Below are 56,890 nucleotides of genomic sequence, written 5' to 3' on the forward strand. Positions count from 1 at the left end.
GTGCTGGAGCGGGCTGCGCGGATCGTACTCGATACGCGCGACCATCGACCCAGCTGCGCGGGCGCGGACACCGTGCTCGATCTCGACCTGCTCAGGCTGGCCGCGCCGCCGGACGCGTTCGACGCCCACAGCCTCGACGTCTTCGCTGAGAACCGCGCCTTGCTGGCCGCGCGCACCGGCTTGCAGGGCGATGCGCTGTGGGACGAGTTCATGCGCCGCCGCGCGGCATTCCTGGGCCACCTGGCGCAGCGCCCGCGACTGTTCCTGACCGCGGCGTTCGCCGATTGCGAGGCCCCGGCCCGTGCCAATCTCGCCAGGATCGGCGCCAGCGCCGGCACCGCGGAGGCCCCCGGTGGCTGACGCGCCGGCGCGCGCAGTCGCCCTGGTGCAGGCCTGGCTTACGCCGGGCACGGCGCTGGGCCTGCTTGCACTGTTCGCGCTGGTGACGTTGCTGCTGCTGGGCCTGGTGCCGCTGCTGGTGGCGCTGTTGCGGCCCGTGGTGCGCTGGCTGGACCGCTGGCGCGTGTGGGGCGCGGGCGCACTGTCGGCGCGCGTGGCGGCGCGGCCGCGGCGGCTGGACGCGCTTACGCTGCGCGTGCTGGAGCGCGACGTGGCCGAGCTGCTGCTGGTGCTGCTCGCCGGCGCCGTGCTGCTGGCGTGCGGCAGCGCGCTGTTCTGGCTGGCCGGCGAGGTTGCGGAAAACGCGGACGTGGTGCGCCTCGACCAGCAGGTGTACGCGGGCCTGCGCGCCTTGCGCAGCGACTGGCTCGACCTGGCAATGGTGGCCGTGACCGAGCTCGGCGGCGGGCGCATTTCGGTGGCGGTGGGCGTGGCGGTGTTCGCGTGGCTGTGCTGGCGCCGGGCCTGGATCGTGGCGCTGTACTGGGCGGCCGCGCTGCTCGGCGCGCGCGCCTGCGTGATGGCGCTCAAGCTCGGCATGGCGCGGGTGCGTCCGGCCAGCATCTACAGCGGCCTCGAGTCGTACTCCTTCCCCAGCGGCCACGCCACCAGCAGCATGGTCACCTACGGCTTCCTGGCCTTCCTGATGTGCCTGCGCCAGCCGTGGCGCGTGCGCATTCCGGTGCTGGCGCTGACCGTGGTGGCGGTGGCGGCGATCGGCGTGTCGCGGCTGTACCTGGGCATGCACTGGCTGTCCGACGTGGCCGCGGGCTATGCGCTCGGGCTGGCGTGGATCGCGCTGCTGGGCACGGCCTACCGCACGCTGCACGGGCCGGCGCCGCGGGGATCGGTGGCGCCGTCGCGGCTCGGTGTGGTGGCGGCGGTTGCAGTGGTGGCGGCGTTCGGCTACGTGGTGTGGTTCCGGCTGCCGGACACGCTCGAGCGCTATCGCCAGGCCGGCGCGGCTACGCTGGCGTCGCCGCCGCTTCCGCCTCGGGTGCTGGCGGCAGGCGCGACACCAGCAGCTGGTCGATCTTGTGATGGTCGATGTCCAGCACTTCGAAGCGATAGCCCGCCACGGTGATCGACTCGGACTTCTTCGGGATGCGCTTGAGCGCATAGATCACCAGCCCGGCCGCGGTATCGACGTAGTCCTCGCCTGGCAGCGTATCCAGCTCCAGCGCCTTCTTCAGGTCGACCAGCGGCGTCAGGCCATCGACCAGCCACGAGCTGTCGTCGCGCCGCACGATCTGCTCGTCTTCGCTGGAATAGAGGATGTCGCCCATCAGCGCGCCGACGATGTCGTCCAGCGTGACGATGCCTACCACCAGCCCGTACTCGTTCATGACCACGGCAAAGCTCTGGTGCATCTCGCGGAAACGCGTCAGCGATTCGGACAGGGTCAGCGTGTCGGGGATCACCAGCACGTTCTTGTCGTGGTGGCGGCCGATGTTGCCCATCACCGCGGCGCTTTCATCGGCCAGCAGCAGCTGCAGGATGTCCTTGGAATCGATATAGCCCTGCACGTCGTCGAGGTCGTGCCCGCACACCGGATATTGCGCGTGCGGCTGGTTGACCAGCTTGCGGCGCACGCTGTCGGCGGGCTCGTCCAGGCTCAGGTAGACCACCTCGTCGCGCGGCGTCATGATCGCGGTGATGCCCTTGAAGTCGAGTTCGAACACGTTCTCGATCAGATGCAGCTCATGCTTGTGCAGCACGCCGGCCTCGGCGCCGGCATCGACCATCGCGGCGATGTCTTCGGTGGTGATCTGGTCGACCGGCTTGGTCGGCAGCCGCAGCAGCCGCAGCATGGCATCCGCGGCGGCGTTGAAGACCCACACCAGCGGCCTGAGCACGCGCAGCAGCGTCAGCATCGGGTCGATCACCGCCAGCGCGCAGGCCTCGGGAAAGGTCATGGCGATGCGCTTGGGGATCAGGTCGGCGAACTGGATGAACAGCAGCGTCACGATCAGGAACGAGCCGATATTGGCGGCGCGCTGCGCGTGCACCACCTGCATGTAGGGCGACAGCGCGTCCAGCAGCAGGTCGGACACATGCTTTTCGCCCAGGATACCGGCCAGGATGGCGACGCTGTTCACGCCGATCTGCACGATGGTGAAGAAATTCCCGGGCTCTTCCTTGAGCAGCAGCACGCGCGTGGCGCGGCCGTCGCCGCGCTCGGACAGCACTTGCAGCTTGGTGCGGCGGGCAGCGGTCAGCGCGATCTCGGAGATCGAGAAAAAGGCGCTGACAAGGACGAGCACGATCAGGGTCAGGACGAACATAGGCAGGATTGCGCTGGCAGGTTGTGCCTGCAGGCGGCTTGATGATGGTGCACGGCGCGCGCGGCTGTCAATCTGTGCTCCGCTCAGTCGCGGCGCCTGGCGGGGGCGGCGTCGAAGCTTGCCGTCGGCGCTTCCAGCCGTTGCGGCAGCGTTGCCGCCAGCGCTGCGGCGGCCTGCGCGAACTGCGCGCGCAGGTCGTCGGCCAGGCTCGAGCCGGCGCGGTGGCTGGCGCGCAGCATCTGGATCTCGAACGGCAGCACCGGCGCCACGTCATGCAGCGCGACGCGCTCCGCGCTGGCGCTGAGCGCGGTGTACTGGTCCAGCAGCGTCAGGCCCAGGCCGGCGTCGACCAGCGCCAGCGCCAGCGAGTAGGTCTGCACCTCCAGCGTCGAGCGCGGCTCCAGCGCGTGCCGTGCCAGGGTCTGGCGCACCAGCAGGCCGAGCGAACTGTTGTCGTCATAGCCGATAAAGGGGCGCTCCATCAGCCGCTGCATCGGCACCACGCGGCGGCGCCCGCCCGCGGGCAGCGGCTGCGCGCGTGGCACCGCCAGCAGCATGCGGCCGCTCGCCACCGGCTCGCTCGAGATGGCCTCGTGGCGGGGCGGGGCGAAGGCAAAGCCCAGGTCGATCTGGTTGGCCAGCAGCGCGCCGACGATCTCGTCGGTATGGTGCGTCAGCACCTGCACCTGGGTGTCGGGGTGGCGCGCGCAGAAGCTGCGCACCGCCGGCACCAGCAGCGGGTTGGCCAGGCTCGGCGTGGCGGCCACGCGCAGCCGGCCCGCGCCCTTGTGGCGCAGGCTTTCCGAGACCCGGCGCACGCGTTCGATCTCGCCATATAGCCTTTCGACATCCCCATACAGCGCGTTGGCCTCGGGCGTGGCCTGCAGCCGTCCGCGCACGCGCTCGAACAGGCGGAAGCCGAGCGAGGCCTCGGCATGCTGCAGCACGCGCGTGACCACCGGCTGCGATACGTGCAGCAGGCGCGCGGCCTCGCTGACGGTGCCGGTCAGCATCACGGCGCGGAACACTTCGATCTGGCGCAGGCGCATGGCATCGCGGGGTAGTGGAGAGGGGGCGCAAGGCTGCGGGGGGGCAGCCATAGCCTGAAGACATATTCTGGCACGTATTCGCATTGGGCAAGCCGGCGCGCTTGCACTACGCTCTGCCTGATGGACGCAAGCAAGGGAAAGGCAATGCAGGTGGTGATCGTGGGCGCGGGCGTGGTGGGGATGACGACGGCATGGCGACTGGCCGAGGATGGCCACCAGGTGACGGTGCTCGAGCGCCACGACGGCCCCGGCGAGGAAACCAGCTTTGCCAATGGCGGGCAGCTCAGCTACAGCTACGTGGCGCCGCTGGCGGGGCCGGGCGTGATGGCCAAGGTGCCGGGCTGGCTGCTGCGGCGCGATTCGCCGATGCGCTTTCGCCCGGCGGCAGACCCGGCGCAATGGCGCTGGCTGGCTGCCTTCATGTCCGCCTGCAACACCGCCACCAGCGAGGCGACCACGCGCAAGCTGCTGCGGCTGGGCTTCTATTCGCGCGACCTGATGCAGGCCTTCGTGGCCCGGCACCAGCATGACGACGGCGGCGCCGGTTTCAATTTTGCGCGGCGCGGCAAGCTGGTGGTGCACCGCGACGCGGCGGCGTTCGATTCGGCCTGCCGGCTGCTGGACTACCAGGCCAGCCTGGGCTGCGAACAGCAGGCGCTGGACCGTACTGCCTGCGTGGCGCTGGAGCCCGCCCTGGCCGGCATCCGCGACGACATCGCCGGCGCCATCCATACCCCGAGCGAGGAGGTGGGCGACTGCCATCGCTTCTGCCTGTCGCTGGCACGCTTGCTGCAAGATGGCGCGTACGCGGGCGTGTCGCTGCGCTTTGGCACCGTGGTGCAAGGGCTGGTGCAGCAGGGCGGCCGCGTCACCGGGGTGCGCACGCCGACCGGGGTGGTGCCCGCCGACGTGGTGATCATGTCGGGCGGCATCGGCAGCGTGCCGCTGCTGCGTCCGCTCGGGGTACGGCCGATGCTGTGGCCGCTCAAGGGCTACAGCATCACTGTGCCGCTGACATGCGGCGCGTCCGCGCCGCATGTCAGCGTGACGGATTTTGCCAACAAGATCGTTTATGCCCGGATCGGCAATACACTGCGGGTGGCGGGCATGGCCGACCTGGTGCGCGGCGGCACCCGCATCGACCCGGAACGGGTCGGCACGCTGGTGGCGCAGACCCGCGCGCTGTTTCCCGGCATCGTGCCGGACCAGCCGCTGGCGCAGCTGCAGCCGTGGGCCGGGCTGCGACCGGCCACACCGGACGGCCTGCCGCTGGTGGGGCCGTCGCGGGTGTCGGGGCTGTGGCTCAACCTGGGCCACGGCGCGCTGGGTTTTACGCTGGCGATGGGCAGTGCCGGCCTGCTGGCCGACCGCCTGGCGGGGCGCCGTCCCGCCATCGACGCAGAAGATTTCGACGCCGCCCGCGCCTAGCGCTGCGGCCGAGCATGGGTTGTTGCCGTACCGGTAAGTCTGCAGTACCTGAAGCTGTCCATGAAGCATGCCTCGATGACCAAGCCCCACTACAAGGAGCGCCACATGCAAACGCTGCACCCCCACCGATCCGCCACCCGCCGCGCGCTTGCGGCAGCCGCGCTGCTGCTGGCCGCCGGCGCCGCCCATGCCGCCGACGGCGACACGCTGAAGAAGATCAAGGACAGCGGGGTGATCTCGCTTGGCTACCGCGAATCGTCGATCCCGTTCTCGTACACCGACGGCAAGGAGGTCATGGGCTACTCGCACGAGATCCTGCTGCAGATCGTCGACAAGGTAAAGAGCGAGCTGAAGATGCCCAACCTGCAGGTGCGCCTGACGCCGATCACCTCGCAGAACCGGATCCCGCTGGTGCAGAACGGCACCATCGACATCGAATGCGGCAGCACCACCAACAACCTCGAGCGGCAGAAGCAGGTGGCGTTCTCCAACAGCCTGTTCGTCTACGGCATCAAGATGCTGACCAAGAAGGATTCGGGCGTGAAGGAGTTTGCCGACCTGAAGGACCGCAACGTGGTCACCACCGCCGGCACCACCGGCGAGCGCCTGCTGGTCAAGATGAACGGCGAGAAGGCCATGAACATGAACCTGATCAGCACCAAGGACCACGGCCAGTCCTTCCTGATCCTGGAAACCGGCCGTGCCGCGGCCTTCGTGATGGATGAGCCGCTGCTCTACGGGGAGCGCACCAAGGCCAAGAACGCCGCCGACTGGGTGGTGGTGGGCGCGCCGCTGCAGACCGAGAACTACGCCTGCATGTTCCGCAAGGACGATCCCTCGTTCAAGAAGCTGGCCGATGGCGTGATCGCCGACCTGCAGACCAGCGGCCGCGCCGAGAAGCTGTACAACAAGTGGTTCATGGCGCCGATCCCGCCGCGCGGCATCAATATGAATTACCCGCTGTCGGCCGACATGAAGGCGCTGTTCGCGGCGCCCAACGACAAGGCCTACCAGTAGGACGGGGCGGGCCGCGGGGGCGGAACCGGGCCCCGCGGTTATTTAGCCATGATGAATCGATATTTAGCATTCGATAGTGTTTGCGGTAGTGTTGAGCCCGATATAGGCTCATAGCAGCACAACAGCCGGCGGCGCTCCAAAAGAGGCCGGCCGGCGCTGCCCCACACTGCTTATCCGCATCGACTGGAGAACATATGCGATCGCTTCGTACTGGCTGGTTCAAATCCCTGCTGGCCGCTTCCCTGGTGGCCGGCGCCGGCCTGGCGGCCACCGCGGCCCATGCCGCCGACCTGCTCGACACCGTCAAGCAGGCCGGTGTGCTGAAGATCGGGCTGGAGGGCACCTATCCCCCGTTCGGCTTCCGTGGCGCAAAGAACGAGCTGGAAGGCTTCGACGTCGACGTGGCGCGGGCGGTGGCGGGCAAGCTCGGCGTCAAGCCGGAGTTCGTCACCACCGAATGGAGCGGCATCATCGCCGGCCTGCAGGCGGGCAAGTTCGATGTCATCGTCAACCAGGTCAACGTCACGCCGCAGCGCCAGCAGGTGCTGGATTTTTCCACGCCCTACGTCTACTCGGATGCGCAGCTGATCCAGCGCAAGGATGACAAGCGCCAGTTCAAGTCGCTGGAAGACCTGAAAGGCCACAAGCTCGGCGTCAGCCTGGGCAGCAACTACAACGACCTGGCCAAGTCCGTGGCCGGCATCGACGTCAAGACCTATCCCGGCGCGCCCGAGTACCTGCGCGACCTGGCGGCACTGCGCGTCGACGCCGCGCTGAACGACCGGCTGATGGTCGCGTACCTGGTCAAGACCGCAAACCTGCCGCTGCGCCCTGGCGCGATCGTGGCGGGTGCCACCACGCAGGTGGCGATCCCGTTCCGCAAGGACAACCCCAAGTTTGCGCAGGCGATCAACCACGCGCTGGATGAACTGGCCAAGGACGGCACGCTCGGCAAGCTGTCGGTGAAGTGGTTCGGCACCGATGTGACCAAGCCCGCCGGCAAGCCGATCAAGTAAGCCGACCGGCAGGGCGTTATCATGTCGCGGCGCGGCGGCCTGCATGGCTGCCGCGCCGCTTTGCTTTGCGCCCTTTATTGCTGATCCTTTTCGCGCCGCCACGCCATGCCCGCTCTCCAGCTCGTCATCGACTCCCTGCCCGTGTTGCTGCAGGGCACGCTGCTGACCATCAAGTTCGCGTTGTGGTCGATGGTGTTCGGGCTGATGCTGGGCACGGTGGTGGCGCTGATGGGCATCAGCCATAGCCGTGCGCTCAAGGGGGTGGCGCGGGGCTATGTCAGCATCATGCGCGGCACGCCGCTGCTGGTGCAGATCTTCGTGGTCTATTACGGGCTGCCCGGCATCGGCATCGCGCTGGAGCCGACCCCCGCGGGCGTGCTGACGCTCAGCCTGAACGTCGGCGCCTATTTGTCTGAGAGCATGCGCGGCGCCATCCTGGGCGTGGCGCGCGGGCAGTGGCTGGCGGCCTACAGCCTGGGCCTGACGCCGGCGCAGGCGCTGCGCTACGTGGTGGGCCCGCAGGCGCTGCGGCTGGCGGTGCCAAGCCTGTCGAACAGCCTGATCAGCCTGATCAAGGATACGTCGCTGGTATCGGTCATTACCGTCACCGAGCTGCTGCGCACCGCGCAGGAGGTGATTGCCGCCACCTACCAGCCTTTGCCGCTGTATCTGGCGGTGGCGGCGATCTATTGGATCTTGAGCACGGGCTTGTCCGGGCTGCAGCACCGGCTGGAGCGGAGGTTGTCGCTGCCGGGGCGGCATTGAGACCCGCGCCAAAGCAAAAGGCCAGCTCCACGGAGCTGGCCTTTGTGCATCAGCGGACCGTTCAGCCCTGCGCGATGCGCCCGGCGATATGCCCCAGCGCCTCTTCCACCTGGTCCACCAGGATCAGGCACAGGTCGCCCGGCTGCAGGTGCGACAGCGCGGTATCGATGGCGAGGAACTCGCCGCGGATTTCCTCGACCTGGCTGGCGCGTTGGGCGCCCTGCAGGCCTTCGCGCAGCAGCGCCAGCACTTCGCCGTCGGCGCGGCCGCGCTGGCACTGGTCCTGGTACAGCACGACCTCGTCGAACACGCCGCCCAGGATCTGGGTCTGGCGGCGGATGTCGTCGTCGCGGCGGTCGCCCGCGCCGCTGATCACCACCACGCGCCGCGTGGCCGGGATGGATTCGATCGCGTTGCACAGCGCCAGGATCGCATCCGGGTTGTGGCCGTAGTCGGCGATCAGCGTGGCGCCGCGGTAGTCGAACACATTGAAGCGTCCGGGCGCGGTCTGCGCATCGTTGACAAAGGTCGCCAGCCCGCGGCGGATCACCGCCCAGTCGATGCCGAGCGCCCACGCCGCGGCGATCGACGACATCGCGTTCTCGACCTGGAAGCCGATGGTGCCGTTGCGCGTCAGCGGGATCTCCGCCAGCGCGATGCGCATTTCGGCATCGCCTTCGGCGGCGACGATGTCGGCGCCGTCGACGAACACCACGCGCTTGCCCTGCGCGCGGTGCGTGGCCATGGCGGGCTGGTCGGGATCGTGCGCGAAGAAGGTGACGCTGCCCGGGCAGGCGTCGGCCATGCGCACCACCATCGGATCGGCGGCGTTGAGCACGGCCATGCCGTGCGGCGCGACGTTCTGCACGATCACGCTCTTGAGCACCGCCAGGTCTTCCACCGAGTTGATGTAGGACAGGCCCAGGTGGTCGCCTTCGCCGACGTTGGTCACCACCGCCACGTCGCAGCGGTCGAAGGCCAGGCCCTCGCGCAGCAGGCCGCCGCGCGCGGTCTCGAACACGGCGGCGTCCACGTCCGGGTGCAGCAGCACGTTGCGCGCGCTGCGCGGGCCGCTGCAGTCCCCGGTGTCGATGCGCTCGCCCTGGATATAGACGCCGTCGGTGCCGGTCATGCCCATGCGCAGGCCGCTGCTGGCCATGATGTGGGTGATCAGGCGGACCGTGGTGGTCTTGCCATTGGTGCCGGAGACCGCCACCACCGGGATGCGGCCATCGTCGCCGTCGGCAAACATGGTCGAGACGATGGCTTCGCCGACCGCGCGGCCCTTGCCGTACGACGGCTGCAGGTGCATGCGCAGGCCCGGCGCGGCGTTGACCTCGACAATGCCGCCGGCCTGTTCCTCGAACGGCTTGAGCATGGTCTCGCACACCGCGTCGACGCCGGCGATGTCGAGGCCCACCATTTGCGCCGCGGCCACGGCGCGCGCGGCGATGTCCGGGTGGACGTCGTCGGTCACGTCGGTGGCGCTGCCGCCGGTGGACAGGTTGGCGTTGTTGCGCAGCACCACGCGGGTACCGGCGGCCGGCACGGAATCGGCGGTCAGGTTCTGCTTGGCCAGCGTGGCCAGCGCGATATCGTCGAAGCGGATCTTGGTCAGCGAGGTGGCATGGCCTTCGCCGCGGCGTGGGTCGCGGTTCACTTCCTCGACCAGCTGGCGCACGGTGTGCACGCCGTCGCCGATCACCTGCGGCGGATCGCGGCGCGCGGCCGCGACCAGCTGCTTGCCGACCACCAGCAGGCGGAAATCATGGCCCGGAATATAGCGCTCGACGATCACGTCGGAGCTGATGTCCGAGGCGACCTCGTAGGCCGTCATCACTTCCTCGCGGGTGCGGATGCGCACCGCCACGCCCTTGCCCTGGTTGCCGTCGCGCGGCTTGACCACCACCGGCGCGTCGATTTCCTGCGCCGCGGCCCAGGCTTGGTCGGCGCTGCGCACCGAGCGGCCCAGCGGCACCGGCACCCCGGCGGCGTGCAGCAGGCTCTTGGTCAGCTCCTTGTCCTGCGCGATCGACTCGGCCACGGCGCTGGTGCGGTCGGTCTCGGCCGCCTGGATGCGGCGCTGCTTGCTGCCCCAGCCGAACTGCACCATCGAACCCTGCGTCAGGCGCCGGTACGGAATCCCGCGCGCGACCGCGGCGTAGACGATCGAGCCGGTGCTCGGCCCCAGGCGCACGTCCTCGTCCAGCTCGCGCAGGCGGTGCAGCGCGTCGGCAAGGTCGAACGGGGTGTCGTGGCGCGCGGCCTGGCACAGCGCCTCGGCCAGTTCGAAGGCGAGCCGGCCGACTTCTTCCTCGCTGTATTGCACGATCACCTGGTAGATGCCGGGCTCGACCGTCTGCGCGGTGCGGCTGAACGTGACCGGGCAGCCGGCGGCCGCCTGCAGGCGCAGCGCCGTCACTTCCAGTACGTGGGCCAGCGACAGCTCGACCGATTCCTCGTCCGGGCGCAGCGGCCCGATCTCGGGGAAGCGGGCGCGCAGCCGGTCTTCAAAGCCGGGCAGGGCCGACAGCATGTTGGCGGTGTCCTGGCACGCCACGATCGCCTCGATGGCGGTGTGGCGGCACCACAGGTTCGGGCCCCGCAGGGCCCGGATTCGGGAGACTTCCATAGAACGGTTTCCGTGTCTTCTATGCGCGGTTGGGCTGGGGGCGTCAGGCGCGGCGGGCGGGCTGGCCCATCCAGTGGTGCACCAGGTCGACGGTGGCGCCGGTGGCGGCCTCGTCGCACTGCAGGACCAGCAGGTCGCCCGGCACCAGTTGGCCGAGGGCGGCTTCGATGGCGCTGGCGCGGGTGCCTTCGTCGATGATCTTGGTCACGCGCCGGCCTTCGTACAGGCCCTGCTTGAGCAGCGCGCGCGCCTCGGCGTCGGGCAGGGCGCGCTTGACGCTGCGATCCTCGCACAGGAACACGCGGTCGAAATGCTGGCCCAGGACCTTGCCCTGGCGCACCAGGTCGTCGTCGCGGCGCTGCACGCCGGCGCCGTAGACCACCATGCGGCGCTCGGCCGGGAAGCGCTCCAGCGCGGTCGCCAGCGCTTCCAGCGCGGGGGCGTTGTGGGCGTCGTCGACCACCACCGTGGCGCCGTTGCGCTCGAACAGCGTGAAGCGGCCCGGCACGTCGACCTGGCCCACATCGAAGGTCACCACGCCGGCGCGGATCAGGTCATTGGAGATGCCCAGCGCCCAGCCGGCGGCGACCGCGGCCAGCACGTTCTCGATCTGGAATGCGACACGGCCGGCGTAGGTCAGCGGCACCGCGGCCACGTCGACCAGTGCGGTCTCGCTGGTGCCGGTGGCCAGCACGATCTTGCCTTCGCGCACGTACACCGCACGCTTGCCGGCGGCGCGGTGCGAGATGATCGCAGGCAGTTCCGGGGTCAGGCCGAAGAAGATCACGTCGCCGTCGCACAGTTCGGCCATCTCGACCAGGCGCGCGTCGCGCGCGTTGAGCACGGCGGCACCGTTCTGCAGCACCACGTCTACCTGCGTGCGCAGCACGTTGTACATGCGGTCTTCGTCTTCGACGTAATAATCGCCGAGATGGTCGGGCTGGTCGAAATTGGTGACCACGCCGACCTGGCAGCGGTCATAGGCCAGGCCCTCGGACAGGATGCTGCCGCTGTCGTTCTCGAACACGGCGGCCTCGACCGCGCGGTTCATCAGGATGCGGTGGCCGGCTTCCCAGTTGGCGCGGTCGCCGCTTTCGACCTGGCGGCGGTCCAGGAACAGGCCGTCGCTGCAGGCCAGGCCGGTATGCTTGCCTGACAGCTGCAGCAGCCGTGCCACCAGCCGCGCCACCACGGTCTTGCCGTTGGTGCCGGTCACGCCCACCACCGGGATGCGGCCCTGGTCGTCTTCCGACTCGGGGAACAGGTGGTTGACGATGGCGCGGCCCACCGGGCGCGGCGTGCCCTCGGCGGGCTTGATATGCATCAGCAGGCCGGGGCCGGCGTTGACTTCGACGATGGCGCCGCGCTGTTCATGCAGCGGGCGCGAGATGTCCTCGGCCACCAGGTCCACGCCGGCAATGTCCAGCCCCACCACGCGCGCGGCCAGCGCGGCATGCGCGGCCACGCTGGGGTGCACGCGGTCGGTGACGTCGAAGGCGACGTTGCCGTTGCGCTGGATCAGCACGGTGCGGCCTTCCGGCGGCACCGAACTGCCGTCCATGCCCTGGCGCTTCAGCTCCAGCCGCGCGGCGGAGTCGAGGCGCACGCGGTTGAGCGGGTGGTCCTCGGTGCTGCCGCGGCGCGGATCGGAATTGATCTGCAGCTCTATCAGCTCGTCGATGGTGGACTTGCCGTCGCCGACCACGCTGGCGGTCTCGCCCATGGCAGCGGCCACCAGGCGGCCGCCCACCACCAGCAGGCGGTGCTCGTTGCCCGGGATGAAGCGCTCGACGATGACCCCGCTGCCTTCGTCGATGGCCACGCCATAGGCGGTTTCCACTTCCTCGCGGGTCATCAGGTTGGTGAACACGCCGCGGCCATGGTTGCCGTCATAGGGCTTCACCACCACCGGCACGCCGATGTCCTCGGCGGCGTCCCAGGCGTCTTCCGGCGATTCGACCAGGCGGCCCTCCGGCACCGGCACGCCGCAGGATTCCAGCAGGCTCTTGGTCAGGTCCTTGTCGCGCGAGATGCTTTCGGCGATGGCGCTGGTGCGGTCGGTCTCGGCGGTCCAGATGCGGCGCTGGCGCGCGCCGTAGCCCAGCTGCACCAGGTTGCCGTCCGACAGGCGGATCGCCGGGATGTCGCGGTCGTCCGCGGCATCGACGATGCAGGCGGTGCTGGGGCCCAGGCAATGCTTGTCGACCAGGCGGCGCAGATGCTCCACCGTGGCCGCGACGTCGTAGGGGCGGTCCTCGATCGCGGCCATGACCAGGTCGCGCGCGCCGAACAGGGCGGCGCGGGTGACTTCCTCGTGCCAGGCACGCACGATCACCTTGTAGATGCCGCGCACCGGCGTTTCGCGCGCCTTGCCGAAGCCGCCCGGCATCCCCGCCAGGTTTTGCAGCTCAAGCGTCACGTGTTCCAGGATATGGCCCGGCCAGGTGCCTTCCTTCAGCCGCTGCAGGAAGCCGCCGCGCTCGCCGATGCTGCAGCGATGCTCGATCAGCGACGGCAGCCAGGCCGACAGGCGCTCGTAGAACCCCGGAATCGTGTTGGAGGGAAAGTCCTCCAGTTCCCCGATATCGACCCATGCCTCCAGAACGGGCCGATATGTCCACATATTCGGGCCGCGCAGCGACATGACATCGAAAATCTCAATGTCCTTCTTTTTCATTGAATTAGCTTGAGGCAGTGGGCGGAACGCCCGAGAAATGGAAGCCTAACCTTTCAGTAACGTTACAGCACGGAGCGGGTTGACTTTCTTGGTGTAAAAGTGATTGTGCAATGCATCAGGGCTACCCGCGCGTTCGTCGTTATGTATACTGCGGGCGAATTCGCGGGCCGCCAGCGCGTGCCCGGTCTAAATTGTTTCAAGTTATGTCCGCATTCCCTGGACGCACGCCGCGCCATCCATGACCCAGTCCTCCCTGCCTGTCCCTACCGCCACCGCCGCCGATGAACCCTGGCGGACTGAAGCCGGATCGTGGCTCCGACCCGGCGAGACTGTCCTGGCCGGACTGGCGCTGGACCTCGACGCGAGGCTGCATTTTACCCAAGGGTGGCTGGTTGTGACCGACCAGCGCATCGTTGCCCGCGCCCCCGGCGAAAAAAATGTGCGGGAATGGAACATCGCCCCTGCGCTACGCCTGTCGCATACCGACCACGCGGGGGTGGGCACGCTGGAACTGACCGGCCCGGCGGGCCGGCTCGCCACCTGGCGATATACGCTTGGTTACAATCCCGCCGCTCTGCGGCTGGCGGACCAGTTCGAGGCCCAGCGCGACGCCGCCGCCTCGCGTCCGGTCACTGTGGCCGGCGAGGTGTTGTGCCCGACCTGCAAGGCGCCGCTGCCGCCGGACGAGGAACAGTGTCCGCAATGCAGTCGCGAGCTGGAAACGCCGCCGTCGACCTGGGCGCTGCTGCGGCTATGGCGCTTCGCCCAGCCATACCGCTGGCAACTGCTGGGCGGCTTTCTCCTGACGCTGTTGTCGACCGCCGCCACGCTGGTGCCGCCATACCTGACCATGCCGCTGATGGACAAGGTGCTGATCCCGTTCCAGAACGGCGTGCCGATCGACTATGGGCTGGTGCGGCTTTACCTGGCGGGGCTGCTCGGCGCCGCGCTGGTGGCGTGGTCGCTGGGATGGGCGCGAACTTACCTGCTGGCGCGGGTATCGGAGCGCATCGGCGCGAATCTGCGCACGACAACGTATGAACATTTGCTAAAGCTGTCGCTGGAGTATTTTGGCGGCAAGCGCACCGGCGACCTGATGGCGCGCATCGGTTCGGAAAGCGACCGCATCTGCGTGTTCCTGTCACTCCATCTGCTGGACTTCGCCACCGACGTGCTGATGATCCTGATGACGGCGGTGATCCTGGTCTCGATCAACCCGTGGCTCGCGCTGGTGACGCTGGTGCCGTTGCCGTTTATCGCCTGGATGATCCACCTGGTGCGCGACCGCCTGCGCCACGGGTTCGAGAAGATCGACCGGATCTGGTCGGAGATCACCAACGTGCTCGCCGACACCATCCCCGGCATCCGCGTGGTCAAGGCGTTCGCCCAGGAAAAGCGCGAAGTCACGCGCTTCGGCGAGGCCAACAAGCACAACCTCGCGATCAACGACCGCGTCAACGCGGTGTGGTCGCTGTTCACGCCGACGGTGACGCTGCTGACCGAGATCGGTCTACTGATCGTGTGGGTGTTCGGCATCTGGCAGGTGTCGCACAGCGCCATCACGGTGGGCGTCCTGGTGGCGTTCCTGACCTATATCAGCCGCTTCTATACGCGGCTGGATTCGATGAGCCGCATCGTCTCGGTGACGCAGAAGGCCGCTGCCGGCGCCAAGCGCATCTTCGACATCCTCGACCATGTGTCGAGCGTGCCCGAGCCGGTGCGCCCGGCGAAGCTGGACCAGGTCGAAGGCGCCATCGACATGAGCGACCTGGGCTTCCGCTACGGCAACCGCGCGGTGATCCGCGGGCTGAACCTGTCGATCGCGCCTGGCGAGATGATCGGGCTGGTCGGCCACAGCGGCTCCGGCAAGAGCACGCTGGTCAACCTGATCTGCCGCTTCTACGACGTCTCGGAGGGCGCGATCCGGGTCGACGGGGTCGATATCCGCTCGCTGCCGGTATCGGAGTACCGCCGCCATATCGGCCTGGTGCTGCAGGAGCCGTTCCTGTTCTTCGGCACGATCGCCGACAACATCGCCTACGGCAAGCCGGACGCCACGCGCGAGGAGATCATCGCCGCCGCGCGCGCCGCGCATGCGCACGAGTTCATCCTGCGGCTGCCGCACGGCTATGACTCGCTGGTGGGTGAGCGTGGCCAGGCGCTGTCGGGCGGCGAGCGCCAGCGCATCTCGATTGCGCGCGCGCTGCTGATCAACCCGCGCATCCTGATCATGGACGAGGCCACCTCGTCGGTCGACACCGCCACCGAGAAGGAAATCCAGAAGGCGCTCGACAACCTGGTGCAGGGCCGCACCACCATTGCCATCGCGCACCGCCTGTCGACGCTGCGCAAGGCCGACCGGCTGGTGGTGATGGACCGCGGCCAGATCGTCGAAGTGGGCAGCCACGACGAGCTGCTGTTGCGCGAAGGCGCGTACTACAAGCTTTACCAGGCGCAGGCGCGCAATGTCGATACCGAAGACGACGACGCCGAAGAGCCGATCCAGATCCCCGAGACCGCCCATGCCCAATGACATTGCCGCCGCCGCGCCGACCCCCGTGTTCACGCTGGACCGCAACCCGTTCGGCCGCCTGGTGCTGATCGCCGAGGACGGCACTGTCCATGAAGGCGTGGTGCCGGTGCGTGCCTTCCCGATCTCGGCGCCGCAGGGCGGCATCGGCATGATGAGCGCCGACGGGCACGAGGTGGTATGGATTCCGCGGCTGGAAGACCTGCCGATCGCCGAGCGCGACATGATCGAGGCGGAGCTGGCCTCGCGCGAGTTCATGCCGGAAATCGAGCGCATCGTCAGTGTGTCGACCTACGCCACGCCCAGCGTGTGGACGGTCAAGACCGACCGCGGCCAGACCGACCTGGTGCTGCGCGGCGAAGAGGCGATCCGGCGCCTGGCTGGCAGCACGCTGCTGATCTCGGACACGCACGGCATCCACTACCTGATCCGCGACCTGATGGCGCTGGACAAGCACAGCCGCAAGATACTTGACCGCTTCCTTTGAAGGGCGGCCGGGAGGTCAGTGCAGCAGCTCCGACGAATCGTCCTCGTCGTCCCAGTCGTCGTGCATCACCGGCACGTCGGGTGCCATGTCGAACACCATCGAGTGATAGCGCACGCTGAACCACTCGCGAAACATCTTCAGCGACAGTTCCTCGGGCCATGCCGAGTCGTCGAACCATTCGCCGAGCATGAATTCGAAGAATTCCTGCCAGCGCTTCTCGACCCAGCGGACGGCGTTCTCGTGCGTGTCAGCCAGCTCCTCGGGCAGCAGGAACACGCTCTGGTCTTCGCGCACCTGCTCCAGCGTGAGGCCGGCCACAGGCTGGGGATCGACCGCCTGGATCCAGTCCAGGAACGGTTGTTCCGGAACCAGGGCGATCATGGAGCGGTTGATGGTGAAGCGGGGATGGTCGGACATCGCGAAAGCCTTGAAGGACTGCAGCGGGCTATTGTAGTCCTTCGGTTCCGGGATGTAGCGATGAACCATGCCTCCGGTACGTCACTGCCGCGATAGCGCTTACTGGTAGTCCAGCGTAAACACCATCGAACTGCTGACGTTACCCGGCGAAGGGGTGCCGCCGAGGCTGGCATAGCGGGCGCCGAAGCGATAGGTGGCGGGTACGTTGGCCTGGATGCTCCCCATGGCATTGCGCATCTGCAGCGGTACCGGCGCGGTGCCGCTGGCATTCATGATCTGCACGCCCGCGCCGCCCGCCGCGCCGGGGGTCCCGGCATTGCTGAGGCCGAGGATGCCGGACGCGGTCGACATCACCGGCGTGCCGGCGGCGGCGTCCAGCGTCATGCCGACGATGGCCGCACTGTTGCAGCTCAACTGGATGGCGAATGGCGTGTTGCCGCCGGAGCCTTGCGTCGCAAGCGTCCTGGCGCTGATCGCAGGCAGGTTCACCGTGGTGGGCGCGACGACATTGCAGGCGATTTCGCGCGTTGCGATGGTGCCGGAAAAGCCGATGTAGTTGTCGCGGTTTCCCGTGCCGCTCAGCGCGCCTTCCACCGACCCGTTATAGACCCCGAAGCCGAAGCGGGTCTGGGCGGGGTCGAGGTTGCCGGGCGAGATCGGCCCGGTCTTGACGAACTCGATGGTCACCGATACGGAATAGGTCAGGTCGGCATTGAGGTGGCCCAGGTTGGCCGAGCGGGTGTCGCACCAGACGCCCGAAGCATTGGTCATCGGCTGGCCAGCGGCATTGCGCAGGCGGATGCCAACGCCCGGGACACCGGTGGAATAGACGCCCGGCCTTACTTCGGTACCGGACCCGTAGTAGCACGAGACGATCGGGGCGCCAGGCACCACCCAGGGCAGCACGTTGGTGCAGCTGCCGCTGAACTGGTAGCTGCGTACCGTTCCGGGAATCGTGCTGCCCTCGGCAAGGTTGACCGCGATCGCCATGCTGTCGAGGGTCTGGTCATAAGGCAACGATGGCGTGGCAGTGCACTTCGCATGGGCCAGGTGCGGTGCCCCGAAGCTCGCCACTATGACCAGCCAGCGGCGCAGGAAATGGAAGAGTTGGGATCGGTTCATAGCAGGGTCAGGAATGCGGCTTGCCCCGCGCAGCTCCCGCGGCGAGTGCGAAGCAGGCCAATGACAACCAGCGACATGCCGGTCAAAGTTCCTTGCTACGATAGGATCGGCACACTCGTGAAGCGATAAGGCTTGGCCTATTTTGGGGTCGGAAATTTTCCCGTCCCTGGCCGTCGCACCAAAAGAAAAAGCCCTCGGCCGGGTGGACGAGGGCTCGAAGTGGCAGCGGGCGAGTCGCGGATCGCCCGCATCGCATCATGGGCCTGCATGGCGGGCCCGGCATCCCCAAATCTGGGGATGTTGTTTTTTCCCGGCGCATGCCAGCGGCGGCGGCGGGCAAAGAAAAAACCCGCGCAGCCTGAGCTGTCGCGGGTTTCTGGTCCTGCTGGTACTGCATCGGACTGAATACTGGTGGAGCCGGCGGGAATCGAACCCGCGTCCGCAAGCCCTCCACAGAGAGTTCTACATACTTAGTTCTGTCATTTGATTTAACCGGCGCATCGCGGACGAACACGCTCTACGACGGCGAGTCACTAGGTTTTCGTCCCCGGCTTCGTGACCCTTCCGGAGCTTATCTGACGTAAATGACCTCGCGTGGTCTTGCGACCCTAGCCCGTCAGCGAGCCAGTGCGAGGACGGCGGCCCTTAGGCTGCCAGTGCGTAACGTTCGTCGTTAGCAGTTATTGCATTCCCATTGATTAACGAGGTGACGGGTCCTCGGTATGCCCTCCACTGCTTTGTAACCCACGTCGAAACCAGGTCGGCCCCAGTGAGGAAGCTGGATTGTACCCGGTTGGACGCAAGCTGTCTTGGGGAGTTCCAGGCCCGGTGCCTGGATACTGCCAGCGCACTTTCAGGCGATCGCGGCGGGTACCAGCAGCGGAATCAGCTCCGCCGGGTGGCGGATCAGGTGGTCCGCGCCCCAGGCCTCGGGCGGGTCGCCGTCGCCGCAGTAGCCGTAGGCGGCGGTCACTGTGATCATGCCCGCGGCCTTGCCGGCCTGGATGTCGCGCAGGTCGTCGCCCACATAGACGCAGCGGCTCGGGTCGACGCCGGCACTCGCGGCGGCATGCAGCAGCGGGGCGGGGTGGGGCTTGGCGTGCGGCGTGGTGTCGCCGCTGACCACGGCGCTGGCGCGGGGCGCCAGGCCGATCGCGGCGACCAGCGGCACCGTGAAGCGCGCGATCTTGTTGGTCACGATGCCCCACGGGATCCCCGCCGCCTCGAGCGCGGCCAGCACCTGCGGCATGCCGTCGAACAGGCGCGTATGCACCGCGATGTCGGCCTCGTAGTAATCCAGGAAGGTATCGCGCAGGGCCGGAAATTCGGCGTCCTCCGGGCGCAAGCCGAACGCCGCGCCCAGCAGTCCGCGCGCGCCGTGCGAGGCCACGGGGCGCAGCTTGTCGTAGGCCACCGGCGGGCGGCCGCGTTCGACCACCAGCCGGTTCGCCGCGGCAGCCAGGTCAGGCGCGGTGTCGGCGAGGGTGCCGTCGAGATCGAAGAAGACCCCTGCGATCGCCGCGGTCATGCCGCCACCCGGCGGAATGCCATCAGGTAGTTCACGTCCGTGTCGCGGCCCAGGCTATAGACCTGCGACAGCGGGTTGTAGGTCATGCCGCGCATCTCGACCAGGTCCAGGCCGGCCTGGCGCGCGAAGCGGGCCAGCTCTGAGGGTGTGATGAACTTTTCGTAGTCGTGGGTGCCGCGCGGCAGCATGTTGAGCACGTATTCGGCGCCGACGATGGCCAGCAGGTAGGCCTTCAGGTTTCGGTTGATGGTCGAGAAGAACACATGGCCGCCCGGACGGACCAGCGTCGCGCATGCCTGCACGATCGAAGCCGGATCCGGCACGTGTTCGAGCATCTCCATGCAAGTGACCACATCCACGCTGGCCGGCTCGCGCGCGGCCAGCGCTTCGGCGGCGATCTCCTCGTAGGTCACGGCAACGCCGGACTCCAGGCTGTGCAGGTCCGCCACCTTGAGCGCCTTGCTGGACAGGTCGATGCCGCGCACGGTGGCACCGAGGCGTGCCATGCTCTCGGAGAGGATGCCGCCGCCACAGCCCACGTCGACCACCCGCTTGCCCGCCAGTGCGGCGATGCCATCGATCCAGCCCAGGCGCAGCGGGTTCAGTTCGTGCAGCGGCTTGAACTCGCTTTGCGGATCCCACCAGCGGTGGGCCAACTCGCTGAATTTATCGATTTCCTTGGGGTCGGCATTCCGGCGCGGCGGGTGCTGGCTGGCGGCGTCGGCTGCGGGGAGGGTTTGCGATTGCAACGTCATCGTATGCGGGTCCGGCGGCGCGGCCGCGGCGGGTGGAGGAAGGGGACAGTCCGGGCAACTGTACCAAAAAAAAAGCCCAGCTTGCGCTGGGCTTCTTGGATCGGAAGGGTTCCGATTAACGTGCGCTGCGGGTGCCGACCACTTCGACTTCCACGCGGCGGTTCGGCTGCTGGCAGGCGATCTGCGACTTGCGGTTGCCCTTGCACGACTTCGGATCGACCTTCAGCTGGCGCTTGCCCTTGCCTTCGGTGTAGACGCGGTTGGCTTCAACGCCCTTGCTCACCAGGTAAGCCTTGACCGATTCAGCGCGGCGGATCGACAGGCGATCGTTGTACTTGTCCGAGCCGAACGAGTCGGTGTGGCCAACGGCGATGATGACTTCCAGGGTGATGCCTTGCAGCTTCGAGACCAGGTCGTCCAGCTTGGCCTTGCCTTCGGGCTTCAGCACAGCCTTGTCGAAGTCGAACAGGGTGTCAGCAGCGAAAGTGACCTTCTCGCTCGAAACCACCGGAGGAGCCACCGGAGCCGGAGCCGGAGCGGCCACAGCCGGAGCCAGGGCGCCGTCGCACAGCGCGTTGGCCGTGGCCGGGGTCCAGGAGCTGTCGCGCCAGCAGAGCTCGTTCGTGCCATTCTTCCACACGTACTCGCTCGTACCGTTGCCCCAGTTGTCGTTCACTGCCTTCTTTTCATAAGGGACGGACTGAGCTTGAGCGGATGCAGCCATTACTGCGGTAGCTGCAACGAGCGCGAGCTTGGCAAATTTTTTCATATTTCTCCTCTCAGGATGAGATCACCGCAGGGTTACTGCGAGCAAATGGACGAAAACAAGTCATACATTCTTCGGAGTATAACATTCTCGATGTGGCGGATGCTCCACTTCGAACAATGTCTGGCTCTTCGCTGGGGAATTGTGCCACAAGGGTCGTTTCCTAAGAAGTAAATATATTCGATTCGCCGCATGGGTTTTGGGCCTGTGGTGTTTGTGCAACATGGGTCTTGTATCGCCCGCAAAGCCTTGTGGCATCAGGGATTCCGGGTTTCAGCAGCGGCCTCGGCGGGCCGCTGCGGGGCCTGTCCGGAGAGCGCCGGGCAGGGGGTGCCGGCATGTTAGAATGGCACGTTGCCCAGCCGTCAGGCGCCCACCGGCGCCGCGTGCCAAAGGCCTGTCATTTGCTTAAACCTGCCGCATAAACCACGCCGCAATGGATCCATTCGCAAAAGAAACCCTTCCGGTCTCCCTAGAAGAGGAAATGCGCCGCTCCTACCTCGATTACGCCATGAGCGTGATCGTCGGGCGCGCGCTTCCGGATGTCCGGGATGGCCTGAAACCGGTGCACCGGCGCGTGCTGTATGCGATGCACGAGCTCAACAACGACTGGAACCGCGCCTACAAGAAGTCGGCCCGTATCGTCGGGGATGTGATCGGTAAGTACCACCCGCACGGCGATACCGCAGTCTATGACACCATCGTGCGCATGGCGCAGGACTTCTCGCTGCGCTACATGCTGGTCGACGGCCAGGGGAATTTTGGTTCCGTGGACGGGGATAACGCCGCGGCCATGCGTTATACCGAAATCCGGCTGTCGAAAATCGCCCACGAGATGCTGCACGACATCGACAAGGAAACCGTCGATTTCGACAGCAACTACGACGGCTCTGAAAAAGAGCCCTCGATTCTCCCGGCGCGTATTCCCAATCTGCTAATCAACGGTTCGTCGGGTATTGCAGTGGGCATGGCCACCAATATCCCACCGCATAACCTGAATGAAATCGTCGACGGCTGCCTGCATCTGCTGCGCAACCCGCAGGCGACGGTGGACGAGCTGATTGAATTGATTCCGGCTCCGGATTTTCCGACCGCCGGCATTATCTATGGCATTCAGGGCGTCCGCGAAGGCTACCGCACCGGCCGCGGCCGCGTGGTGATGCGCGCCAAGACGCACTTCGAGGATATCGACCGGGGCCAGCGCCAGGCCATCATCGTCGACGAGCTGCCGTACCAGGTCAACAAGCGCACCCTGCTGGAGCGCATTGCCGAGCTGGTCACCGAGAAGAAGATCGAAGGCATCTCGGATATCCGCGACGAGTCGGACAAGTCCGGCATGCGGGTGGTGATCGAGCTCAAGCGCAACGAGGTGCCCGAGGTCGTTCTCAACAACCTATATAAGAACACCCAGCTGCAGGACACCTTCGGCATGAACATGGTGGCGCTGGTCGACCGCCAGCCGCGCCTGCTGAACCTGCGCCAGATGCTGGAGTACTTCCTGGCGCATCGCCGCGAGGTCGTTACCCGGCGCACGGTGTTCGAACTGCGCAAGGCGCGCGAGCGCGGCCATGTGCTTGAAGGCCTGGCGGTCGCGCTGGCCAATATCGACGAGTTCATCGCCATCATCAAGGCCGCGCCGACGCCGCCGATCGCCAAGCAGGAACTGATGAGCAAGGCGTGGGATTCGGGGCTGGTGCGTGAAATGCTGGCCCGCGCCGAGGGTGAAACCCCCGGCGGGCGGGCGTCGTACCGGCCGGACGGGCTGCCGGCCGTGTTCGGCATGCAGACCGACGGCTTGTATCGGCTGTCGGACGGCCAGGCGCAGGAAATCCTGCAAATGCGCCTGCAACGCCTCACTGGGCTCGAACAGGACAAGATCGTCCAGGAATATCGCGACATCATGGCGGAAATCGCCGACCTGCTCGATATCCTGGCGCGCCCCGAGCGGATTACGTCCATCATCATCGACGAACTGACGGCGATTCGCGCCGAATTTGGTGATGAGCGCCGTTCGCAAATCGAACTGAACGCGACCGAGCTGGATACCGAGGATCTGATCACCCCGCAGGACATGGTGGTCACCCTGTCGCACAGCGGCTATATGAAGAGCCAGCCAATCTCCGAATACCGTGCGCAAAAGCGTGGCGGCCGGGGCAAGCAGGCCACCGCGACCAAGGAAGACGACTGGATCGATACGCTGTTCGTGGCCAATACCCACGACTACATCCTGTGCTTCTCCAACCGCGGCCGGCTGTACTGGCTGAAGGTCTACGAGGTGCCGCAGGGCTCGCGCAACTCGCGCGGGCGGCCGATCGTCAACATGTTCCCGTTGTCGGAGGGCGAGAAGATCAACGTCATCCTGCCGGTGCGGCAGTTCGACGCCGAGCACTTCATCTTCATGACGACCGCGCGCGGCACGGTCAAGAAGACTGCACTCACGGAGTTCTCCAACCCGCGCAAGGCCGGCATCATCGCGGTTGACCTCGACGAAGGCGACTACCTGATCGGTGCGGCGGTGACCGACGGCCAGCACGACGTGATGCTGTTCTCGGACGCCGGCAAGGCCGTGCGCTTCGACGAGAACGACGTGCGTCCGATGGGACGCCAGGCGCGCGGCGTGCGCGGCATGAACCTGGAAGACGGCCAGGCCGTGATCGCGATGCTGGTGGCGCCGGCCGAGACCGCTGAAGAAGCGGCCGATGCGGGCGTGCGCGGCAGCGTGCTGACCGCGACCGAGAACGGCTACGGCAAGCGTACCCCCATCGCCGAGTACACTCGACATGGCCGCGGCACCAAGGGCATGATTGCGATCCAGACGAGCGAGCGCAACGGCCGTGTGGTGGCTGCTGCACTGGTTTCGCCCGAGGACGAGATCATGCTGATCACCACCGGCGGCGTGCTGATCCGTACCCGTGTGGCGGAAATCCGCGAAATGGGTCGCGCCACCCAGGGTGTCACGCTGATCAACGTGGACGAGGGCACCAAGCTGTCCGGATTGCAGCGCATCGTTGAAAGCGATGCCGACAACGGCGGCAATGGCGAGGAGCCAGACGAGGCCGAGGGTGCGGAAGGCGCCGAGGGCACCGAAGGTGCCGCAGGTGCAGATGCCGACGCGAATCCTTAAGACCAAACGTAAATTGTTGCAACAATAGGACGCCAGCCGGAACTCGCCTCGCGGCTGTCCGGACTAAAACGGACGTATTTACCAGGGAGTCACAATGCTCAAAACCTATCGACGTATCGCTGTTCTGGCTGCTTTTGTTCCGACCTTCATGATGGCGCAGCATGCCCACGCACAGGACGCGGAAAAGACGGCAGCCATCAAGGAACTGCTTTCCGTCATGCAGGCAGACCAGGCTGTGAAGGGCCAGGCAGAGAACTGGCAGCAAGGCGCCAAGCAGGAAGCGCCGCTGGTCCTCGAGCAGGTGCTGGTCGAAAACAAGACCCTGAGCGACAAGCAGAAGCAGGCCGCGGTTGAAAAGCTGAAGAAGAACGGCGCGGTGCAGCGCGTCGTGGACGGCGCCGGCACGGCGTTTACCACCGACGGCTTCCGCAAGGATGCCATCCAGGCGCACTACGATGCCTTCGGCAAGTACTACACCACGCAGGAACTGAAGGACCTGACCACCTTCCTGAAGTCGCCGACCGGCCAGAAGTTCATGGCCAACCAGGGCAAGGCGACCCAGGAGATCTGGGGCTCGATGATGCAGAAGTACGGCCCGCAGGTTGGCAAGTCGATGCGCGACGCCGCCGAGAAGGAAATCACCGCCGCTTCGAAGTGATGCCGGCGTGATCCGCAACGGATCCGCCCGCTGCCCGTCCGATCGCGTTCGGGCCGGCGCGCAAACCGGGGGCTAACCCCCGGCGCCCTACGGGGCGCGGGTTTGAGGGATAATGGCTGCTTGGGTAACACCGGCAGCCATTTTTCCATCCCCCGTCTCATGAACGATCCCCAGAATCCCGCTCTTGCCGGCATGATGCAGCGTGCATTGGCCGAACGCGTCTACAACTTCTCGCCCGGCCCGGCAGCGCTGCCTGCCGAAGTGCTGCAACAGGCCGCCGAGGAGATGCTGTCCTGGCGCGGGACCGGGGTGTCGGTGATGGAGATGAGCCACCGCAGCCGCGAGTTCGAAGGCATCCACAACCAGGCCATCGCCGACCTGCGTGAACTGCTGCATATTCCGGCCAACTACCGCGTGCTGTTCCTGCAGGGCGGCGCCATCGGCGAAAACGGCATCGTGCCGCTGAACCTGATGCGTCTGCGTCATGCCGACGCGCCCAAGGCCGACTTCGTCGTCACCGGCACCTGGTCGGTCAAGACCGAGCAGGAGGCCCGCCGCTACGGCGCGGTCAATATCGCCGCCAGCAGCGAGGCGCAGAAATACCACCGCATTCCGGACGTGGCCGACTGGAAGCTGTCGGACGACGCCGGCTACGTGCACCTGTGCACCAACGAGACCATCGTCGGCGTGGAGTTCCAGGACATCCCCGATATCGGCCAGGTCAAGGGCGACCGCGTGGTGGTGGCGGATGCCTCCAGCCACATCCTGTCGCGCCCGATCGACTGGTCGCGCGTGCAGGTGGTCTACGGCGGCGCGCAGAAGAACATCGGCCCGGCCGGCGTCACCATCGTGATCGTGCGCGAAGACCTGATCGGCCATGCCCATCCGCTGTGCCCGTCGGCGTTCAACTGGCGCCTGGTGGCCGAGCACAACTCGATGTACAACACCCCGCCGACCTATGCGATCTATATCGCCGGCCTGGTGTTCCAGTGGCTCAAGCGCCAGGGCGGCGTGCCTGCGATCGAACAGCGCAATATCGCCAAGGCGTCGGCGCTGTACGACTACCTCGACCAGAGCGATTTCTATCGCAACGAAATCCATCCCAGCTGCCGCTCGCGCATGAACGTACCGTTCTTCCTGGGCGACGAATCGCGCAACGAGGCCTTCCTGCAGCAGGCCCGGGCCAACGGCCTGGTGCAACTGAAAGGGCACAAGACCGTGGGCGGCATGCGCGCCAGCATCTACAACGCCATGCCGCTGGAAGGCGTGATGGCGCTGATCGAATTCATGCGCGAGTTCGAGCGGACCTCCGCCTGACGCGCATTCCCGCTGCGGGTCCACGCATGCCAGCCACGGCATGCCGGGCCGCGCGGGCAGTTTCCTGGCCGCCGCGCCCGGCGGCCCACCGGATTGATACAACATGACAAGACAAGACCGCACCCCCGCGCGCGAGGAGACGCCGCCAAATGCGCCGCAGAACGGCGACAGCCATCTGAGTGATGCCGAGCGCCAGCTGTCGGTCGAGCTGGGGCCGCTGCGCGAGCAGATCGATACCGTGGACCGCGAGCTGCTGGCGATGCTGAACCGCCGCGCGAAGCTGGCGCTCGAGGTGGGCGAGGTCAAGAAGAAGTACGGCGCGCCGGTGTTCCGTCCGGAGCGCGAGCTGCAGGTCATCCGCAAGGTGCAGGGCGCCAACCCGGGTCCGCTGCTGGGCGAAAGCGTGGCCGCCATCTGGCGCGAGGTGATGTCCGCCTGCCGCGGCCTGGAGAAGCCGCTGGAAGTGGCGTTCCTGGGCCCGGCCGGCACCTTCTCGGAGCAGGCGCTGTACGCGCATTTCGGCCACGAGGTATCAGGCGTGCCTTGCCCCAGCATCGACGAGGTGTTCCGCGCGGTCGAGGCGGGCACGGTCGAGTACGGCGTGGTGCCGGTCGAGAATTCCACCGAGGGCGCGGTGTCGCGCACGCTCGATCTGTTCCTGCAGACCTCTCTGAAAATCAGTGGCGAGATCGCGCTCAAGGTGCACCACAACCTGATGGCGTCGACCCCCGACATGAAGGGCGTCACGGTGGTGCGCGCGCATGCGCAGGCGCTGGCGCAGTGCCAGCACTGGCTGACCGCCAACTATCCGCACCTCGAGCGCCAGGCGGTGTCGAGCAATGCCGAAGCGGCGCGCATGGCCAGCGAAGACCCGACCGTGGCCGCGATCGCCGGTGAATCGGCCGCCAACCGCTACCATCTGCACCTGGTGCGCACGCATATCCAGGACGATCCGCACAACCGCACGCGCTTTGCCGTGATCGGCCGCTATGAGACCGAGCCCTCGGGCAGCGACCAGACCTCGCTGATCCTGTCGGTGCCCAACAAGGCCGGCGCGGTGTACCAGTTGCTGGCGCCGCTGGCCGCGAACGGCGTGTCGATGTGCCGCTTCGAGTCGCGTCCGGCGCGCAGCGGCGCGTGGGAATACTACTTCTACGTCGACGTGGAAGGGCACCAGCATGAGCCCGCGGTGGCGCGCGCGATCGAAGAGCTGCGCCGCAACGCGGCCTACCTGAAGGTGCTGGGCTCGTATCCATCGAGCAAGTAAGGCAGCCGGATCGCACAAGGAGACAAGATGGCAGAGCAGGGCAAGCAGGGCGGCGCACCGGGTTTCGGGCCGGATTATGTGCGGGCGATTTCGCCCTACGTGGCGGGCAAGCCGATTGCGGAAGTCGCGCGCGAGTTCGGCCTGGACGAGGCCGGCATCGTCAAGCTCGCCTCCAATGAGAATCCGCTGGGCATGCCGGAATCGGCGCGCACTGCAGTGGCCGCGGCGGTCGCCGAACTGGGCCGCTATCCCGATAGCAACGGCTTTGCACTGAAGGGCGCGTTGTCGGCGCGCTTCGGCGTGCCCGCCGACTGGCTGACACTGGGCAACGGCAGCAACGACATCCTGGAGTTGGCCGCGCACGCGCTGGTGGAGCCGGGCCAGTCGATCGTCTATGCCGAGTACTCGTTCGCGGTGTACGCGCTGGCCACGCAGGAGATCGGCGCCCGTGCCATCGAAGTGCCCGCGCGCGACTACGGCCATGACCTCGACGCGATGGCGGCGGCGATTGCGCCGGATACGCGCCTGGTCTTTATCGCCAACCCGAACAACCCCACCGGCACCTTCCTGCCGGCGGCGCAGATCGAGGCGTTCCTGCAGCGGGTGCCGCGCCATGTCGTGGTGGTACTGGACGAGGCCTACAACGAGTACCTCGATGCCGGCCAGCAATACGACGCGATTGCCTGGGTGCGCAGCTATCCCAACCTGATGGTGTCGCGCACGTTCTCCAAGGCCTATGGCCTGGCGGGCCTGCGCATCGGCTATGCGGTGGCGCAGCCGGAACTGACCGACCTGCTGAACCGCATCCGCCAGCCGTTCAATGTCAACAGCGTGGCGCAGGCCGCCGCCATCGCCGCGCTGGCCGATACCGCCTTCCTGCGCCGCAGTGCAGAGCTGAACCGCGACGGCAAGCGGCAACTGACCGAAGCATTCGACCGGCTCGGCCTGGAATACGTGCCGTCGTCCGGCAATTTCGTGCTGGTGCGCGTGGGCGACGATGACGGCGCCGGCGCGCGCGTGAACCTGGCGTTGCTCCGGCAGGGCGTGATCGTGCGCCCGGTGGGCAACTACAACCTGCCGCGCTGGCTGCGCGTGACCATCGGCTTGCCGGAAGAGAACGCGGCGTTTATCGCGGCGCTGGAGCGGGCGCTGGCCTGAGGCCGGCCGCCGCAGAAGCGAATGGTTGTGCCGCCCCTTGACTGACCTCGGTCTGAACCGAACTACCGCCGCTTGCGGCCTGTGATTGTGAGTGCATTGCATTTTTCCCGTGTTGTCATTGTCGGCGTCGGCCTGATCGGCGGCTCGCTCGCGCTGGCGCTCAAGCGCGCCGGCGTGGTGGGCACGGTGGTCGGGGTGGGGCGCTCGGCTGCCTCGCTGCAGAAGGCGCTGGACCTGGGCGTGATCGACGAGGCCGCGACGCTGGCCGATGCCGCGCGCGGCGCCAGCGTGATCGTGCTGTGCGCGCCGGTGGCGCAGAACTTTGCCTTGCTGCACGCGCTCGAGCCGCACCTGCAGCCGGGCACCATCGTTACCGATGCCGGCAGCACCAAGTCCGACGTGATCATCGCCGCCAAGACCGCGCTGGGCGACAAGGCCGCGCAGTTCGTGCCGGCCCATCCGATCGCCGGGCGCGAGCTCAACGGCGTCGAGGCCGCGCTGCCGGACCTGTACGACGGCAAGAAGACCGTGCTGTGTCCGCTGCAGGAAAACGCGCGCGCAGATGTTGCCGCGGTGCGCGCCATGTGGGAAAGCGCCGGCGCGTATTGCCACGTGATGTCGGCGGTGCAGCACGACGCCGTGTTTGCCGCGGTCAGCCATCTGCCTCACGTGCTGTCGTACGCGCTGGTGGCGCAGGTGGCCAACGCCGAAGATGCGGCGCTGAAGCTGGATTTCGCCGGCGGCGGCTTCCGCGACTTCACGCGGATCGCAGCCTCGTCCCCTGAGATGTGGCGCGACATCTGCGTCGCCAACCGCGACGCGCTGCTGCGCGAGCTGAATACCTACCAGTCGGTGCTGGCGCACCTGAAGACGCTGATCGAGAAAGGCGACGGCGACGCGCTCGAGCGCATCTTCACGCGCGCCAGCAAGACCCGCCTGGCCTGGGGTGCCGAGCGTGCCGCGGGCAACAACCATATCGAACCCTGATGGCCTCGGCCCATCGCCTGAACGCGGCGCCCCGGCGCCCACGACATCCATGGAACACCTGACGCTAGGCCCCCTGACCCGCGCCCACGGCACCGTTCGGCTGCCGGGCTCGAAGAGCATCTCCAACCGCGTGCTGCTGCTGGCTGCGCTGGCCAACGGCGAAACCCGCGTGCGCGACCTGCTCGATTCCGACGACACCCGCGTGATGCTGCAGGCGCTGCGCACGCTGGGCGTGGCCTGGCGGCAGGAAGGCGCCGACTACATCGTCACCGGCGCCGGCGGCAACTTCCCCAACAAGTCGGCCGAGCTGTTCATGGGCAACGCCGGCACCGCGATCCGTCCGCTGACCGCCGCGCTGGCGCTGCAGGGCGGCAGCTACAAGCTGTCCGGCGTGCCGCGCATGCATGAGCGGCCGATCGGCGACCTCGTCGACGGCCTGCGCCAGGTCGGCGCGGTGATCGACTACCTTGGCAACGAAGGTTTCCCGCCGCTGCATATCCAGCCGGCCAGCCTGCGCATCGACGCGCCGATCCGCGTGCGCGGCGACGTCTCGAGCCAGTTCCTGACCGCGCTGCTGATGAGCCTGCCGCTGGCGCAGTCGCCCAGCGGCCGCATCGAGATCGAAGTGGTGGGCGAGCTGATCTCGAAGCCGTATATCGAGATCACGCTGAACCTGCTGGCGCGCTTCGGCATCGATGTGGAGCGGCAGGGCTGGGAGCGCTTCATCCTGCCCGCACGGGCGGCTTACCGCTCGCCGGGCGAGATCTTTGTCGAGGGCGACGCATCGTCGGCTTCGTATTTCCTGGCCGCCGGCGCGATCGGCGGTGGTCCGGTGCGCGTGGAAGGCGTCGGCATGGCCAGCATCCAGGGTGATGTGCGCTTTGCCGATGCGCTCAACCGCATGGGCGCCAATGTGATGGCGGGCGACAACTGGATCGAGGTGCGCGGCACCGAGCGCGACGACGGGCGCCTGCACGGCATCGAACTGGACTGCAACCACATTCCCGATGCCGCCATGACACTGGCGGTGGCGGCGCTGTTTGCCGAAGGCACCACCACGCTGACCAATATCGCCAGCTGGCGCGTCAAGGAAACCGACCGCATCGCCGCGATGGCGACGGAACTGCGCAAGCTGGGCGCCGTGGTCGAGGAGGGCGCCGACTACCTGCGCGTGACGCCGCCGCAGCCGTGGCAGACCCCGGCCGACGGCATTGGCACCTATGATGACCATCGCATGGCGATGTGTTTCTCGCTGGCGGCGTTCGGCCCGTTGCCGGTGCGGATCAATGATCCGGGCTGCGTGGCGAAGACCTTCCCGGACTACTTCAGCGTGTTCGCCGGCGTCACGCGCTGAGCAGGCCTGCGTTGGCACCGTTGCCGGCGGAGGCTGCGGCGCTGTCGCCGGTGGCCGGCGCCTGGCGATGCTGGCGCTTGTCCCAGTACTTGTCGAAGAAGTAGTGGGCCACGGTATTGATGGCCGGTTCGATAAAAGTGACGGCACCGCTCACGGCCAGGCTGCCGGTCAGCGCATAGGTCACGCTGAACGCGATGCCGAGGTGCATGATGCCGAACGTCAGGGTTTTTGCCATGGTAGATTGCCTCGCGACCAATACTGAGGGATGCATCGCGCTTGCCGCGGCGCGATGCCATGGATCAAATGATAATGATTCTCAATAGAATTAACAATCAATCGTTTCACTGGATGCCATAACCAATGACTATCGTCAACGTCATCACCATTGACGGACCGACCGCCTCTGGCAAGGGCACGGTTGCGCACAAGGTTGCCGATGCGGTGGGCTTCCACTTGCTCGACAGCGGTGCGCTGTACCGGCTGGTAGCGCTGGCCAGCGACCGCTTGGGTGTTGACCTGGCCGACATGGACGCCCTGGCGCGGATCGCTTCGCGCCTCGATGTGAAGTTCGGGCCCGACCGCGTCTGGCTGCAAGGCGAGGAAGTGAGCCTGGCCATCCGCGCCGAGGCGATCGGCAACCGCGCCTCGGCCATCGCCGTGCACCAGCCGGTGCGCGACGCGCTGACCCAGCTGCAGCGCAGCTTTCGCAAGCTGCCCGGGCTGGTGGCGGACGGCCGCGACATGGGCACCGTGATCTTCCCGGACGCCCAGCTCAAGGTGTTCCTGACCGCGAGCGTCGAGGCGCGTGCGCGCAGGCGCTATAAACAATTGATTGATAAGGGAATTTCTGCTAATATCGAAGACCTTTTGCGTGACCTTGAGGCGCGCGACGCGCGGGATCGTACCCGTGCCGCCGCGCCGCTGCGTCCCGCCGAGGATGCAAAGCTGCTCGATACCTCCGACATGACGGTGGATCAGGCAGTGGCGCAGGTGCTGGAGTGGTTTGCCGCTGTGCGGCCCGATGCATGACATGCAGCGGGCGCATCCGTAGAAGCGGCGCGCCCCTTCCGTACCCGATGGCGTCAGTCCGGGCCTTTGCCCTGGCTGGCTTTTGTCAAACCTGACCCCGCTGCCCTGGCAGACTGAGCGCGATCGTCGCGCCGGCCAGCGTATTGCGGATTTCACCTTACGTTTATGTCCGACCTGCAAACTAACGAATCCTTTGCCGCACTGTTCGAGGAATCGATCGCCCGCTCCAATATGAAGGCTGGCGAAGTGATCTCCGCTGAAGTCGTGCGCATCGACCACAATTTCGTGGTCGTCAACGCCGGCCTCAAGTCCGAGGCATTTGTGCCGGTGGAGGAGTTCCTGAACGACCAGGGCGAACTCGAAGTGCAGGCCGGCGACTACGTCTCCGTGGCCATCGACGCACTCGAGAACGGCTATGGCGACACCATCCTCTCGCGCGACAAGGCCAAGCGCCTGGCCTCGTGGCTGAACCTCGAGAAGGCACTGGAAGACGGCGAAATCATCTCGGGTACCGTGACCGGCAAGGTCAAGGGCGGCCTGACGGTGATGGTCAACGGCATCCGCGCGTTCCTGCCGGGCTCGCTGGTTGACGTGCGTCCGATCAAGGACACCACCCCGTACGAAGGCAAGACCCTGGAATTCAAGGTCATCAAGCTGGACCGCAAGCGCAACAACGTTGTGCTGTCGCGCCGCGCCGTGGTCGAAGCCACGCTGGGCGAAGAGCGCCAGAAGCTGATGGAAACCCTGAAGGAAGGCGCCATCGTCAACGGTATCGTCAAGAACATCACCGACTACGGTGCGTTCGTTGACCTGGGCGGCATCGACGGCCTGCTGCACATCACCGACCTGGCCTGGCGCCGTGTCCGCCACCCGAGCGAAGTGCTGTCGGTTGGCCAGGAAATCACCGCCAAGATCCTCAAGTTCGACCAGGAAAAGAACCGCGTCTCGCTGGGCGTGAAGCAGCTGGGCGAAGATCCGTGGGTCGGCATCTCGCGCCGCTACCCGCAAGGCACCCGCCTGTTCGGCAAGGTGACCAACCTGACCGACTACGGCGCGTTCGTCGAGATCGAGGCCGGCATCGAAGGCCTGGTGCACGTGTCGGAAATGGACTGGACCAACAAGAACGTGGCCCCGTCCAAGGTGGTCCAGCTGGGCGACGAAGTCGAAGTCATGGTGCTGGATATCGACGAAGACAAGCGTCGTATCAGCCTGGGCATGAAGCAGTGCAAGGCCAACCCGTGGGACGATTTCTCGCGTAACCACAAGAAGGGCGACAAGCTCGCCGGCCAGATCAAGTCGATCACCGACTTCGGCGTGTTCATCGGCCTGCCTGGTGGCATCGACGGCCTGGTGCACCTGTCCGACCTGTCCTGGCAAGAGTCCGGCGAAGAGGCCGTGCGCAAGTACAAGAAGGGCGACGAAGTCGAAGCCGTGGTACTGGGCATCGACGTCGACAAGGAACGCATCTCGCTGGGCATCAAGCAGCTGTCGGGCGATCCGTTCAACAACTTCATCTCGGCCAACGACAAGGGCTCGCTGGTTCAGGGCACGATCAAGGCCGTTGACGCCAAGGGCGCCGTGGTCCAGCTGGCCGACGACGTCGAAGGCTACCTGCGCGCATCGGAAATCTCCGCTGACCGCGTGGAAGACGCCCGCAACGTGCTGAAGGAAGGCGAGCAGATCACCGCCCTGGTGGTGAACGTCGACCGCAAGTCGCGCAACATCAACCTGTCGATCAAGGCCAAGGACAGCGCAGAGCAGCAGGAAGCGATGCAGAAGTTCCAGGCCGACACCGGCACGGCTGGCACGACCAACCTCGGCGCCCTGCTGAAGGCCAAGCTCGGCCAGGACAACCAGTAATCGCAGGCCCCCGCGCTTGCGCGTATGCCCATGACCAAGTCGGAGCTCGTCGAAAAACTGGCTGCCCGCTTCCCCCAGCTGCTGCTGCGGGATGCGGACATCTCGGTGAAAACGATACTCGACGCGATGTCCGAAGCGTTGGCCGACGGCCACCGCATCGAGATCCGCGGATTCGGCAGTTTTGGTCTGAACCGGCGTCCGCCTCGCGTGGGGCGCAATCCCAAGTCCGGCGAGCGGGTGCTGGTACCTGAAAAACGGGTGCCGCACTTCAAGGCGGGCAAGGAATTGCGCGAACGGGTTGACCGTAGCCAGCCGGCGCCCGCGGGCGCCAACGGCAACGGCCATTCCGGCGGCACGGCGCAAGCCCTGCCGGGCAAGGCAGGCCAGGGCGCGGCATCCGCCGCACCGACGGGGTTGCACGAGAGCGGACTGGATTTCATTCGCTCGTGACTTCGACTGGCACTGCCTGCTACTGATTTGTCAAAAAAGCGCCCCTTGGGGCGCTTTTTTTATGCTCGATGCTGGCGGAACGGCATGCGGCAGCGTCTGCAAGCCGGAGCGCCGACACCTATGAGACGCGCGCCGGCAGGCCGTTACCGCCACGTTACCGAATCCGTGAAGTGATTCCGTTACAATGCCGGGGTCTTGGCCGGGCCTTGCACTGGACGTCCTGCCAGCCGCAGGCTTTGTGCTTGCCCGCCTCAACGCCATGCCGCTTCGCCGCCTACCCGCATGAAACTGTTTGCCTGGATCGTCCGCATCGTCGTATTCGTGCTGCTGTTCGTGCTGGCCCTGCGCAATACCGCAGAAGCCTCGCTGCAGCTGTTCTTCAATGCCGTCTGGCATGCGCCGCTGATCCTGATCCTGTTTGCCGCCTTCGCGCTGGGCGCGGTGGCGGCGCTGGCCTCGGTGGCGCCGGGGCTGATGCGCCAGCGCGTGGAACTGGCCAGGCTGCGGCGCGCGGCCGCGGACGCACGGGCGTCGACGGCGGCGCCGTCGACGGCAGCGGCGAGCGCCGCCCCGGTGCCCCGCGACGGCAAGTCTCCCTATAACGTAGTCGGCCCGAAAGTCTGATCCATGATGTTCGAAACCTGGTGGCTGTTGGTGCTGCCACTTGTCTTTGGCCTTGGCTGGATGGCGGCGCGCTTCGACGTGCGCCAGATGATCAGCGAGCAGGGGGCCTTGCCGCGCTCCTACTTCAAGGGACTCAATTTCCTGCTCAACGAGCAGCCCGACAAGGCCATCGACGCCTTTGTCGAAGTCGCCCGGCTGGACCCGGAAACCACCGAGCTGCACTTTGCGCTGGGCGCGCTGTTCCGGCGCCGCGGCGAAACCGAGCGCGCCATCCGCGTGCACCAGAACCTGGCCACGCGCCCCGACCTGCCCGAGCCCGAACGCGAGCACGCGCTGTTCGAGCTGGGCGAAGACTACCTGCGCGCGGGCCTGCTCGACCGTGCCGAGGAATCGCTGCGCCGGCTGATGTCCGGGCCTTACGCGGCGTCGGCCAAGCGCGTGCTGCTCGAGCTCTACGAGGTCGAAAAGGAGTGGCAGAAGGCGATCGATGCCGCGCGTGAGCTGCAGACGCTGGAGCAGAAGAGCTACAGCCTGCAGATCGCGCAGTTCTGCTGCGAGCTGGCGCAGGACGCGCTGCAGCGCAAGCGCCCCGAAGACGCGGTGAAATGGCTGAACCAGGCCGTGGCCGAGAATCCCGCCAACGTGCGCGCGCCGATCCTGCTCGGCGACGTCGCCGCGGCGGCGGGCGATGCGCGCGCGGCGCTGGGCCACTGGCTCGGCATCGAGCAGCAGGACGCTGCCTTCCTGCCGCTGGTGGCTGAGCGCGTGGTCAAGGCCTATGCCGCCCTGGACGAGCAAGGGGTGGCGCTGGAGTGGCTGCGCGGCCTGCTCAAGGGCAAGCTCGCGCCCGAGGTGCTCGACACCGCGTACAAGGCCGAACTGGAGGTGAATGGCCCCGAGGCCGCGGCGCGCCTGATGCGCGAACAGCTGCGCCGCCAGCCCACGTTGCTGGCGCTGACCAAGTACTTCGAGGCGCAGTCGGCGGTGGCCGCCACCGCGCCCGCCGCGCAGGCTGCTGTGGTCGAGGCCGCGACTGGCCAGTCCGAGGGCGCGGAAGCGGACGACGAGGCGAAGGAAACCACTGCCATCCGCGACCTGCTGCAACTGCGAACGCGCAACCTGGCGCGCTATACCTGCCGCGAATGCGGTTTCCGTGCGCGGCTGTTCTATTGGCAGTGCCCTGGTTGCAACCGCTGGGAGACCTATGCCCCGCGGCGTTCCGAAACGCTCGGCTGATTTCCGGTGGCCGTGCAACGGATGTGAATTGAAGCTATGAAAGTCACCATTATCGGCAGCGGCTACGTCGGTCTCGTCACCGGCGCCTGCCTGGCGGAGCAGGGCAACGACGTGTTCTGCCTGGACCTGGACGAGCAGAAGATCGCGCTGCTCAACGCGGGCGGCGTGCCGATCTACGAGCCGGGCCTGCAGGAACTGATCCAGCGCAACCGCGAGGCCGGCCGCCTGATCTTTTCCACCGACGTGGCAGCCAGCGTCGAGCATGCCGACGTGCAGTTCATCGCGGTGGGCACGCCGCCGGACGAGGACGGCTCGGCCGACCTCAAGTACGTGCTGGCGGCGGCCCGCAATATCGGCCGCCACATGACCGGCTTCAAGGTGGTGGTCGACAAGTCGACCGTGCCGGTGGGCACCGGCGACCGCGTCACCGCCGCGATTCGCGAGGAGCTGGCCGCGCGCGGACTGGAAGACCTGCAGTTCTCGGTGGTGTCGAACCCGGAATTCCTGAAAGAGGGCGCCGCGGTCGAAGACTTCATGCGCCCCGACCGCATCGTGCTGGGTTGCAATGCCGACGCCGCCGGCCGCCACGCGCAGGCCACCATGCGGCAGCTGTATGCGCCGTTCAACCGCCACCATGAGCGCACCTTCTACATGGACGTGCGCTCGGCCGAGTTCACCAAGTACGCGGCCAATTCGATGCTGGCCACGCGCATCTCGTTCATGAACGAGCTCGCCAACCTGGCTGACGAGGTCGGCGCCGATATCGAGCTGGTGCGCATGGGCATCGGCTCGGACCCGCGCATCGGCTACAGTTTCCTGTATGCCGGGGCAGGCTATGGCGGATCGTGCTTTCCCAAGGACGTCCAGGCGCTGATGCGCACCGCCGCAGACCATGGCAAGCCATTGCGCGTGCTGGAGGCGGTGGAAGCCGTCAACGGCGCGCAGAAGCGCGTGCTGGGCGAAAAGATCGTACGCCGCTTCGGCGACGACCTGACCGGCCGCGTCTTTGCGCTCTGGGGTCTGGCCTTCAAGCCCAATACCGACGACATGCGCGAGGCGCCGTCGCGCGTGCTGGCGCGCGAGCTGGTGTCGCGCGGCGCGTCGCTGCGGGTGCATGACCCGGTCTCGATGGCCGAGGCGCGCCGGGTGCTGGAGGCAGACCTGGCCGATGTGCCGGGCGGCGCCGCGCGCGTGAGCTTCCACCAGCACCAGATGGATGCGCTCGACGGCGCCGACGCGCTGGCGATCGTGACCGAATGGAAAGTGTTCCGCAGCCCCGACTTCGGTCAGATCAAACGGCGGCTGAAGTCGCCGGTGATCTTCGATGGACGCAATCTGTATGAGCCCGAGGCGATGCGCGAGACCGGCGTGGAATACCACGCCATCGGCCGCCCGGCCCGCAAGGCTGCGCCGCCGGCGAACGAATAAGGCGTACGTGGGTCAACGGACTCATCAATCGATAAGCTAACGCGGCTGCCGCGGCCGCCGCGATATTGCCAAGGATCTTCATGAACAAGACCGTCATTCCGCAGGAGCAGATCCGGCAGTCCCATATCCTGGTGGTCGGCGACATGATGCTGGACCGGTATTGGTTCGGCGACGTCGAGCGCATTTCGCCGGAAGCGCCGGTGCCGGTGGTGCAGGTCAAGCGCAGCGACGAGCGCCTGGGCGGTGCCGCCAACGTGGCCCGCAACGCCGCGGCGCTGGGCGCGCGCGTCGGCATGCTGGGCGTGGTCGGCGACGACGAGCCGGCGCGCACGCTCGAGGCGCTGCTGGCCGAAAGCCACGTGCAGCCCTACCTGCACCGCGACGCCAAGATCAACACCACCATCAAGCTGCGTGTGGTGGCACACCAGCAGCAACTGCTGCGCGTGGATTTCGAGAACACTCCGGCGCATGAAGTGCTGCTCGCGGTACAGGACAAGTTCCAGGGCCTGGTCAACGATTACCAGGTGCTGGTGCTGTCCGACTACGGCAAGGGCGGGCTGACCCACGTCACGCGCATGATCGACGCCGGCCGCGCGGCCGGCCGCAAGGTGTTGGTCGACCCCAAGGGCGACGACTACTCGCGCTACCGCGGCGCCACGCTGATTACCCCCAACCGCGCCGAGATGCGTGCCGTGGTCGGCGCCTGGAAGACCGAGGCCGACCTGACCATCCGCGCGCAGAACCTGCGCCGCGCGCTGCAGCTCGAAGCGCTGCTGCTGACGCGCTCGGAAGAGGGCATGACGCTCTATACCGAAGCCGAAGTGCTGCACGTCTCCGCGCAGGCCCGCGAGGTCTATGATGTATCCGGTGCCGGCGACACCGTGATCGCCACGCTCGCCACCATGATGGGTGCGGGCGTGCCGCTCAAGGAAGCCGTGCAGCATGCCAATCGCGCCGGCGGCATCGTGGTCGGCAAGCTGGGCACCGCCGTCGTCACTTATCCCGAATTGTTCGGTGCCGCTGCCTGAGGCGCGGCGCCCCATCCTGATCCGACCATGACCATCATCGTCACCGGCGCCGCGGGTTTCATCGGCAGCAATCTCGTCAAGGGCCTGAACGAACGCGGCGAGACCAACGTCATCGCCGTCGACAACCTGACCCGCGCCGACAAGTTCCACAACCTGGTCGACTGCGAGATCTCCGATTACCTGGACAAGCAGGACTTCCTCGCGCGCTTTGCCCGCGGCGAGTTCGGCAAGGTCCGCGCGGTGTTCCATGAAGGCGCCTGCTCCGACACCATGGAGACCGACGGCCGCTATATGATGGAGAACAACTACCGCTACACGCTGTCGCTGATGGAGAGCTGCCTGGAGCAGGGCACGCAGTTCCTCTACGCATCGTCGGCGGCGACCTACGGCGCCTCGCAGGTGTTCCGCGAAGACCGCGAGTTCGAGCGTCCGCTCAACGTGTACGGCTACTCCAAGTTCCTGTTCGACCAGATCGTGCGGCGCCGGCTGCCGTCGGCGCTGTCGCAGATCGTCGGCTTCCGTTACTTCAACGTGTACGGGCCGCGCGAAACGCACAAGGGCCGCATGGCGTCGGTGGCATTCCACAACTTCAACCAGTTCCGTGCCGACGGCACGGTGAAGCTGTTCGGCGACTACGGCGGCTATGGTCCCGGCATGCAGAGCCGCGATTTCATCTCGGTCGAGGACGTGGTCAAGGTCAACCTGTTCTTCTTCGACCATCCGGAGAAGTCCGGCATCTTCAACCTGGGCACCGGCCGTGCCCAGCCGTTCAACGACATCGCCGCGACCGTGGTCAACACGCTGCGCGAGGCCGAAGGCAAGCCGCCGCTGTCGCTGGACGACCTGGTGCAGGAAGGGCTGGTCGAGTACGTCAAGTTTCCCGACGCGCTGCGCGGCAAGTACCAGTGCTTCACGCAGTCGGATGTGTCCAAGCTGCGCGGCGCCGGCTACGGCGAGCGCTTCCTGACCGTCGAGGAAGGCGTGGCGCGCTACTGCCGCTGGCTGCTCGAGCGCAACGGCTGAACCCCGCATCGTCCCTGCCTTGCGCCGGCTGACACGCTTTCGTGCGGCCGGTGTCAACTTTTGTTGCCGCATGCGCCGCCATCAAGGCGCGCCCCTATCCTGACCTGACCTCGCCGCCCTGGCGGGGGTGGTACCACAGACCATCCACAGGAAAGGAGAGCCTTCATGGCCATGCACTGGATCCGGCAGCTTGCCCGGCGTTTTTCCCTGATCTCCCTCGCGGCAGTCTTGTGCCTGCTTGCCGGCGGCACCGCGCGTGCCGCGGTCGACGTCAACACCGCCGACGAGGCGGCGCTGACCTCGGTCAAGGGCGTGGGCCCGGCCACGGCCCGCCACATCGTCGAAGAGCGCAACAAGCGCGGGCCGTACAAGGACGCCGCCGACCTGGCCGAGCGCGTCAGCGGCATCGGGCCCAAGTCCGTGGCCAAGCTGCAGGACGCCGGCCTGACCATTGCCGGCAAGGGGTCGTCCCCCGCCACGCCATCCGCTGCACCGGCGGCCACGCCGGCGCCCGCCAAGGGGGCAAAGGCAACGCCTGCACCGGCAAAGCCGGCCCGCTAGCACCGCCGCTGCTGCCCTGTGCCCGGTCGTGCTGCGGCCGGGCGCGTTGTGGCTGGTATGCGTTGTGCTAAAGCTTGTCGGCTTCGCAGCCCCCGTGGCGGCGGAGTATCATGCGGACGCCGCGCAGGCAGGACCTGCCGCGCGGCTGCCGACCGGCATTCCACAACCTAACAAGCAGGCACAAGCGCGGCGGCCGCCGATCCGGTGGCCAGCCCGGACCACAGGGAGCAAGACAATATGGCGAATGGCGAGGACGCGGGATTCCTGCCGCAATGGCGGCTCAAGACCGAGGGCGTGATCGGCCCCGATGAGCGGCTGCCCGCGGGGCAGACACTGCTGGCCGGGATCCAGCACGTGGTGGCGATGTTCGGCTCGACCGCCATCGCGCCGATCCTGATGGGCTTCAACCCGAATATCGCCATCCTGTTTTCCGGCATCGGCACGCTGATCTTCTTCCTGTGCGTGCGCGGCCGGGTGCCCAGCTACCTGGGCTCCAGCTTTGCCTTCATTGCGGTGGTGATCGCCGCCACCGGCTATGCCGGCAGCGGCCCCAACCTCAATATCCCGGTGGCGCTGGGCGGCATCATTGCCGCCGGTGCGCTGTACACCGTGATCGGCCTGGTGGTGCAGGCGGCGGGCTACGCCTGGGTGGAAAAGCTGATGCCGCCGGTGGTGACCGGCGCCATCGTCGCGGCGATCGGGCTGAACCTGGCCCCGGTGGCGGTGAAGGCGGTCAGCGGCGCGGCGCTCGATACCTGGGTGGGGTTGCTGACGGTGGTCGCGGTGGGGCTGGTGGCGGTGCGCGCGCCCGGCATGATCGGGCGCCTGCCGGTGCTGATCGGCGGCCTGGCCGGCTACGTTGCCTACTACCTGGGCACCAACGTGATGGGGCTGGGCAAGCCGATCGATTTCTCCGGCGTGGCCGCCGCCAGCTGGTTCGGCCTGCCGGCGTTCACCGCGCCGACGTTCGAACTGGGGGCGATGCTGCTGATCGCGCCGGTGGCGATCGTGCTGGTGGCCGAGAACCTCGGCCATATCAAGGCCATCGGCGTGATGACCGGCCGCAACCTGGATCCGTACATCGGCCGCGCCTTTATCGGCGACGGCATTGCCACCATGCTGTCGGCCAGCGGCGGCGGCACCGGCGTGACCACCTATGCCGAGAACATGGGGGTGATGGCGGTCACCAAGATCTATTCGACGCTGATCTTCGTGGTGGCGGCCGCGGTGGCCATCTTGCTGGGCTTTTCGCCCAAGTTCGGCGCCCTGATCCTGACCATCCCGGGGCCGGTGATCGGCGGCCTGACCATCGTCGTGTTCGGACTGATCGCCGCTACCGCGGGCCGGATCTGGGTGCAGAACCACGTGGACTTCTCCAGCTCGCGCAACCTGATCACGGTGGGCGCGACGCTGACGGTGGCGGCCGGCGACCTGACGCTGAAGCTGGGCGGCATGACGCTGGGCGGCATCGGCACCGCCACCTTCGGCTGCATCCTGCTGTACCACCTGCTGGGCGAAGGCAACCGCGAAGAAGACTGAGGCACGGCGGGCGCAGGCAGGCGGTTGCGGCCGGTGCCGCGCAATTCCCGCCTGCCGGCGGGGGATAGGGGTCTGGATTACAATGGCCGGCGAATTGGATTCCCCCGTTTGCGACCTTCCTTCGCCCCATGGCCTACAAGACAATTGAAGACACCATCGGCAACACGCCGCTGGTCAGACTGCAGCGCATCCCCGGCGCCGCCAACGACGCGCGCGGCAATGTGATCCTCGGCAAGCTCGAAGGCAACAATCCTGCCGGTTCGGTCAAGGACCGCCCGGCGGTGTCGATGATCGCGCGGGCCGAAGCGCGCGGGCGCATCAAGCCGGGCGATACGCTGATCGAAGCGACCTCGGGCAATACCGGCATCGCGCTGGCGATGGCAGCCGCCATCCGCGGCTACAAGATGGTGCTGATCATGCCCGAGGACCTCAGCCTCGAGCGCCGCCAGAGCATGGCGGCCTACGGCGCCGAGATCATCCTGACGCCGGTCAAGGGCGGCATGGAATATGCGCGCGACCTGGCCGATTCGATGGAGCGCGACGGAAAGGGCGTGATCCTCGACCAGTTTGCCAACCCGGACAATCCGCAGGCCCACTACGAGGGCACCGGCCCCGAAATCTGGCGCGATACCGACGGCCGCATCACCCATTTCGTTTCCGCGATGGGCACCACCGGCACCATCACCGGCGTGTCGCGCTTCCTCAAGGAGCAGAATCCCGCGATCCAGATCGTCGGCGCGCAGCCAGCCGAAGGCTCGCGCATCCCGGGCATCCGCAAATGGCCCGAAGCGTATCTGCCCAAGATCTACGATCCCAAGTTCATCGACCGAACCGAGCCGGTGAGCCAGGGCGATGCCGAGCACATGGCGCGCCGCATGGCATCGGAAGAGGGCATTTTCTGCGGCATTTCCGCCGCCGGTGCGCTGTGCGTGGCCTTGCGCGTCGCCGAGGAAGTCGAGAACGCCACCATCGTCTTCGTGGTGTGCGACCGCGGCGACCGCTATCTGTCGACCGGCGTGTTCCCGGCCTGATCCACAGCGCTGCAAACAAAAAGGCCTCGCTGATGCGAGGCCTTTTTTGCTGTGGCCGTGCCGCCTCAGCCCATCGCCGCCTTGACCGCCTCGCCCAGCTGGTACACCGCCAGCGCATAGAAGAAGCTGCGGTTGTACCGCGTCAGCACATAGAAGTTGCGCAGGCCCAGCAGGTACTCGGTAGGCTGGTCGGGCGTGGGCAGGTCCACCACCAGCACCCCGGTTTCGCCTTCGCGCCCCAGGTTGATGGGCTCGTCCACGCGCAGCCCGGCGCGGGTCAGCTGGTTGAGGGTGCGGGTCGGCCACGGCTCGCCATCGGCAGCCGCGGTGGCGATGCCCAGGCTGCCAGTGTCGGGGGCGATGCGCCACACCACCGGACGGCCCGGCTCCCAGCCGTGCAGCTGCAGGAAGCGCGCCACGCTGCCGATGGCATCGGTGGGGCTGTTGCGCAGGTCGATGTGGCCGTTGTTGTCGTAGTCGAGGGCGTATTCGCGCAGGCTGGTCGGCATGAACTGCGGAATGCCGATGGCGCCGGCATACGAGCCCAGCACCGAGTAGACGTCGGTGCGGGTGTCGCGGCACCACAGCAGGTAGTCGGCCAGCTGGTTGCGGAACAGCGTGCTGCGGGCTTCGCGGTTGGGCGTGGCCGGGTAGTCGAACGCCAGCGTCGACAGCGAGTCGAGCACGCGAAACGAGCCCATGTCGCGCCCATAGATGGTTTCGACGCCGATGATGCCGACGATGACCGAGGCCGGCACGCCGAATTCGGCCTCGGCGCGGCGCAGCGTGTCGCGGTTGTCCTGCCAGAAGCGCACGCCGGCATTGATGCGGATCGGCTCGATAAAGCGCGAGCGGTAGGTGCGCCAGCTTTTGCGCCCGGTGGTGGCGGGCGGCATGATCAGCCGTACCACGGTGGCCGAGTAGACCGCCTGCCCGAACCATTCTTGCAGCATGCCGCGGTCAAAGCCGTGGCGCGCCACCATCTCGTCGATAAAGGCACGTGCTTGCGGGTTGTCGCGGTAGCGGCCGGGTTCGATTTCCTCCTCGCGCACGCTGACGCGGCGTTTGCCGGCGGCGAGCAGGCTGGGAGAGAGGCCGCAGAGTCCGAGTGCGGCAGCGGAAAGCGCGGCGCCCAGCAGGGGGCGTCGCAGTGAGCGCTGGGTGTCGGTCATGGTGTCCTTTGCAAGTCGCACCGAGTATAGCGGATGCCACCGCGGCATCCGTGGCGCGGCGGGTGCGGCATGGAGCGCCGGCGCTGCTGGGTCCCTTGGCGTGGCCTGTGCTAACGTAACGTTTGGAGACAACATGGCGACGCACTGCAACCCATTGCGACGATAAGAGATGCCGACCGGCTATTACACGCACCCCGAGTTCCAGCGGCACGAGATGGGGCACTTCCACCCCGAGTGTCCGGAGCGCCTGCAGGCGATCGAGGATCACCTGATTTCGCATGGCCTGGACGGGCTGCTGGAGCGCCGCGAGGCGCCGCCCGCCACGCGCGAGCAGCTCGAGCGCGTGCACCGGCCCGAGCACGTCGACGCGCTCGCAAGCGCCAGCCCGTCGAGCGGCTACCACGCGATCGATCCGGACACCTCGATGAACGCGCACACGCTCGCCGCCGCGACGCTGGCCGCGGGCGCGGCGGTGGCGGCCACCGATGCGGTGATCGCCGGCGAGTTCGAGAACGCCTTTTGCTGCGTGCGCCCGCCCGGCCACCACGCCGAGCCCGGCCGCGCCATGGGCTTCTGCTTCTACAACAACGTGGCCATTGCCGCGCGCCATGCGCTGCAGGCGCACGGGCTTGAGCGCGTTGCGATCATCGACTTCGACGTCCATCACGGCAACGGCACCGAGGCGGCGTTCCGCGGCGACGAGCGCGTGATGATGTGCAGCATCTTCCAGCACCCGTTCTACCCCTACAGCGGCACCGAGCACCTGGCGCCGAACATGGTCAACATCCCGCTGCCGGCCTACAGCAACGGCATGGCGGTGCGCGAGGTGGTCGAGACCATCTGGCTGCCGCGCCTCAATGAATTCCGTCCGCAGATGCTGTTCATTTCGGCCGGCTTCGACGCGCACCGCGAGGACGACCTGGGCCAGATGGGCCTGGTGGAGCAGGACTACGCCTGGATCACCGGCCAGCTGGTCGACGTCGCGCGCACCCATGCGCAGGGCCGCATCGTCAGCTGCCTCGAGGGCGGCTACAACCTCAGCGCGCTGGGCCGCAGCGTGCTGGCCCACCTGAAGGTGCTGCTGGAGCACTAGGAGACCGCCGCCATGGCCGAGAACGATGCGCGCGTCGACGCGCCGCTGCTGACCGAATCGCGCGATGCCCCGGGCGTGGCGCGCCTGACCATGAACCGGCCGCAGGCGTTCAACGCCTTGTCCGAAGGGCTGCTCGATGCGCTCACCGAAGCGCTGCGCCGGCTCGCTGCCGACCCCAGCGTGCGCGTGGTGGTGCTGGCGGGCGCCGGCAAGGCCTTCTGCGCCGGCCACGACCTGCGCGAAATGCGCGCGGCGCCGTCGCACGATTACTACCGGCGCCTGTTCGACCGCTGCACGCGCATGATGATGGCGATCCAGCAGATGCCGCAGCCGGTGATCGCGCGGGTCCATGGCATTGCCACCGCGGCCGGCTGCCAGCTGGTGGCGATGTGCGACCTGGCGGTGGCCGCCGACGATGCGCGCTTTGCCGTGTCGGGCGTCAACCTGGGCCTGTTCTGTTCGACCCCGGGCGTGGCGCTGTCACGCAACCTGCACCGCAAGCAGGCCATGGAGATGCTGCTGACCGGCGACATGATCGACGCCGCCGGTGCGCGCGAACGCGGACTGGTCAACCGGGTGGTGCCGGCCGGCGAACTGGACGCCGAAGTGGCGCGGCTGGCCGCCAGCATCTGCGCCAAGCCGGCCGCCGCCGTCGCCGCCGGCAAGGGGCTGTTCTACCGCCAGCTCGAGATGGGCATCGAGGCGGCTTACCAGCTTGCCGGCCAGACCATGGCCTGCAACATGATGGACGAGTCGGCGCTGGAAGGGGTACAAGCCTTCATCGACAAGCGGTCGCCGTCGTGGCGTGCCTCCTGATCGACTTTATGGGTCTTTATATGCCAGGAACGTATAAAGACATCGGCAAAAAGTCGTTTAAGGTATGAAGCGAATCGCATAAAATACGCGCTTCAGAAAAATAACGAGCGGCAACAGCGCTGGAGATCCCTCGCCTGTTGCCGTTTTCTTTTGGTCACCTTTTCCATGATCGAACTGCAAGGACTGTCGCAGCGCTTCCCGGGCGCGTCTGGCGACGTGCATGCATTGCGGGACGTCAGCCTGTCGATTGCGGCGGGCGAAGTCTTCGGCATCATCGGGCGCAGCGGCGCGGGCAAGAGCACGCTGGTCCGCGCCATCAACCTGCTGAACCGGCCTACCAGCGGCCGCGTCGTCGTCGCCGGCCAGGACCTGACCGCGCTGGACAACGGCGCGCTGCGCCTGGCGCGGCGCGAGATCGGCATGATCTTCCAGCACTTCAACCTGCTGTCGTCGCGCACCGTCTATGACAACGTGGCGCTGCCACTGGAGCTGGCCGGCAAGCCCAGGGCTGAAATTGCCGCCACCGTGCTGCCGCTGCTGGAGCTGGTCGGGCTGTCGGCGCTGAAGGACCGCTACCCGGCGCAGATCAGCGGCGGGCAGAAGCAGCGCGTGGGCATTGCGCGCGCGCTGGCAAGCCAGCCCAAGGTGCTGCTGTCGGACGAAGCCACTTCCGCGCTGGACCCGGAGACCACCCGTTCCATCCTGGACCTGCTCAAGCAGATCAACCGCGAGCTGGGCCTGACCATCGTGATGATCACGCACCAGATGGAAGTCATCAAGCAGGTCTGCGACCGCGTCGCCGTGCTCGAGGCCGGCCAGGTGGTGGAGAGCGGGCGCGTGATCGACGTATTCCTGCGGCCGCAGCACGAGGTCACGCGCGCCATGATCGGCGACGTCATCTCGCAGGAGCTGCCGGCGAGCGTGCTCAAGCGCGTCGAAAGCCGGCTCGGCAACGGGCGCGACCACGTCTACCGCCTCGCCTTCACCGGCGAGGGTGTCGACCAGCCGGTGCTGGCGCAGGCGATCCGCCGCTACGGGCTGGATTTCAACATCCTGCACGGCCATATCGACGAGATCCAGGGCCAGGCCTTCGGCTCGCTGGCGATCATGGCCACCGGCGAACTGGCCGATGTGAAGGCAGCAATGGAATACCTGCAGGCGCAAGGCGTCGTGGTGGAGGAGTTCGAACATGTGGTCTGAAATGTTTGACCTGTTCCTGACGTCGTTCAACGAGACCCTGCTGATGGTGGCGATCTCGGGCGTGGTCGGCGCGCTGCTGGGCGTGCCGCTGGGCGTGCTGCTGCACCTGACCAACCGCGGCGGCGTGCTGTCGCACCCGCTGTTCAACCGCACCATCGGCGTGGTGGTCAACGCGGTGCGCTCGATCCCGTTCATCATCCTGCTGGTGGTGGTGATTCCGTTTACGCGCTTTATCGTCGGCTCGTCGATAGGCACCACTGCGGCGATCGTGCCGCTGACCATCGCGGCGATCCCGTTTATCGCGCGCCTGGTCGAAAGCGCGCTGCGCGAGGTCGACAAGGGCCTGGTCGAGGCGGCGCAGTCGATGGGCGCCACCACGCGCCAGATCGTGTGGAAGGTGCTGCTGCCCGAGGCCATGCCCGGCATCGTCGCCGGCCTGACCATCACCTTCGTCAGCCTGGTCGGCTATTCGGCCATGGCCGGCGCGATCGGCGGCGGCGGCCTGGGCGACCTGGGCATCCGCTATGGCTACCAGCGCTACATCACCGAGGTGATGGTCGCGGTGGTGGTGATCCTGATCGTGTTCGTGCAGGCGGTGCAGAGCTTCGGCGACTGGCTGGTCCGCCGCATCAGCCACCGTTGAACCCAGACTTTTTCGAGATAGGAACGTACATCATGCAACGTCGCAACCTGCTGCAATGGATGCTCGGCGCCGTGCTCGGCGCCTCGCTGGCCACCGGCGCGATCGCCCAGGACAAGCCGATCAAGATCGGCGTCACCGGCGGCCCGCACGCCCAGATCATGGAACAGGTGAAAAAGGTCGCCGCGAAAGACGGCCTCAATATCCAGGTGGTCGAGTTCAGCGACTACATCCAGCCCAACGCCGCGCTGGCCGCCGGCGACCTGGATGCCAACAGCTACCAACACCTGCCGTACCTGGAAGCCCAGATCAAGGACCGGGGCTACAAGTTCACCCATATCGCCTACACGGTGACGTTCCCGATGGGCGTGTACTCGAAGAAGATCAAGTCGCTCGACCAGCTCAAGCAGGGCGCGCGCGTGGGCGTGCCCAACGATCCCACCAATGGTGGCCGCGGGCTGTTGCTGCTGCAGAGCCAGGGCGTGATCAAGCTCAAGCCCAACGCGGGCCTGAAGGCCACGCCGCTGGACATCGCGGAAAACCCAAAGAAGATCCGCATCGTCGAGCTCGACGCCGCGCAGCTGCCGCGTTCGCTGGACGACCTGGATGCAGCCGCGATCAACGGCAACTATGCCGAGTCAGCGGGCCTGTCGCCGACCAAGGACGCGATCGCCATGGAAGGCCCGAAGGGGCCGTACGCCAACCTGATTGCGATCCGCGACGCCGACAAGAGCAAGCCCTGGGTGGCCAAGCTGGTGAAGGCCTACCATTCGCCTGAAATCAAGCAATACGTCACATCGACCTTCAAGGATTCGGTCATCACCGCCTGGTAATTTCCTGGTAAGCCGGCGTCACTCGAGGGTTTCATCCAATCGGACGAAGCCTGCCGGCGTGGCTTTGCGGCACAATCGCCTGACCGGTAAAAAAGGTGCCGGGCCTATGCCCGGCATCATTTTGCCGATAAAATAGTACGATCGTTCGAAAAATAGGAGAGCCGCCAACCCGGTGGTTATAATGACGAGCGAACAAAATTTCTGACTATCAGCTATCAGTGGAGTGAGCGCATGAAAGTACTCGTCGCAGTCAAGCGGGTGGTGGATTACAACGTCAAGGTCCGCGTCAAGGCGGACGGTTCGGGCGTCGATCTGGCCAACGTCAAGATGAGCATGAACCCCTTCGACGAAATCGCCGTGGAAGAGGCCGTGCGCCTGAAGGAAGCCGGCGTTGCCACCGAAGTGGTCGCCGTGTCGTGCGGTGTCACGCAGTGCCAGGAAACCCTGCGCACCGCGATGGCCATCGGTGCCGACCGCGGCATCCTGGTGGAATCGAACGAAGACCTGCAACCGCTGGCCGTGGCCAAGCTGCTGAAGGCGCTGATCGACAAGGAACAGCCGCAACTGGTGATCCTGGGCAAGCAGGCCATCGACGACGACTCCAACCAGACCGGCCAGATGGTCGCCGCGCTGGCCAACCTGCCGCAAGCCACGTTCGCCTCGAAGGTGGTGGTGGCCGACGGCAAGGCCTCGGTCACGCGTGAAGTCGACGGCGGCCTGGAAACGCTGTCGCTGAGCCTGCCGGCGGTGGTGACCACCGACCTGCGCCTGAACGAGCCGCGCTACGTCACGCTGCCGAACATCATGAAGGCGAAGAAGAAGCCGCTCGACACCGTCAAGCCGGAAGACCTCGGCGTCGACGTCAAGCCGCGCCTGTCGACCCTGAAAGTGGTCGAGCCGCCCAAGCGCAGCGCGGGTGTGATGGTGCCGGACGTCGCGACGCTGGTGCAGAAGCTGAAGAACGAAGCCAAGGTTATCTGAGCGCGGGGGAGAGAGAACATGACTGCACTCGTCATTGCTGAACACGACAATCAATCGATCAAGGGCGCCACGCTCAACACCGTGACCGCCGCAGCCCAGTGCGGCGGCGACGTGCACGTGCTGGTGGCCGGTTCCAACGCCAAGGCCGCGGCCGATGCCGCCGCCAAGATCGCGGGCGTGACCAAGGTCCTGCTGGCCGATGCCGCCTACTTCGGCGACGGCCTGGCCGAGAACGTGGCCGAGCAGGCGCTGGCCATCGCCAACGACTACTCGCACATCCTGGCCCCGGCCACCCCGTACGGCAAGAACATCCTGCCGCGCGTGGCCGCCAAGCTGGACGTGGCCCAGATCTCGGAAATCTCCAAGGTCGACGCCCCGGACACCTTCGAGCGTCCGATCTACGCCGGCAACGCCATCGCCACGGTCAAGTCGGAAGACAAGATCAAGGTCATCACCGTGCGCGGCACCGCCTTCGACGCCGCCGCTGCCGAAGGTGGCTCGGCCGCCGTCGAGACCCTGCCGGCCGTGGCCGACGCGGGCGTTTCGCAATTCGTTTCGCGCGAAGTGGCCAAGAGCGACCGTCCGGAACTGACCGCCGCCAAGATCATCGTCTCGGGTGGCCGTGGCGTGGGTTCGGGCGAGAACTACACCAAGGTGCTGACGCCGCTGGCCGACAAGCTGAACGCCGCGCTGGGCGCCTCGCGCGCCGCGGTGGACGCCGGCTTCGTGCCGAACGACTACCAGGTCGGCCAGACCGGCAAGATCGTCGCGCCGCAGCTGTATATCGCCGTCGGCATCTCGGGCGCGATCCAGCACCTGGCCGGCATGAAGGACTCCAAGGTGATCGTCGCGATCAACAAGGACGCCGAAGCCCCGATCTTCTCCGTGGCCGATTACGGCCTGGTGGGCGACCTGAACACCGTGGTGCCGGAGCTGGTGGCGGCACTGGGCTGATGCCGCGCCGGCCGTGCCGACCGCATTGCGGCCGGCACGGATAGCAGCAGGCAGCAAGTATCGAGCCGTTCCGGGGGCGACCCGCGAACGGCTTTTTCATACATGTTGGGAGACATCGATGACCTACCGTGCGCCGATCAAGGACATGCTGTTCGTCATGAACGAGCTGGCCGGCCTTGAGGCCGTCAGCCAGCTGCCCGGCTTCGAGGAAGCCACCCCCGAGACGGCCGAGGCCGTGCTCGACGAGGCGGCCAAGTTCAACGAACAGGTGGTGGCGCCGCTGAACCGCGCCGGCGACCTCGATCCGAGCAGCTGGAAGGATGGCGTGGTCACCACCACGCCCGGCTTCAGGGAAGCCTTCCGCCAGTTCGGCGAGGGTGGCTGGCAGGGCGTGCTGCATCCGCAGGAATTCGGCGGCCAGGGCCTGCCCAAGCTGATCGCCACGGCGTGCAACGAGATGCTGAACAGCGCGAACCTGTCGTTCGCGCTGTGCCCGCTGCTGACCGACGGCGCCATCGAGGCGCTGCTGACGGCAGGTTCCGACGCGCAGAAGGCCACCTTCCTGCCGAAGCTGATCTCGGGCGAGTGGACCGGCACCATGAACCTGACCGAGCCGCAGGCGGGCTCGGACCTGGCCGCGGTGCGCACCCGCGCCGAGCCGCAGGGCGACGGCACCTACAAGGTGTTCGGCACCAAGATCTTCATCACCTACGGCGAGCACGACATGGCGCAGAACATCGTCCATCTCGTGCTGGCCCGCACCCCCGACGCGCCCGAGGGCGTGAAGGGCATCTCGCTGTTCATCGTGCCCAAGTTCCTGGTCAATGACGATGGCAGCACCGGGGCGCGCAACGACGTGCATTGCGTCTCGATCGAACACAAGCTGGGCATCAAGGCCAGCCCCACGGCGGTGCTGCAGTTCGGCGACCATGGCGGTGCGATTGGCACGCTGGTGGGCGAAGAAAACCGGGGCCTCGAGTACATGTTCATCATGATGAACTCGGCGCGTTTCTCGGTCGGCATGCAGGGCATCGCGGTGTCCGAGCGCGCCTACCAGCAGGCGGTAGCGTATGCGCGCGAGCGCGTGCAGAGCCGCCCCGTGGATGGCTCGGCGCGCGAGGCGGTGACCATCATCCACCATCCCGACGTCAAGCGCATGCTGATGACCATGCGCGCGCTGACCGAAGGCGCGCGCGCGGTGGCGTACGTGGCCGCGGCCGCCAGCGATGCGGCGCACCAGCATCCCGACGAAGCCGTGCGCCGGCAGAACCAGGCGCTCTACGAATTCATGGTGCCGGTGGTGAAGGGCTGGAGCACCGAGCTGTCGATCGATGTCACCAGCCTCGGCGTGCAGGTGCACGGCGGCATGGGCTTTATCGAGGAAACCGGCGCGGCGCAGCACTACCGCGACGCACGCATCCTGCCGATCTACGAGGGCACCACGGCAATCCAGGCCAACGACCTGGTCGGCCGCAAGACCTTGCGCGACGGCGGCGCCGTGGCACGCGAGATCTGCGCGCAGATTGCCGAGACCGAGGCCGCGCTCGGCCGGCACGGCGGCGCGGCATTCACCGCGGTGCAGGCGCAGCTGGCCAAGGGCCGCGCCGCGCTGGAGGCCGTGGTCGAGTTCGTCGTCGCCAATGCCAAGTCGGATCCGAACGCCGTGTTTGCCGGCAGCGTGCCTTACCTGAAGCTGTGCGGCATCGTGTTCTCCGGCTGGCAGTTCGGCCGCGCCATGCTGGCCGCTGACGCAAAACGGGCCGACGATCCTGCCTTCCACGAGGCCAAGATCGCCACCGCGCATTTCTTCGCCGAGCACATCCTGTCGCAGGCACCGGCGCTGCGCGATGCCGTGGTCGGCGGCGGGGCGCCGGCCAATGCCTTGAGCGCCGAGCAGTTCTGAGCGTTGCGCGCGGCGCGCGGATAAAAAAGGGCGACCTGCAAGGTCGCCCTTTTTTGCTTGGGAAAACCGGCCTTGTATCAGGCGGCTGCCGGGCGCGGCGCCAGGTGATGGCGTGCCGGCTTCAGGTAGCGGCTGACCGACAGGTCGTCGGCGCGGATCGCCGGCGACTTGCCCGAGACCAGGTCCGACAGCAGCTTGCCCGAGCCGCAGGCCATGGTCCAGCCGAGCGTGCCGTGGCCGGTGTTCAGCCACAGGCCGCGCACCTGGGTCGGGCCGACGATCGGGGTGCCGTCCGGCGTCATCGGGCGCAGGCCGGTCCAGAAGGTGGCCTGGCTGACATCGCCGGCGCCCGGGAACAGGTCGGTCACCACATGCTCGAGCGTGCGGCGCTTGGCCGGGTCGAGGCTGCGGTCATAGCCGACGATCTGCGCCATGCCGCCCACGCGGATACGGTCGTCGAAGCGGGTCAGCGCCACCTTGTAGGTCTCGTCGAGCACCGTCGAGACCGGCGCGCGCGAGGCATCGCTGAGCGGCACGGTGATCGAGAAGCCCTTGAGCGGATACACCGGCAGGTTGGACATGCCGCGCAGGAAGGGTTTGACCAGCTGCGTCGACCAGCTGCCCAGCGCCACCACCACCAGGTCGGCCATCATCGGCTCACCATTGACCATGGCGCCGATGACGGCGTCGCCCTGGGTCACCAGGCTGTCGATCGAGCGGTTGTACAGGAACCTGACCCCCAGAGATTCGGCCATGCCTGCCAGCTGCTGGGTAAACAGCTGGCAGTCACCGGTTTCATCATTGGGGAGGCGCAGGCCGCCGGCCAGCTTGTGGCTGACAGCGGCCAGCGCCGGTTCGCTCGCGGCGAGTTCCTCGCGCGAAAGCAACTGGTAGGGCACCCCGGCTTCTTCCAGCACGGCGATGTCCTTGGCCGCGCCGTGCAGCTGCTCGTCGGTGCGGAACACCTGCAGCGTGCCTTGCTGGCGGCCTTCGTAGGCAATGCCGGTTTCCGCGCGCAGGGCGCGGATGCAGTCGCGGCTGTATTCGGCCAGCCGCACCATGCGCTCCTTGTTGACGGCATAGCGCCCGGCGCTGCAGTTCAGCAGCATCTGCCACATCCATTGCAGCTGGAACAGCGTGCCGTCCGGGCGGATGCTGAGCGGCGCGTGTTCCTGGAACATCCACTTGATCGCCTTCAGCGGCACGCCGGGCGCGGCCCACGGCGACGCGTAGCCGGGCGAGATCTGGCCCGCATTGGCAAAGCTGGTGCCGAGCGCGGGGCCGGCCTCGCGGTCGACCACGGTCACTTCATGGCCAGCCTTGGCCAGGTACCACGCACTGGTGACGCCAATCACGCCACTGCCAAGTACGAGAACGCGCATTTCGGGGGCTCCAACTGCGATGACTACGGTATAGAGGATTTGTCTCTATACTATTGAATGCATTCCAGTCATAGTTACCGAATTTCTCAGGAAAACAGGAAAAACTAATGAGAACGAGTCGCCAGCCCCAGCGCACGCTCGACCGGCTCGACCGCAAGATCCTGACGGCGCTGCAGAGCGACGGCAGGATGTCGATGAAAGACCTGGCCGAGGCGGTCGGGCTGACCATCACGCCGTGCATCGAGCGCGTCAAGCGCCTGGAGCGCGATGGTGTCATCATGGGCTACTACGCACGGCTCAACCCGGCGCTGCTGGGCAGTGCGCTGCTGGTGTTCGTGGAGATCTCGCTGGGCAACAAATCGGGCAATATGTTCGAGCAGTTCCGCCGCGAGGTGCTGCGGATTCCGGAAGTGCTGGAATGCCACCTGGTGTCGGGCGATTTCGACTACCTGATCAAGGCGCGCATCCGCGAGATCGGCGAATACCGCCGGCTGCTGGGCGACATCCTGCTGCAGCTGCCGGGCGCGGCACAGTCGAAGAGCTATGTGGTGATGGAAGAGATCAAGGAGACACTGGCCATCTCGGTAGAGGAGAAGAGCCAGGCCGCGTAACGAAGGCCAGCATGGTGCGCCCCCCGCCAAAACCCAAATCCCCCGCAAGGCCGCTCGCCGGCGCGACGCGGCGCGAGGCCGATGCCGACGCGCAGGCGCCGCAGGCCGGCGCGCGGCCGCCCGCGGCGCGCAAGGGCCGCGGCGCCGTCAGCAACCTGCAGGGGCGTTTCGAGCGCGACCAGCGCGAGGCGTTCGACGATGGCTGGGGCCCGGTGCCGGAAGACACCGCTGCGGTGCCGGAAGCCATTGCGCTCACCGACGACGCGCCGCTGCCGCCATTGCGCACCGAAGTCCATTTCGAGCGCGCCCGCTCCGTGCTGACGCGCAATGCTTCGCCGGATGTCCCGTTCGACGTTTCACTGAATCCCTACCGCGGGTGCGAGCACGGCTGCATCTATTGCTTCGCCCGGCCGACGCACGCCTACCTGGACCTGTCGCCAGGGCTGGACTTCGAAACCCAGCTCTATGCCAAGACCAATGCCGCCGAGCGCCTGCGCGAAACGCTGGCGCGGCCGTCATACCGTTGCGAGACCATCGCGCTGGGCGTCAACACCGACGCATACCAGCCGATCGAGCGTGAACAGCGCATCACGCGCAGCCTGCTGGAAGTGCTGCACGCATGCGACCACCCGGTGGCGCTGATCACCAAGTCGTCGCTGATCGAGCGCGATATCGACCTGCTCGCGCCGATGGCGGCCAAGCGGCTGGCGGTGGCGGCACTGACCATCACCACGCTCGACGCCGGCATTGCGCGCACGCTGGAGCCACGTGCGGCGACGCCGTCGCGCCGGCTGCGCACCATCCGCACGCTGACCGACGCCGGCATCCCGGTTGGGGTCAGCATCGCCCCGGTGATCCCCTTCATCACCGAGCCTGACCTGGAGCGCGTGCTGGAAGCGGCGCGCGAGGCGGGCGCCGTCTATGCGAACTACATCGTGCTGCGGTTGCCGTGGGAGGTGCGGCCGCTGTTCGAGGAATGGCTGCAGGCACACTTCCCCGACCGGGCCGAACGGGTCATGAACCGCGTGCGGGACATGCGCGAAGGCAAAGCCTACGATGCGAACTTTGCCACGCGCATGCGCGGAACCGGTGTGTGGGCGGACTTGCTGCGCCAGCGCTTCTACAAGGCCGCCGAACGGCTCGGCTTCCGCTACAACCGGTTTGAACTGGATACTTCGCGTTTTCGCCCGCCGGCGGCGGAGCCCAGCGGCAAGGACGATCCGCAGGGTTCGCTGTTCTGAGCCTTCAGAGCGGCTGCGGTGGCCTGCTGGTCGCCGATCATGCTGCTGGCGAGTTCCAGCGCGGCCTTGGCGCTCGATGCCGGCAGTCCCGAGGACAGCGCCAGCCGGACGGCGATCGCCGCCAGGCGTCCTTCCTCATAGCTTGGCATGTCGATTCTTGCTCCTTTGCGCTGCCGGGGCATGGCCTCGCCGCGCGTCGCGCCGCCAGGATCGGACGGCTCTACCAGTATGGGCGAATTGGCGGAAAGCGAAACCGGCGATTGCGGCCGCATTGACCGCGCACAAAAGATGATCGAGGGAGACGATGCGCTGGGAGCCTACTGCGACAGTTCGCGCGCGGCCTCCACCTGCGACTCGAAGAAGGTCTGGAAGCTGATCGCCAGCCCCGCCATCAGCAGGCCGGTACCGATCAGCAGCGACAGGATCACCAGGATCACCACCGGCCAGCCCGAACGCGTGGGTTTGCCGTGCGGGTTGAAGCGGGCATCCCATTTGTCGTCGGGGCGCAGCCCGTAGACGATCGCCGCCAGGAAGGCGCTGATGACGGAAATGCCGCCGGCCACGGCAAAGGTCCAGTTCAGTGCCGGGCTGCCCGCGCCGGCGGCCATCGAGGCCACGCCGATGGCGCCGGCCAGCAACGCCAGCAGGTGCATCCAGCCATACACGTCGCGCAGTCCGCCCAGGTAGAAGCGGTGCGCGCCCAGGCTGCCGAACAGGAACGCCAGCACCACGGTCAGCAGCTTCGATTTGCCACGTGCAGACGGCGCGGCGAGCGGAGAGGCGGGGCGGGCTGGCGTGGCTGCGGGCATGGTCGGAAATAGAGTTTCGGGCCTGGGTGCAGGCCGGCGTTGCGCCGGCATGGAAGTGGCGGCACAAGGGTACCGGCCGGCCCACATTGTACGCCGGCAGTCAGCGCAGGGAAGGGAAGTGCGTCAAAAGGCGCCAGCGGCGCTAATGCCAGCCGCCGGCGATCAGCCCGCGGATAAGGGCCGAGGCGTGCTCGCTGATATGGGTTTCGCTGTAGAGAACCAGGGTCAGGATGCCCATGAACAGGATCGACAGCGATAACTGGCCCGCATGTTCGGCCAGGTCGCTAAGCAGGGGTGACATGACAAACCTCACAGAATTATTGTCATTCTGGAGGCTGCGCCCGGGCCGTCTTGGTCGGGTCCGGCAGGAGGTGTCGGGCAGAGGCAGGTCAGTTCGATTGCCGTCCGCACATGACGGCACGCTGTGAGCCCCGGACAGCGCCGGGCGGCAGCCTGTGCGCGCGCCCGGAATCGGGGCACACACTTAAATAGAGACAGGCCGGGCGGGGGCGGAGTTCCGCAGCGAGCGACGGGCGCCGCGGTATTCAGCCGCCAGGGAAGCGGCGTCAGCTGCGGTCAGCGGCCGTGGTCGCGGCCGCGCGCTTGCCAGCCGGGGCCCACCTGGCCCTGGCGCGGCTCGTTGCGGGCGTCATTGGGGGGATTGCGCTCCTGGCCGCGGCCGCGGTTGTCGTCGCGGGCGCCGGCTAG

Annotated in this window: 51 protein-coding genes and 1 other RNA gene (2 of these 52 running past the window's edge); 36 read left to right on the plus strand and 16 right to left on the minus strand. The window is 66.9% G+C overall.

Annotation, left to right across the window (positions count from 1 at the left end):
* Together U9J39_RS14410 and U9J39_RS14415 are read left to right on the plus strand one after the other, a co-directional pair.
* On the plus strand, positions 1–360 hold the 3' portion of the coding sequence (locus tag U9J39_RS14410) for a DUF1653 domain-containing protein (protein ID WP_116312266.1). The gene continues 588 nt to the left of window position 1, outside the view; only the last 360 of its 948 coding nucleotides appear in the window; its start codon lies off the left edge, out of view; it ends in the stop codon at positions 358–360.
* Entirely contained in the window at positions 353–1,483 is a 1,131-nt protein-coding gene (locus U9J39_RS14415; RefSeq protein WP_326347351.1) for a phosphatase PAP2 family protein, read from the plus strand. The genes U9J39_RS14410 and U9J39_RS14415 overlap by 8 nt, the downstream gene beginning before the upstream one ends.
* Here the strand turns inward: U9J39_RS14415 and U9J39_RS14420 are convergent.
* Positions 1,365–2,684, minus strand: coding sequence for a hemolysin family protein (locus U9J39_RS14420; RefSeq protein ID WP_115708567.1), 1,320 nt, complete (start codon positions 2,682–2,684; stop codon positions 1,365–1,367). The two genes, U9J39_RS14415 and U9J39_RS14420, sit on opposite strands and share 119 nt — an antisense overlap.
* An 83-nt stretch (positions 2,685–2,767) precedes the next feature.
* Positions 2,768–3,733, minus strand: coding sequence for a LysR family transcriptional regulator (locus U9J39_RS14425; protein ID WP_240073870.1), 966 nt, complete (start codon positions 3,731–3,733; stop codon positions 2,768–2,770).
* 144 nt (positions 3,734–3,877) lie between these two features.
* Here U9J39_RS14425 and U9J39_RS14430 point away from each other — a divergent pair, with 144 nt between their 5' ends.
* The 4 genes from U9J39_RS14430 (at position 3,878) to U9J39_RS14445 (ending at position 7,959) form a co-directional block, all read left to right on the plus strand.
* Complete coding sequence (locus U9J39_RS14430) at positions 3,878–5,161, plus strand: D-amino acid dehydrogenase (protein ID WP_115708571.1); 1,284 nt, start codon at positions 3,878–3,880, stop codon at positions 5,159–5,161.
* A gap of 105 nt (positions 5,162–5,266) precedes the next feature.
* Positions 5,267–6,178 (plus strand): glutamate/aspartate ABC transporter substrate-binding protein, encoded by a 912-nt coding sequence (locus U9J39_RS14435; RefSeq protein ID WP_115711574.1) that lies wholly within the window; start codon positions 5,267–5,269, stop codon positions 6,176–6,178.
* A 194-nt stretch (positions 6,179–6,372) separates the two neighbouring features.
* Positions 6,373–7,194 carry a transporter substrate-binding domain-containing protein gene (locus tag U9J39_RS14440; RefSeq protein ID WP_326347352.1) on the plus strand — a complete coding sequence of 274 codons (822 nt, stop codon included), beginning with the start codon at positions 6,373–6,375 and terminating at the stop codon, positions 7,192–7,194.
* Between the two features lie 105 nt (positions 7,195–7,299).
* Positions 7,300–7,959, plus strand: coding sequence for an amino acid ABC transporter permease (locus U9J39_RS14445; RefSeq protein ID WP_115706275.1), 660 nt, complete (start codon positions 7,300–7,302; stop codon positions 7,957–7,959).
* Positions 7,960–8,020: 61 nt separating this feature from the next.
* On the opposite strand, the gene cphA (U9J39_RS14450) is transcribed toward U9J39_RS14445, so the two are convergent.
* Together cphA (U9J39_RS14450) and cphA (U9J39_RS14455) are read right to left on the minus strand one after the other, a co-directional pair.
* Positions 8,021–10,591 carry a cyanophycin synthetase gene (cphA, locus tag U9J39_RS14450; protein ID WP_115708577.1) on the minus strand — a complete coding sequence of 857 codons (2,571 nt, stop codon included), beginning with the start codon at positions 10,589–10,591 and terminating at the stop codon, positions 8,021–8,023.
* A gap of 43 nt (positions 10,592–10,634) precedes the next feature.
* Complete coding sequence (cphA, locus tag U9J39_RS14455) at positions 10,635–13,268, minus strand: cyanophycin synthetase (RefSeq protein ID WP_326347353.1); 2,634 nt, start codon at positions 13,266–13,268, stop codon at positions 10,635–10,637.
* 238 nt (positions 13,269–13,506) lie between these two features.
* On the opposite strand from cphA (U9J39_RS14455), the gene U9J39_RS14460 reads away from it, so the two are divergent.
* A complete protein-coding gene (locus tag U9J39_RS14460; protein WP_326347354.1) occupies positions 13,507–15,801 on the plus strand; it encodes a cyanophycin metabolism-associated ABC transporter in 2,295 nt (764 codons plus the stop codon).
* Positions 15,791–16,285: a cyanophycin metabolism-associated DUF1854 family protein gene (locus tag U9J39_RS14465; RefSeq protein ID WP_115708583.1), complete on the plus strand. Its 495-nt coding sequence runs from the start codon at positions 15,791–15,793 to the stop codon at positions 16,283–16,285. Before U9J39_RS14460 ends, U9J39_RS14465 begins: the two co-directional genes overlap by 11 nt.
* Before the next feature lie 15 nt (positions 16,286–16,300).
* Here U9J39_RS14465 and U9J39_RS14470 read toward each other — a convergent pair whose 3' ends face one another.
* From U9J39_RS14470 to ompA, 6 genes are all read right to left on the minus strand, one after another.
* A complete protein-coding gene (locus tag U9J39_RS14470) occupies positions 16,301–16,702 on the minus strand; it encodes a hypothetical protein (protein ID WP_115681406.1) in 402 nt (133 codons plus the stop codon).
* 99 nt (positions 16,703–16,801) lie between these two features.
* Positions 16,802–17,824, minus strand: coding sequence for a fimbrial protein (locus U9J39_RS14475; protein WP_240987649.1), 1,023 nt, complete (start codon positions 17,822–17,824; stop codon positions 16,802–16,804).
* Positions 17,825–18,233: 409 nt separating this feature from the next.
* Positions 18,234–18,592: a transfer-messenger RNA gene (ssrA, locus tag U9J39_RS14480) on the minus strand.
* 85 nt (positions 18,593–18,677) lie between these two features.
* Complete coding sequence (gene gph, locus U9J39_RS14485; protein ID WP_115679696.1) at positions 18,678–19,352, minus strand: phosphoglycolate phosphatase; 675 nt, start codon at positions 19,350–19,352, stop codon at positions 18,678–18,680.
* The gene (gene ubiG / locus U9J39_RS14490; RefSeq protein WP_115679697.1) at positions 19,349–20,107 is read right to left on the minus strand and encodes a bifunctional 2-polyprenyl-6-hydroxyphenol methylase/3-demethylubiquinol 3-O-methyltransferase UbiG; all 759 of its coding nucleotides are present in this window, start codon (positions 20,105–20,107) and stop codon (positions 19,349–19,351) included. The genes gph and ubiG overlap by 4 nt, the downstream gene beginning before the upstream one ends.
* Before the next feature lie 115 nt (positions 20,108–20,222).
* Entirely contained in the window at positions 20,223–20,876 is a 654-nt protein-coding gene (gene ompA, locus U9J39_RS14495) for an outer membrane protein OmpA (protein WP_012352078.1), read from the minus strand.
* Positions 20,877–21,309: 433 nt separating this feature from the next.
* Between ompA and gyrA the strand changes: the two genes are divergently transcribed.
* From gyrA to aroA, 7 genes are all read left to right on the plus strand, one after another.
* Positions 21,310–23,997: a DNA gyrase subunit A gene (gyrA, locus tag U9J39_RS14500; protein ID WP_115708587.1), complete on the plus strand. Its 2,688-nt coding sequence runs from the start codon at positions 21,310–21,312 to the stop codon at positions 23,995–23,997.
* A 94-nt stretch (positions 23,998–24,091) separates the two neighbouring features.
* Complete coding sequence (locus U9J39_RS14505) at positions 24,092–24,655, plus strand: DUF2059 domain-containing protein (RefSeq protein ID WP_092308167.1); 564 nt, start codon at positions 24,092–24,094, stop codon at positions 24,653–24,655.
* 159 nt (positions 24,656–24,814) lie between these two features.
* Positions 24,815–25,972 (plus strand): 3-phosphoserine/phosphohydroxythreonine transaminase, encoded by a 1,158-nt coding sequence (serC, locus tag U9J39_RS14510; protein WP_115679699.1) that lies wholly within the window; start codon positions 24,815–24,817, stop codon positions 25,970–25,972.
* A gap of 103 nt (positions 25,973–26,075) precedes the next feature.
* Positions 26,076–27,239, plus strand: coding sequence for a prephenate dehydratase (gene pheA, locus U9J39_RS14515; RefSeq protein ID WP_326347356.1), 1,164 nt, complete (start codon positions 26,076–26,078; stop codon positions 27,237–27,239).
* Positions 27,240–27,266: 27 nt separating this feature from the next.
* The gene (hisC, locus tag U9J39_RS14520) at positions 27,267–28,397 is read left to right on the plus strand and encodes a histidinol-phosphate transaminase (protein WP_115708591.1); all 1,131 of its coding nucleotides are present in this window, start codon (positions 27,267–27,269) and stop codon (positions 28,395–28,397) included.
* Between the two features lie 87 nt (positions 28,398–28,484).
* Entirely contained in the window at positions 28,485–29,384 is a 900-nt protein-coding gene (locus tag U9J39_RS14525) for a prephenate dehydrogenase (RefSeq protein WP_116313238.1), read from the plus strand.
* 49 nt (positions 29,385–29,433) lie between these two features.
* Positions 29,434–30,738: a 3-phosphoshikimate 1-carboxyvinyltransferase gene (gene aroA / locus U9J39_RS14530; RefSeq protein WP_326347357.1), complete on the plus strand. Its 1,305-nt coding sequence runs from the start codon at positions 29,434–29,436 to the stop codon at positions 30,736–30,738.
* Here the strand turns inward: aroA and U9J39_RS14535 are convergent.
* Entirely contained in the window at positions 30,728–30,973 is a 246-nt protein-coding gene (locus U9J39_RS14535) for a DUF2061 domain-containing protein (protein ID WP_116312274.1), read from the minus strand. The genes aroA and U9J39_RS14535 overlap by 11 nt on opposite strands.
* Positions 30,974–31,098: 125 nt before the next feature.
* On the opposite strand from U9J39_RS14535, the gene cmk reads away from it, so the two are divergent.
* The 11 genes from cmk (at position 31,099) to cysM (ending at position 42,547) form a co-directional block, all read left to right on the plus strand.
* Positions 31,099–31,767, plus strand: a complete 669-nt coding sequence (gene cmk / locus U9J39_RS14540) for a (d)CMP kinase (RefSeq protein WP_116312275.1) — start codon at positions 31,099–31,101, stop codon at positions 31,765–31,767.
* A 165-nt stretch (positions 31,768–31,932) separates the two neighbouring features.
* The gene (gene rpsA / locus U9J39_RS14545) at positions 31,933–33,627 is read left to right on the plus strand and encodes a 30S ribosomal protein S1 (protein ID WP_062797346.1); all 1,695 of its coding nucleotides are present in this window, start codon (positions 31,933–31,935) and stop codon (positions 33,625–33,627) included.
* Positions 33,628–33,657: 30 nt separating this feature from the next.
* A complete protein-coding gene (locus tag U9J39_RS14550; RefSeq protein ID WP_115706574.1) occupies positions 33,658–34,077 on the plus strand; it encodes an integration host factor subunit beta in 420 nt (139 codons plus the stop codon).
* A 282-nt stretch (positions 34,078–34,359) separates the two neighbouring features.
* On the plus strand, positions 34,360–34,701 hold the full coding sequence (locus U9J39_RS14555; protein WP_326347358.1) for a lipopolysaccharide assembly protein LapA domain-containing protein: 342 nt from the start codon (positions 34,360–34,362) through the stop codon (positions 34,699–34,701).
* A 3-nt stretch (positions 34,702–34,704) separates the two neighbouring features.
* Entirely contained in the window at positions 34,705–35,937 is a 1,233-nt protein-coding gene (lapB, locus tag U9J39_RS14560; RefSeq protein WP_116312276.1) for a lipopolysaccharide assembly protein LapB, read from the plus strand.
* Positions 35,938–35,973: 36 nt separating this feature from the next.
* On the plus strand, positions 35,974–37,365 hold the full coding sequence (locus U9J39_RS14565) for a UDP-glucose dehydrogenase family protein (RefSeq protein ID WP_116312277.1): 1,392 nt from the start codon (positions 35,974–35,976) through the stop codon (positions 37,363–37,365).
* Positions 37,366–37,445: 80 nt separating this feature from the next.
* A complete protein-coding gene (gene rfaE1 / locus U9J39_RS14570; protein WP_062797352.1) occupies positions 37,446–38,393 on the plus strand; it encodes a D-glycero-beta-D-manno-heptose-7-phosphate kinase in 948 nt (315 codons plus the stop codon).
* Positions 38,394–38,420: 27 nt separating this feature from the next.
* Positions 38,421–39,416, plus strand: coding sequence for an ADP-glyceromanno-heptose 6-epimerase (gene rfaD, locus U9J39_RS14575; RefSeq protein ID WP_115679707.1), 996 nt, complete (start codon positions 38,421–38,423; stop codon positions 39,414–39,416).
* Positions 39,417–39,581: 165 nt separating this feature from the next.
* A complete protein-coding gene (locus tag U9J39_RS14580; RefSeq protein ID WP_326347359.1) occupies positions 39,582–39,977 on the plus strand; it encodes a ComEA family DNA-binding protein in 396 nt (131 codons plus the stop codon).
* A 237-nt stretch (positions 39,978–40,214) separates the two neighbouring features.
* Positions 40,215–41,516 (plus strand): solute carrier family 23 protein, encoded by a 1,302-nt coding sequence (locus U9J39_RS14585; RefSeq protein WP_115679709.1) that lies wholly within the window; start codon positions 40,215–40,217, stop codon positions 41,514–41,516.
* A 128-nt stretch (positions 41,517–41,644) separates the two neighbouring features.
* Entirely contained in the window at positions 41,645–42,547 is a 903-nt protein-coding gene (gene cysM, locus U9J39_RS14590; protein ID WP_326347360.1) for a cysteine synthase CysM, read from the plus strand.
* Between the two features lie 65 nt (positions 42,548–42,612).
* On the opposite strand, the gene mltB is transcribed toward cysM, so the two are convergent.
* Positions 42,613–43,719, minus strand: a complete 1,107-nt coding sequence (gene mltB, locus U9J39_RS14595) for a lytic murein transglycosylase B (RefSeq protein ID WP_115708603.1) — start codon at positions 43,717–43,719, stop codon at positions 42,613–42,615.
* Between the two features lie 169 nt (positions 43,720–43,888).
* Between mltB and U9J39_RS14600 the strand changes: the two genes are divergently transcribed.
* The 8 genes from U9J39_RS14600 (at position 43,889) to U9J39_RS14635 (ending at position 52,139) form a co-directional block, all read left to right on the plus strand.
* Complete coding sequence (locus U9J39_RS14600; protein ID WP_115679712.1) at positions 43,889–44,812, plus strand: histone deacetylase family protein; 924 nt, start codon at positions 43,889–43,891, stop codon at positions 44,810–44,812.
* Between the two features lie 12 nt (positions 44,813–44,824).
* A complete protein-coding gene (locus U9J39_RS14605; protein ID WP_115708605.1) occupies positions 44,825–45,628 on the plus strand; it encodes an enoyl-CoA hydratase in 804 nt (267 codons plus the stop codon).
* Between the two features lie 165 nt (positions 45,629–45,793).
* Positions 45,794–46,828, plus strand: a complete 1,035-nt coding sequence (locus tag U9J39_RS14610; RefSeq protein WP_115711579.1) for a methionine ABC transporter ATP-binding protein — start codon at positions 45,794–45,796, stop codon at positions 46,826–46,828.
* On the plus strand, positions 46,818–47,471 hold the full coding sequence (locus U9J39_RS14615) for a methionine ABC transporter permease (protein ID WP_092308203.1): 654 nt from the start codon (positions 46,818–46,820) through the stop codon (positions 47,469–47,471). The genes U9J39_RS14610 and U9J39_RS14615 overlap by 11 nt, the downstream gene beginning before the upstream one ends.
* A gap of 32 nt (positions 47,472–47,503) precedes the next feature.
* On the plus strand, positions 47,504–48,301 hold the full coding sequence (locus U9J39_RS14620) for a MetQ/NlpA family ABC transporter substrate-binding protein (RefSeq protein WP_326347361.1): 798 nt from the start codon (positions 47,504–47,506) through the stop codon (positions 48,299–48,301).
* Between the two features lie 231 nt (positions 48,302–48,532).
* The gene (locus U9J39_RS14625) at positions 48,533–49,282 is read left to right on the plus strand and encodes an electron transfer flavoprotein subunit beta/FixA family protein (RefSeq protein ID WP_062797375.1); all 750 of its coding nucleotides are present in this window, start codon (positions 48,533–48,535) and stop codon (positions 49,280–49,282) included.
* An 18-nt stretch (positions 49,283–49,300) separates the two neighbouring features.
* Entirely contained in the window at positions 49,301–50,236 is a 936-nt protein-coding gene (locus tag U9J39_RS14630; protein WP_018007045.1) for an electron transfer flavoprotein subunit alpha/FixB family protein, read from the plus strand.
* A 118-nt stretch (positions 50,237–50,354) separates the two neighbouring features.
* A complete protein-coding gene (locus tag U9J39_RS14635) occupies positions 50,355–52,139 on the plus strand; it encodes an acyl-CoA dehydrogenase (protein WP_116312279.1) in 1,785 nt (594 codons plus the stop codon).
* A gap of 77 nt (positions 52,140–52,216) precedes the next feature.
* On the opposite strand, the gene U9J39_RS14640 is transcribed toward U9J39_RS14635, so the two are convergent.
* Entirely contained in the window at positions 52,217–53,521 is a 1,305-nt protein-coding gene (locus tag U9J39_RS14640) for a D-amino acid dehydrogenase (RefSeq protein WP_326347362.1), read from the minus strand.
* A gap of 107 nt (positions 53,522–53,628) precedes the next feature.
* On the opposite strand from U9J39_RS14640, the gene U9J39_RS14645 reads away from it, so the two are divergent.
* Together U9J39_RS14645 and U9J39_RS14650 are read left to right on the plus strand one after the other, a co-directional pair.
* Entirely contained in the window at positions 53,629–54,132 is a 504-nt protein-coding gene (locus U9J39_RS14645; RefSeq protein ID WP_012352108.1) for an Lrp/AsnC ligand binding domain-containing protein, read from the plus strand.
* 11 nt (positions 54,133–54,143) lie between these two features.
* On the plus strand, positions 54,144–55,373 hold the full coding sequence (locus tag U9J39_RS14650) for a PA0069 family radical SAM protein (RefSeq protein WP_115708613.1): 1,230 nt from the start codon (positions 54,144–54,146) through the stop codon (positions 55,371–55,373).
* A gap of 317 nt (positions 55,374–55,690) precedes the next feature.
* Here U9J39_RS14650 and U9J39_RS14655 read toward each other — a convergent pair whose 3' ends face one another.
* The 3 genes from U9J39_RS14655 to U9J39_RS14665 all read right to left on the minus strand — a co-directional run.
* The gene (locus U9J39_RS14655) at positions 55,691–56,182 is read right to left on the minus strand and encodes a TM2 domain-containing protein (protein ID WP_116312281.1); all 492 of its coding nucleotides are present in this window, start codon (positions 56,180–56,182) and stop codon (positions 55,691–55,693) included.
* A gap of 142 nt (positions 56,183–56,324) precedes the next feature.
* Positions 56,325–56,483, minus strand: coding sequence for a hypothetical protein (locus U9J39_RS14660; RefSeq protein ID WP_018007039.1), 159 nt, complete (start codon positions 56,481–56,483; stop codon positions 56,325–56,327).
* A 275-nt stretch (positions 56,484–56,758) separates the two neighbouring features.
* Positions 56,759–56,890: the 3' end of a hypothetical protein gene (locus U9J39_RS14665; RefSeq protein WP_326347363.1), read on the minus strand. It continues 264 nt past the right edge of the window; the window shows 132 of its 396 coding nt (coding positions 265–396); the start codon falls outside the window, past its right edge; its stop codon occupies positions 56,759–56,761.

The sequence above is a fragment of the Cupriavidus sp. SS-3 genome (assembly GCF_035818815.1).
Lineage (GTDB): Bacteria > Pseudomonadota > Gammaproteobacteria > Burkholderiales > Burkholderiaceae > Cupriavidus > Cupriavidus taiwanensis_C.

Bases quoted from the DNA above. Each gene is read 5' to 3' on its own strand.
- U9J39_RS14620 (WP_326347361.1), top strand. From the start codon at position 47,504: ATGCAACGTCGCAACCTGCTGCAATGGATGCTCGGCGCCGTGCTCGGC.
- serC (WP_115679699.1), top strand. From the start codon at position 24,815: ATGAACGATCCCCAGAATCCCGCTCTTGCCGGCATGATGCAGCGTGCA.
- U9J39_RS14465 (WP_115708583.1), top strand. From the start codon at position 15,791: ATGCCCAATGACATTGCCGCCGCCGCGCCGACCCCCGTGTTCACGCTG.
- hisC (WP_115708591.1), top strand. From the start codon at position 27,267: ATGGCAGAGCAGGGCAAGCAGGGCGGCGCACCGGGTTTCGGGCCGGAT.
- U9J39_RS14555 (WP_326347358.1), top strand. From the start codon at position 34,360: ATGAAACTGTTTGCCTGGATCGTCCGCATCGTCGTATTCGTGCTGCTG.
- U9J39_RS14630 (WP_018007045.1), top strand. From the start codon at position 49,301: ATGACTGCACTCGTCATTGCTGAACACGACAATCAATCGATCAAGGGC.
- U9J39_RS14610 (WP_115711579.1), top strand. From the start codon at position 45,794: ATGATCGAACTGCAAGGACTGTCGCAGCGCTTCCCGGGCGCGTCTGGC.
- U9J39_RS14585 (WP_115679709.1), top strand. From the start codon at position 40,215: ATGGCGAATGGCGAGGACGCGGGATTCCTGCCGCAATGGCGGCTCAAG.
- U9J39_RS14445 (WP_115706275.1), top strand. From the start codon at position 7,300: ATGCCCGCTCTCCAGCTCGTCATCGACTCCCTGCCCGTGTTGCTGCAG.
- U9J39_RS14550 (WP_115706574.1), top strand. From the start codon at position 33,658: ATGACCAAGTCGGAGCTCGTCGAAAAACTGGCTGCCCGCTTCCCCCAG.
- U9J39_RS14640 (WP_326347362.1), bottom strand. From the start codon at position 53,521: ATGCGCGTTCTCGTACTTGGCAGTGGCGTGATTGGCGTCACCAGTGCG.
- aroA (WP_326347357.1), top strand. From the start codon at position 29,434: ATGGAACACCTGACGCTAGGCCCCCTGACCCGCGCCCACGGCACCGTT.
- U9J39_RS14625 (WP_062797375.1), top strand. From the start codon at position 48,533: ATGAAAGTACTCGTCGCAGTCAAGCGGGTGGTGGATTACAACGTCAAG.
- U9J39_RS14435 (WP_115711574.1), top strand. From the start codon at position 5,267: ATGCAAACGCTGCACCCCCACCGATCCGCCACCCGCCGCGCGCTTGCG.
- rfaE1 (WP_062797352.1), top strand. From the start codon at position 37,446: ATGAACAAGACCGTCATTCCGCAGGAGCAGATCCGGCAGTCCCATATC.
- U9J39_RS14440 (WP_326347352.1), top strand. From the start codon at position 6,373: ATGCGATCGCTTCGTACTGGCTGGTTCAAATCCCTGCTGGCCGCTTCC.
- pheA (WP_326347356.1), top strand. From the start codon at position 26,076: ATGACAAGACAAGACCGCACCCCCGCGCGCGAGGAGACGCCGCCAAAT.
- gyrA (WP_115708587.1), top strand. From the start codon at position 21,310: ATGGATCCATTCGCAAAAGAAACCCTTCCGGTCTCCCTAGAAGAGGAA.
- U9J39_RS14650 (WP_115708613.1), top strand. From the start codon at position 54,144: ATGGTGCGCCCCCCGCCAAAACCCAAATCCCCCGCAAGGCCGCTCGCC.
- U9J39_RS14605 (WP_115708605.1), top strand. From the start codon at position 44,825: ATGGCCGAGAACGATGCGCGCGTCGACGCGCCGCTGCTGACCGAATCG.
- U9J39_RS14425 (WP_240073870.1), bottom strand. From the start codon at position 3,733: ATGCGCCTGCGCCAGATCGAAGTGTTCCGCGCCGTGATGCTGACCGGC.
- U9J39_RS14420 (WP_115708567.1), bottom strand. From the start codon at position 2,684: ATGTTCGTCCTGACCCTGATCGTGCTCGTCCTTGTCAGCGCCTTTTTC.
- gph (WP_115679696.1), bottom strand. From the start codon at position 19,352: ATGACCGCGGCGATCGCAGGGGTCTTCTTCGATCTCGACGGCACCCTC.
- U9J39_RS14460 (WP_326347354.1), top strand. From the start codon at position 13,507: ATGACCCAGTCCTCCCTGCCTGTCCCTACCGCCACCGCCGCCGATGAA.
- ompA (WP_012352078.1), bottom strand. From the start codon at position 20,876: ATGAAAAAATTTGCCAAGCTCGCGCTCGTTGCAGCTACCGCAGTAATG.
- U9J39_RS14635 (WP_116312279.1), top strand. From the start codon at position 50,355: ATGACCTACCGTGCGCCGATCAAGGACATGCTGTTCGTCATGAACGAG.
- U9J39_RS14505 (WP_092308167.1), top strand. From the start codon at position 24,092: ATGCTCAAAACCTATCGACGTATCGCTGTTCTGGCTGCTTTTGTTCCG.
- rfaD (WP_115679707.1), top strand. From the start codon at position 38,421: ATGACCATCATCGTCACCGGCGCCGCGGGTTTCATCGGCAGCAATCTC.
- cphA (WP_326347353.1), bottom strand. From the start codon at position 13,268: ATGAAAAAGAAGGACATTGAGATTTTCGATGTCATGTCGCTGCGCGGC.
- cphA (WP_115708577.1), bottom strand. From the start codon at position 10,591: ATGGAAGTCTCCCGAATCCGGGCCCTGCGGGGCCCGAACCTGTGGTGC.
- ubiG (WP_115679697.1), bottom strand. From the start codon at position 20,107: ATGACGTTGCAATCGCAAACCCTCCCCGCAGCCGACGCCGCCAGCCAG.
- U9J39_RS14660 (WP_018007039.1), bottom strand. From the start codon at position 56,483: ATGTCACCCCTGCTTAGCGACCTGGCCGAACATGCGGGCCAGTTATCG.
- U9J39_RS14535 (WP_116312274.1), bottom strand. From the start codon at position 30,973: ATGGCAAAAACCCTGACGTTCGGCATCATGCACCTCGGCATCGCGTTC.
- U9J39_RS14470 (WP_115681406.1), bottom strand. From the start codon at position 16,702: ATGTCCGACCATCCCCGCTTCACCATCAACCGCTCCATGATCGCCCTG.
- U9J39_RS14615 (WP_092308203.1), top strand. From the start codon at position 46,818: ATGTGGTCTGAAATGTTTGACCTGTTCCTGACGTCGTTCAACGAGACC.
- rpsA (WP_062797346.1), top strand. From the start codon at position 31,933: ATGTCCGACCTGCAAACTAACGAATCCTTTGCCGCACTGTTCGAGGAA.
- U9J39_RS14580 (WP_326347359.1), top strand. From the start codon at position 39,582: ATGGCCATGCACTGGATCCGGCAGCTTGCCCGGCGTTTTTCCCTGATC.
- lapB (WP_116312276.1), top strand. From the start codon at position 34,705: ATGATGTTCGAAACCTGGTGGCTGTTGGTGCTGCCACTTGTCTTTGGC.
- mltB (WP_115708603.1), bottom strand. From the start codon at position 43,719: ATGACCGACACCCAGCGCTCACTGCGACGCCCCCTGCTGGGCGCCGCG.
- U9J39_RS14655 (WP_116312281.1), bottom strand. From the start codon at position 56,182: ATGCCCGCAGCCACGCCAGCCCGCCCCGCCTCTCCGCTCGCCGCGCCG.
- U9J39_RS14565 (WP_116312277.1), top strand. From the start codon at position 35,974: ATGAAAGTCACCATTATCGGCAGCGGCTACGTCGGTCTCGTCACCGGC.
- U9J39_RS14475 (WP_240987649.1), bottom strand. From the start codon at position 17,824: ATGAACCGATCCCAACTCTTCCATTTCCTGCGCCGCTGGCTGGTCATA.
- U9J39_RS14600 (WP_115679712.1), top strand. From the start codon at position 43,889: ATGCCGACCGGCTATTACACGCACCCCGAGTTCCAGCGGCACGAGATG.
- cysM (WP_326347360.1), top strand. From the start codon at position 41,645: ATGGCCTACAAGACAATTGAAGACACCATCGGCAACACGCCGCTGGTC.
- U9J39_RS14430 (WP_115708571.1), top strand. From the start codon at position 3,878: ATGCAGGTGGTGATCGTGGGCGCGGGCGTGGTGGGGATGACGACGGCA.
- U9J39_RS14645 (WP_012352108.1), top strand. From the start codon at position 53,629: ATGAGAACGAGTCGCCAGCCCCAGCGCACGCTCGACCGGCTCGACCGC.
- cmk (WP_116312275.1), top strand. From the start codon at position 31,099: ATGACTATCGTCAACGTCATCACCATTGACGGACCGACCGCCTCTGGC.